The 57538-nt window shown below is 73.0% G+C and carries 49 protein-coding genes (1 of these 49 cut by a window edge); 26 read left to right on the forward strand and 23 right to left on the reverse strand.

Annotated features, from left to right (window positions below; genetic code table 11):
• Positions 1 to 317 precede the first annotated feature (317 nt).
• Entirely contained in the window at positions 318 to 1115 is a 798-nt protein-coding gene (locus tag ABH937_RS25910; protein WP_280691486.1) for a TIGR03084 family metal-binding protein, read from the forward strand.
• 83 nt (positions 1116 to 1198) lie between these two features.
• Here ABH937_RS25910 and ABH937_RS25915 read toward each other — a convergent pair whose 3' ends face one another.
• Positions 1199 to 1912: a TetR/AcrR family transcriptional regulator gene (locus tag ABH937_RS25915; RefSeq protein ID WP_280691487.1), complete on the reverse strand. Its 714-nt coding sequence runs from the start codon at positions 1910 to 1912 to the stop codon at positions 1199 to 1201.
• Positions 1913 to 2112: 200 nt separating this feature from the next.
• Between ABH937_RS25915 and ABH937_RS25920 the strand changes: the two genes are divergently transcribed.
• Together ABH937_RS25920 and ABH937_RS25925 are read left to right on the forward strand one after the other, a co-directional pair.
• Entirely contained in the window at positions 2113 to 3648 is a 1536-nt protein-coding gene (locus ABH937_RS25920; protein WP_280691488.1) for an APC family permease, read from the forward strand.
• A 264-nt stretch (positions 3649 to 3912) separates the two neighbouring features.
• The gene (locus tag ABH937_RS25925; protein WP_370219712.1) at positions 3913 to 5022 is read left to right on the forward strand and encodes a nitric oxide synthase oxygenase; all 1110 of its coding nucleotides are present in this window, start codon (positions 3913 to 3915) and stop codon (positions 5020 to 5022) included.
• A gap of 5 nt (positions 5023 to 5027) precedes the next feature.
• On the opposite strand, the gene ABH937_RS25930 is transcribed toward ABH937_RS25925, so the two are convergent.
• Positions 5028 to 5762, reverse strand: a complete 735-nt coding sequence (locus ABH937_RS25930) for a TetR/AcrR family transcriptional regulator (protein WP_370219650.1) — start codon at positions 5760 to 5762, stop codon at positions 5028 to 5030.
• Positions 5763 to 5903: 141 nt separating this feature from the next.
• On the opposite strand from ABH937_RS25930, the gene ABH937_RS25935 reads away from it, so the two are divergent.
• The 8 genes from ABH937_RS25935 to ABH937_RS25970 all read left to right on the forward strand — a co-directional run bounded on the left by ABH937_RS25935 (position 5904) and on the right by ABH937_RS25970 (position 14452).
• Positions 5904 to 7052, forward strand: coding sequence for an acyl-CoA dehydrogenase family protein (locus ABH937_RS25935; protein WP_370219651.1), 1149 nt, complete (start codon positions 5904 to 5906; stop codon positions 7050 to 7052).
• Positions 7053 to 7156: 104 nt separating this feature from the next.
• On the forward strand, positions 7157 to 8344 hold the full coding sequence (locus ABH937_RS25940) for an acetyl-CoA C-acyltransferase (protein WP_370219652.1): 1188 nt from the start codon (positions 7157 to 7159) through the stop codon (positions 8342 to 8344).
• A gap of 14 nt (positions 8345 to 8358) precedes the next feature.
• Positions 8359 to 9117, forward strand: a complete 759-nt coding sequence (gene fabG, locus ABH937_RS25945; RefSeq protein ID WP_370219653.1) for a 3-oxoacyl-ACP reductase FabG — start codon at positions 8359 to 8361, stop codon at positions 9115 to 9117.
• Between the two features lie 155 nt (positions 9118 to 9272).
• The gene (locus ABH937_RS25950; RefSeq protein ID WP_280691493.1) at positions 9273 to 10253 is read left to right on the forward strand and encodes an ABC transporter ATP-binding protein; all 981 of its coding nucleotides are present in this window, start codon (positions 9273 to 9275) and stop codon (positions 10251 to 10253) included.
• The gene (locus ABH937_RS25955; protein WP_370219654.1) at positions 10250 to 11092 is read left to right on the forward strand and encodes an ABC transporter permease; all 843 of its coding nucleotides are present in this window, start codon (positions 10250 to 10252) and stop codon (positions 11090 to 11092) included. The genes ABH937_RS25950 and ABH937_RS25955 overlap by 4 nt, the downstream gene beginning before the upstream one ends.
• Positions 11093 to 11437: 345 nt before the next feature.
• Complete coding sequence (locus tag ABH937_RS25960; protein WP_370219655.1) at positions 11438 to 12799, forward strand: sensor histidine kinase; 1362 nt, start codon at positions 11438 to 11440, stop codon at positions 12797 to 12799.
• A complete protein-coding gene (locus ABH937_RS25965; RefSeq protein ID WP_280691496.1) occupies positions 12796 to 13482 on the forward strand; it encodes a response regulator transcription factor in 687 nt (228 codons plus the stop codon). Before ABH937_RS25960 ends, ABH937_RS25965 begins: the two co-directional genes overlap by 4 nt.
• Positions 13483 to 13600: 118 nt before the next feature.
• Complete coding sequence (locus ABH937_RS25970) at positions 13601 to 14452, forward strand: patatin-like phospholipase family protein (protein ID WP_370219656.1); 852 nt, start codon at positions 13601 to 13603, stop codon at positions 14450 to 14452.
• Between the two features lie 330 nt (positions 14453 to 14782).
• On the opposite strand, the gene ABH937_RS25975 is transcribed toward ABH937_RS25970, so the two are convergent.
• A complete protein-coding gene (locus ABH937_RS25975; RefSeq protein ID WP_370219657.1) occupies positions 14783 to 16879 on the reverse strand; it encodes a hypothetical protein in 2097 nt (698 codons plus the stop codon).
• Positions 16880 to 17420: 541 nt separating this feature from the next.
• On the opposite strand from ABH937_RS25975, the gene ABH937_RS25980 reads away from it, so the two are divergent.
• The gene (locus ABH937_RS25980) at positions 17421 to 18809 is read left to right on the forward strand and encodes a S8 family serine peptidase (protein WP_370219658.1); all 1389 of its coding nucleotides are present in this window, start codon (positions 17421 to 17423) and stop codon (positions 18807 to 18809) included.
• 125 nt (positions 18810 to 18934) lie between these two features.
• Here the strand turns inward: ABH937_RS25980 and ABH937_RS25985 are convergent, their stop codons facing one another.
• Positions 18935 to 21061 (reverse strand): hypothetical protein, encoded by a 2127-nt coding sequence (locus tag ABH937_RS25985; protein WP_370219659.1) that lies wholly within the window; start codon positions 21059 to 21061, stop codon positions 18935 to 18937.
• A 252-nt stretch (positions 21062 to 21313) separates the two neighbouring features.
• On the opposite strand from ABH937_RS25985, the gene ABH937_RS25990 reads away from it, so the two are divergent.
• On the forward strand, positions 21314 to 22300 hold the full coding sequence (locus ABH937_RS25990; protein ID WP_370219660.1) for an AEC family transporter: 987 nt from the start codon (positions 21314 to 21316) through the stop codon (positions 22298 to 22300).
• Positions 22301 to 22509: 209 nt separating this feature from the next.
• Complete coding sequence (locus ABH937_RS25995) at positions 22510 to 23319, forward strand: AfsR/SARP family transcriptional regulator (protein WP_280691502.1); 810 nt, start codon at positions 22510 to 22512, stop codon at positions 23317 to 23319.
• A 44-nt stretch (positions 23320 to 23363) separates the two neighbouring features.
• Here the strand turns inward: ABH937_RS25995 and ABH937_RS26000 are convergent, their stop codons facing one another.
• A complete protein-coding gene (locus ABH937_RS26000) occupies positions 23364 to 23927 on the reverse strand; it encodes a GNAT family N-acetyltransferase (RefSeq protein ID WP_370219661.1) in 564 nt (187 codons plus the stop codon).
• Between the two features lie 204 nt (positions 23928 to 24131).
• On the opposite strand from ABH937_RS26000, the gene ABH937_RS26005 reads away from it, so the two are divergent.
• Positions 24132 to 26144, forward strand: a complete 2013-nt coding sequence (locus ABH937_RS26005) for a putative Ig domain-containing protein (RefSeq protein WP_370219662.1) — start codon at positions 24132 to 24134, stop codon at positions 26142 to 26144.
• Positions 26145 to 26534: 390 nt separating this feature from the next.
• Positions 26535 to 27923, forward strand: coding sequence for an acyltransferase (locus tag ABH937_RS26010; RefSeq protein WP_280691505.1), 1389 nt, complete (start codon positions 26535 to 26537; stop codon positions 27921 to 27923).
• Positions 27924 to 28141: 218 nt separating this feature from the next.
• Here ABH937_RS26010 and ABH937_RS26015 read toward each other — a convergent pair whose 3' ends face one another.
• The 13 genes from ABH937_RS26015 to ABH937_RS26075 all read right to left on the reverse strand — a co-directional run bounded on the left by ABH937_RS26015 (position 28142) and on the right by ABH937_RS26075 (position 42669).
• Entirely contained in the window at positions 28142 to 31990 is a 3849-nt protein-coding gene (locus ABH937_RS26015; RefSeq protein ID WP_370219663.1) for a LysM peptidoglycan-binding domain-containing protein, read from the reverse strand.
• Positions 31990 to 32448, reverse strand: coding sequence for a hypothetical protein (locus ABH937_RS26020; protein ID WP_280691507.1), 459 nt, complete (start codon positions 32446 to 32448; stop codon positions 31990 to 31992). The genes ABH937_RS26015 and ABH937_RS26020 overlap by 1 nt, the downstream gene beginning before the upstream one ends.
• Before the next feature lie 63 nt (positions 32449 to 32511).
• Positions 32512 to 33027 (reverse strand): hypothetical protein, encoded by a 516-nt coding sequence (locus ABH937_RS26025; protein ID WP_280691508.1) that lies wholly within the window; start codon positions 33025 to 33027, stop codon positions 32512 to 32514.
• Entirely contained in the window at positions 33024 to 33407 is a 384-nt protein-coding gene (locus ABH937_RS26030) for a TadE/TadG family type IV pilus assembly protein (RefSeq protein WP_280691509.1), read from the reverse strand. The genes ABH937_RS26025 and ABH937_RS26030 overlap by 4 nt, the downstream gene beginning before the upstream one ends.
• 17 nt (positions 33408 to 33424) lie before the next feature.
• Positions 33425 to 33694, reverse strand: coding sequence for a hypothetical protein (locus ABH937_RS26035; protein ID WP_280691510.1), 270 nt, complete (start codon positions 33692 to 33694; stop codon positions 33425 to 33427).
• A 47-nt stretch (positions 33695 to 33741) separates the two neighbouring features.
• Positions 33742 to 34629: a type II secretion system F family protein gene (locus tag ABH937_RS26040; RefSeq protein WP_370219664.1), complete on the reverse strand. Its 888-nt coding sequence runs from the start codon at positions 34627 to 34629 to the stop codon at positions 33742 to 33744.
• Positions 34626 to 35669 carry a type II secretion system F family protein gene (locus ABH937_RS26045; protein ID WP_370219665.1) on the reverse strand — a complete coding sequence of 348 codons (1044 nt, stop codon included), beginning with the start codon at positions 35667 to 35669 and terminating at the stop codon, positions 34626 to 34628. Before ABH937_RS26045 ends, ABH937_RS26040 begins: the two co-directional genes overlap by 4 nt.
• Complete coding sequence (locus tag ABH937_RS26050; protein WP_370219666.1) at positions 35666 to 37576, reverse strand: ATPase, T2SS/T4P/T4SS family; 1911 nt, start codon at positions 37574 to 37576, stop codon at positions 35666 to 35668. The genes ABH937_RS26045 and ABH937_RS26050 overlap by 4 nt, the downstream gene beginning before the upstream one ends.
• Positions 37577 to 37580: 4 nt before the next feature.
• A complete protein-coding gene (locus tag ABH937_RS26055) occupies positions 37581 to 39011 on the reverse strand; it encodes a hypothetical protein (RefSeq protein ID WP_370219667.1) in 1431 nt (476 codons plus the stop codon).
• A complete protein-coding gene (locus ABH937_RS26060) occupies positions 39011 to 39883 on the reverse strand; it encodes an SAF domain-containing protein (protein ID WP_370219668.1) in 873 nt (290 codons plus the stop codon). The genes ABH937_RS26055 and ABH937_RS26060 overlap by 1 nt, the downstream gene beginning before the upstream one ends.
• 59 nt (positions 39884 to 39942) lie before the next feature.
• Positions 39943 to 40947, reverse strand: coding sequence for a hypothetical protein (locus ABH937_RS26065; protein ID WP_370219669.1), 1005 nt, complete (start codon positions 40945 to 40947; stop codon positions 39943 to 39945).
• A 5-nt stretch (positions 40948 to 40952) separates the two neighbouring features.
• Positions 40953 to 41351 carry a hypothetical protein gene (locus ABH937_RS26070; protein ID WP_370219670.1) on the reverse strand — a complete coding sequence of 133 codons (399 nt, stop codon included), beginning with the start codon at positions 41349 to 41351 and terminating at the stop codon, positions 40953 to 40955.
• Between the two features lie 436 nt (positions 41352 to 41787).
• Positions 41788 to 42669, reverse strand: a complete 882-nt coding sequence (locus tag ABH937_RS26075) for a hypothetical protein (protein WP_280691518.1) — start codon at positions 42667 to 42669, stop codon at positions 41788 to 41790.
• Positions 42670 to 42898: 229 nt separating this feature from the next.
• On the opposite strand from ABH937_RS26075, the gene ABH937_RS26080 reads away from it, so the two are divergent.
• From ABH937_RS26080 to ABH937_RS26090, 3 genes are all read left to right on the forward strand, one after another.
• Entirely contained in the window at positions 42899 to 43393 is a 495-nt protein-coding gene (locus ABH937_RS26080) for a pyridoxamine 5'-phosphate oxidase family protein (RefSeq protein WP_280691519.1), read from the forward strand.
• Between the two features lie 102 nt (positions 43394 to 43495).
• Complete coding sequence (locus ABH937_RS26085) at positions 43496 to 43948, forward strand: MaoC family dehydratase (RefSeq protein ID WP_370219671.1); 453 nt, start codon at positions 43496 to 43498, stop codon at positions 43946 to 43948.
• Positions 43949 to 44279: 331 nt separating this feature from the next.
• Positions 44280 to 45473: an MBL fold metallo-hydrolase gene (locus tag ABH937_RS26090; protein ID WP_280691645.1), complete on the forward strand. Its 1194-nt coding sequence runs from the start codon at positions 44280 to 44282 to the stop codon at positions 45471 to 45473.
• A 45-nt stretch (positions 45474 to 45518) separates the two neighbouring features.
• Here the strand turns inward: ABH937_RS26090 and ABH937_RS26095 are convergent, their stop codons facing one another.
• A complete protein-coding gene (locus ABH937_RS26095) occupies positions 45519 to 46451 on the reverse strand; it encodes a DUF389 domain-containing protein (RefSeq protein ID WP_280691521.1) in 933 nt (310 codons plus the stop codon).
• Between the two features lie 72 nt (positions 46452 to 46523).
• Here ABH937_RS26095 and ABH937_RS26100 point away from each other — a divergent pair, with 72 nt between their 5' ends.
• The 4 genes from ABH937_RS26100 to ABH937_RS26115 all read left to right on the forward strand — a co-directional run bounded on the left by ABH937_RS26100 (position 46524) and on the right by ABH937_RS26115 (position 49511).
• Entirely contained in the window at positions 46524 to 47525 is a 1002-nt protein-coding gene (locus tag ABH937_RS26100) for an acyl-CoA thioesterase II (RefSeq protein WP_280691522.1), read from the forward strand.
• A gap of 208 nt (positions 47526 to 47733) precedes the next feature.
• Entirely contained in the window at positions 47734 to 48732 is a 999-nt protein-coding gene (locus ABH937_RS26105; protein WP_370219672.1) for a hypothetical protein, read from the forward strand.
• Positions 48733 to 48874: 142 nt separating this feature from the next.
• A complete protein-coding gene (locus tag ABH937_RS26110; protein ID WP_370219673.1) occupies positions 48875 to 49021 on the forward strand; it encodes a hypothetical protein in 147 nt (48 codons plus the stop codon).
• 244 nt (positions 49022 to 49265) lie between these two features.
• Positions 49266 to 49511, forward strand: coding sequence for a hypothetical protein (locus ABH937_RS26115; RefSeq protein WP_280691524.1), 246 nt, complete (start codon positions 49266 to 49268; stop codon positions 49509 to 49511).
• 49 nt (positions 49512 to 49560) lie between these two features.
• Here the strand turns inward: ABH937_RS26115 and ABH937_RS26120 are convergent, their stop codons facing one another.
• The gene (locus ABH937_RS26120) at positions 49561 to 51219 is read right to left on the reverse strand and encodes a DUF2398 family protein (protein WP_280691525.1); all 1659 of its coding nucleotides are present in this window, start codon (positions 51217 to 51219) and stop codon (positions 49561 to 49563) included.
• A gap of 99 nt (positions 51220 to 51318) precedes the next feature.
• On the opposite strand from ABH937_RS26120, the gene ABH937_RS26125 reads away from it, so the two are divergent.
• Positions 51319 to 51990 (forward strand): lysoplasmalogenase, encoded by a 672-nt coding sequence (locus tag ABH937_RS26125; protein ID WP_370219674.1) that lies wholly within the window; start codon positions 51319 to 51321, stop codon positions 51988 to 51990.
• A gap of 100 nt (positions 51991 to 52090) precedes the next feature.
• Here the strand turns inward: ABH937_RS26125 and ABH937_RS26130 are convergent, their stop codons facing one another.
• Together ABH937_RS26130 and ABH937_RS26135 are read right to left on the reverse strand one after the other, a co-directional pair.
• Positions 52091 to 52876, reverse strand: a complete 786-nt coding sequence (locus tag ABH937_RS26130) for a DUF899 domain-containing protein (RefSeq protein WP_280691527.1) — start codon at positions 52874 to 52876, stop codon at positions 52091 to 52093.
• A gap of 156 nt (positions 52877 to 53032) precedes the next feature.
• Positions 53033 to 53836 (reverse strand): exodeoxyribonuclease III, encoded by an 804-nt coding sequence (locus ABH937_RS26135; protein WP_280691528.1) that lies wholly within the window; start codon positions 53834 to 53836, stop codon positions 53033 to 53035.
• A gap of 262 nt (positions 53837 to 54098) precedes the next feature.
• On the opposite strand from ABH937_RS26135, the gene ABH937_RS26140 reads away from it, so the two are divergent.
• Complete coding sequence (locus tag ABH937_RS26140; protein ID WP_370219675.1) at positions 54099 to 55682, forward strand: cytochrome bc complex cytochrome b subunit; 1584 nt, start codon at positions 54099 to 54101, stop codon at positions 55680 to 55682.
• A 41-nt stretch (positions 55683 to 55723) separates the two neighbouring features.
• On the opposite strand, the gene ABH937_RS26145 is transcribed toward ABH937_RS26140, so the two are convergent.
• Positions 55724 to 56824 (reverse strand): ROK family glucokinase, encoded by a 1101-nt coding sequence (locus tag ABH937_RS26145; protein ID WP_370219713.1) that lies wholly within the window; start codon positions 56822 to 56824, stop codon positions 55724 to 55726.
• Positions 56825 to 57103: 279 nt separating this feature from the next.
• On the opposite strand from ABH937_RS26145, the gene ABH937_RS26150 reads away from it, so the two are divergent.
• Positions 57104 to 57538, forward strand: partial view of an esterase family protein gene (locus ABH937_RS26150; RefSeq protein ID WP_280691531.1) — the start only. The gene runs 726 nt beyond the window's last position; the window shows 435 of its 1161 coding nt (coding positions 1–435); the start codon lies at positions 57104 to 57106; its stop codon lies off the right edge, out of view.

Genomic DNA, 57538 nt, shown 5'->3' on the forward strand with positions numbered 1-57538 from the left:
CCCGACGGCACCCGACACTCCAACCGTCCGGCTGGTCGCACCCACCAGAGCCAGCCCGACCAGCCGGAAAACGACCTAAATCACCGGTATTGGCCTTAGGACCTCTCTTACGGATCTTGCCGGGCGCGCAGCCGCACAGGCTTTGACGCACCGGCTCGGCGCGCGGTCTGGCGCGCGAGCGATCAGTCGCGTCACAGTGGCGGCATCCGGGCGACCGGCTCCCGGGCGCCCACCCGGGTGGAGTTCCGCGCCGCGTCAGCGCGCGAGCCGCAACGGGCCGGCCGCAAGCGCGGCGGCAACAGACGAGGGAGTGGCAGATGACCGAGATCGCCGCACTACTGGCGGACCTGCGCGCCGAGAGCGAGGAACTGGCGGCGCTGGTGGTGCCGTTGGACGAGGACCGGTGGACGACTCCGACGCCCGCGCCGGGTTGGACCATCGCCCACCAGATCGCCCACCTGGCCTGGACGGACGACTGGACGCTGCGGTCCGTCCGTGATCCGGCCGGGTTCCATTCGGCGGCAGTCGAACTGCTGGCCGGCCCGGTTGAGTTCGACGGGATCGTGGACCGGGGCGCGGCCGACGGCGCGGCGCTGCCGCCGACCGAACTGCTGGAGCGGTGGCGGACCGGCTGCGCCGAGGTGCTGGCGGCGCTGGCCGAGGTGCCGCCGGGCAGCCGCCTGCCGTGGTTCGGCCCGCCGATGAAGGCCGCCTCGATGGCCACCGCGCGGATCATGGAGACCTGGGCGCACGGCGAGGACGTGGCCGAAGCGCTCCACGTCGAGCGCAAGCCCACCGCCCGGCTGCGGCACGTGGCGCACCTGGGCGTGCGGACCTTCGGCTTCGCGTTCTCCGCGCACGGCCTGCCGGTGCCGACCGAGCCGGTGCGGGTCGAGTTGGCCGGGCCGGATGGCGAAGTGTGGACCTGGGGGCCCGAGCAGGCGCTGGACCGGATCACCGGACCCGCGTTGGACTTCTGCCTCCTGGTGACCCAGCGGCGGCATCCGGACGACCTGGCACTGACGGTGACCGGCCCGGTCGCCACCGCCTGGGTGCCGCTCGCCCAGGTCTTCGCCGGCCCGCCGGGGGTCGGGCGGGAGCCACGCGAGATGTGACGACAAGTCAGCCACCGCCCCTACAGCAGGACCGGCGCCCGGGCGGGAACCTCACCACGAAGTGACGCCCAGTCAACTTCCGCTCATGGCGCGGCGTTGCCACCCTTGGGCACGAGCCCGTTGAGCAGCAACCGCAGGGCCAGCTCGAATCCCCGCTCGTCCAGGTCGCCGGGGCCACCGCCCCGGACGGCCGAGGCGGACAACGCCTCGGCCAGGTCCGGGTACTGCCTGCGGTACTCCTCGGCCGGGCGGGCGAAGCCCTCGGTGAACGTCTCCAGCGCTGCGCCGAGCACCAGGTAGTCGAGCGCGGCGGCGGCCTCGGCGGCGTCCGCCGGGTCGAGACCGGCCCGGCGCAGCGCGGCGAGCAGCGCGTCGTAACCGAGCAGCTGGCGCTCGGCCTCGACCCGGCGGCGGGCGAGGAGCGCGATGGTGTTGGGGTGACGGAGGAAGACCCGCCGGTAGCCGCGGGCGTACTCCGCCACGCCCGCGCGCCAGTCCTGCTCCGATGCCGCCGCTCCGGCGTCGCCACTGCGGCCGCCGGCGCCCGGTCGCAGTGGACCGTGGTCGATCTCGGCGTTGACCAGCTCGGCCAGCGCGTCGAGCAGTTCGTCCTTACCGGCCACGTGGTTGTAGAGCGAGGCGGCCTTGACCCCGAGCCGCTCGGCCAGCGCCCGCATGGTGAGACCGGCCGGGCCGTGCTCGTCGACCAGATCCAGCGCCGCCCGGGCGATGACCTCCCTGCTCAGCAGCGCCTTGCCCGGTCGCCCCACGCCCCGCCCTCTCGTCTGGCCACGCATCCATCCGGCACCCGTCGTACCGGTCCGGTCCACCTCACACCCGCCGGGCGCACGTGACACCCGTCCGTCGCAGGTCGCGCCCGTCCGGTCGACGTCAGGTTACAGCCCGGTGTCGAGGGCTTCCGCCGGCCGGGGTCGGTGGTCTACGGTCCCCGACTAACTAAGTTAGTTTTCCCTCGCGACCCTCACAGGCGGACCGTATGAGTGAACTCCCGACGCCCCCGGCCACCGGCGACAGCGAACGCCTGGCCGCCCTCGGCTATCGCCAGGAACTGCGCCGCAGCCTGGGCATCCTCGGCAACATCGCGATGGGCTTCGCGGTGGTCTCCCCCGTGGTCGGCCTCTACGCGGTCGCCCAGGTCGGCATGAGCATCGACGGCGGCGCCTGGGTCTGGGCGCTGCCGATCTGCCTGCTCGGCCAGGCCCTGGTGGTGTGCGTCTACGCCGAGTTGGCCAGCCAGTGGCCGCTGGCCGGCGGCGCCTACCAGTGGACCCGGCGGCTGGCCCGGCCGTCGTTCGCCTGGCTGAGCGGCTGGCTCTGGCAGTTCGCCGTGATGTTCGCCAACACCACCGTCGCCTACCTGGCCTCCCCCTGGGTCTTCGCACTCTTCGGCGCCACCCCCACCGCGACCCAACTGGTACTGGTCTCAGCCGCGTTCACGCTGCTCTGCGCGCTGGTGAACGCCTACGGGATCAACATCCTGCGCTGGTTCGTCTCGCTCGGCATCGCCGCCGAGGCGGTCGCCTCGGTGCTGGTCGGGGTCTCGTTGCTGCTCTTCTTCCGCAAGCACGGCCTCTCGCTTCTCACCGACACGCTCGGCGCCCCGTCGGCCAACGGCACCAGCGGCACGCTGGCCTTCCTGGCCGTGATCGCGGTCGGCGGCTGGGCGTTCATCGGGTTCGACGCCTGCGTCTCGACCGCCGAGGAGACCAAGGACGCGGGCCGCCAGGTGCCGCGCGCGATGTGGTACGCGCTGCTCAGCGTGGGCGCGGCGGTGATCCTGAACGCGGTGGGCGTCGCGCTGGCCCACCCCGACCCGGCCGCCGTTGTGGCCGGCAAGGACCTCGACCCGGTGACCACGGCGGTGACCAGCGCGTTCGGCGACTGGTCGGCCAAGCCCTTCGTGGTCGTGGTCCTGGTCAGCTTCACCGCCTGCCTGATGGCCTCGCAGGGCGGCGCGGCGCGCGGCCTGTACTCGCTGGCCCGAGATGGCGTCTTCCCGTACTCGGCCCAGGTGCGCAAGGTCAACAGGCACCAGGCACCGATCGGCGGGCTGGTCGCGACCACCCTGATCAGCTGTGCGGCACTGCCGCTGGGCCTGAAGAGCGCCGCGATGGGCAGCCTGATCACCTTCGGCAGCGCGGCGACCTTCCTGCCGTTCTTCCTGCTCACGCTGGCGGCGCTGATCGCCCGGGTGCGCGGCAGTTGGCGGCCGGCCGGCCAGGTGGGCTACGGGCGGTTCGGGACGGCGCTGAACGCGCTGGCAGTGCTCTGGACCGGTGGCGAGGTGCTGAACATCTGCTGGCCCCGGACCATCCTGGCGCCGCCCGGGGCACCGTGGTATCAAGTGTGGGCCGCCCTGATCGGCGTGGGCACGGTCACCCTGATCGGCGTCGGCTACCTGCTGGTCAGGCGGCCGCAGGACCGGATGTCGGCGGACCACATGACGGCGAACCAGGCTCCGGCAGCCAGGCCGGCAGACCAGGAGCGCCGACCGAACATCCCGTTGACCTGATCATCACAAGATCTACTTGAAGAGGGGCAGCCTAGTGTGTCGCGAGGGGAATGTGTGCGAGGTTTGCCCACACTCGGCCGCTGAGCTGCCGCTTCGGGTATCCATAGGGGCGGAAAGGACGTCTCTGTGATCTTCGACCGGATACGCGCCCGCAAGGCCATCCCCACCCCCGCTCCAGTCGCGCCCGGTTGCCCGGTGAGCCACGACCGTCCGGCCACCGCCGCATGGGCCGCCGTGCCGACGGTCCCGGAGCAGGCCCGACGGATGCCGTCGAACCTCTTCACCCCCGCGTTCACCGATCCGGACCGGGCGAGCGAGTTCATCCGGCAGTACCACGCGGAGATCCCGGGCGCCGGCGACCCGACGGCGCGGCTCGACGAGGTGCTGGACGAGATCTCGCGGACCGGCACCTACCGGCACACCACCGAGGAACTGGCCTTCGGGGCCAAGGTGGCCTGGCGCAACTCCGCCCGCTGCATCGGCCGTCTCTACTGGCGCAGCCTGCTGGTCCGCGACCTGCGCGAGGTCGGCTCGGCCGACGACATCGCCGAGGAGTGCTTCGAGCACCTGCGGCTGGCCACCAACGGCGGCCGGATCCGCCCGATGATCAGCATCTTCGCCCCGGACCGTCCCGGCCGTCCGGCCGCCCGGATCGTCAACGCCCAACTGGTCCGCTACGCCGGCTACCCCGACGGCTACGGCGGCTGGATCGGCGACCCGGCGGGCGGTCAACTCGCCGCCCGGGCCGCCGATCTGGGGTGGAAGCCGGGCGAGGGCCGGTTCGACGTGCTGCCCCTGCTGGTGCAGGAGCGGACCGGTGAGCGACCGTACTGGTACGAAGTGCCGGACGACGCCACTCTGGAGGTGCCGCTCAGCCACCCCGAGTACACCTGGTTCGCCGCGTTGGGCCTGCGCTGGTACGCCGTGCCGGCGATCAGCGACCAGACGCTGGAGATCGGCGGCATCCGCTACCCCGCCGCGCCCTTCAACGGCTGGTACATGGGGACCGAGATCGGCGCCCGCAACCTCGCCGACGCCGACCGCTACGACCTGCTGGCCGAGGTCGCCGGGCGGCTGGGCCTGGACACCTCCAACGAACGCACGCTCTGGAAGGACCGGGCGCTGATCGAGCTCAACCGGGCCGTGCTGCACTCCTACGAGGTGGCGGGCGTGACGATGACCGACCACCACACCGAGTCGGAGCGGTTCCTGAAGCACATCGCCCAGGAGAAGCGGCTGGGGCGGGAGACGCCGGCGGACTGGAGCTGGATCGTGCCGCCGGTGTCGGGCGGGGTCACGCCGGTGTTCCACCGCTACTACGACCCGGTGGACCCCGAGACCCGGCCCGCGTTCGTGGCACGCGAACCCTGGTGAGGCGGTTAGGGCCCGCTGACTGAGTGCGGGGAGGGCGCGGTCGGTGCCGTTGCGGTCGGAGCCTCGGAGCCGTTGTGGTCGGTGCCGCTGCGCTCGAAACGCAGTGCCAACCCGTCCAGCAGCGCCTCCAGACCCGTCTCGAACGCGCCCTCGTCGACCGCGCGCCGGTGCTCGGCCAGCCGGTGCGCCTCGCCCAGGTGTGGGTAGTCGCCCGCGTAGAGCTGCACGTCCTCGGGGAAGCCGGCCGCGAAGGAGCCGAGCGCCGAGCCGGTGATGAAGTAGCGCATCAGCGCGCCGATCCGGGTGGCCTGGCCACGCGGCCAGCCCGCCTCGACCAGGCACCCGTAGACCGCGTCGGCCAGCCGTAGCGCGTTCGGGCGCCGGCCGGGACCTTGGGCGAGTACCGGGACGATGTGCGGGTGCCCGGCGAGGGCGGCCCGGTAGGAACGGGCCCAGTCGCGCAGCGCGGTGCGCCAGTCGCCGCCGCTCCCGGCGCCCCCGCCGCTCCGGGTGTCCGGGGCGAACATGCCGAGGTCGACCTCGCCCATCACGCTGTCCACCACCGCGTCGAGCAGCTCGTCCTTGGTGGCGAAGTGGTTGTAGAGCGACGGACCGCTGACCGAGAGTTCGGCGGCCAGGCGCCGGGTGGAAAGCGCTTCCAGCCCCTCGGCGTCCACCAGCGCCAGTGCGGCCTCGACGATCCGCTCGCGACTGAGCAGCGGGGTGCGGGGCCGGGCCATGGGGGGCTCCTCCGGTCGGGTGGTGGGGCGGCCATTCTCGCAGGGGCCCCTTCCCAGCGGGGTCGCGGCCGAGCTAGAGTCCAAAAAACTTGCACCGCTAGTTTAAGGACCCCAGGGCGACCCCAGGAAGGGACCTGACCGATGGACTTGGCACTCACCGAGGAACAGGCCGCGGTCCGCGCGCTCGCCGCCGAGTTCACCGACCGCGAGATCGCCCCGTACGCCACCGACTGGGACCGTGCCGAGTCGGTCGACCGGGCCGTCATCGGCAAGTTGGGCAAGCTCGGCTTCCTCGGCCTGACCATTCCCGAGGAGTACGGCGGCAGCGGCGGCGACCACCTGGCGTACTGCCTGGTGCTGGAGGAACTGGGCCGCGGCGACTCGGCAGTGCGCGGGATCGTCTCGGTCTCGCTCGGCCTGGTCGCCAAGTCGATCAACAGCTATGGCACGGAGGAGCAGAAGCGGCACTGGCTGCCCCGGCTCTGCGACGGGCAGGCGCTTGCCTGCTTCGCGCTCACCGAGCCCGGCACCGGCTCGGACGCCGCGAACCTGACCACCCGCGCGGTGCGGGACGGCGCGGACTGGCTGATCAGCGGCACCAAGATGTTCATCACGAACGGGACTTGGGCCGATGTCGCACTGGTCTTCGCGCGTACCGGCGAGGCGGGCCACAAGGGGGTGAGCGCCTTCCTGGTCCCCACCGACACCCCAGGACTCGAACGGCGGGAGATCCACGGCAAACTCGGCCTGCGCGGTCAGGCCACCGCGGAACTGAGCTTCGACCAGGTCCGGGTGCCGGACAGCGCCCGACTCGGCGCCGAGGGCAAGGGCTTCTCGGTGGCGATGTCCGCGCTCGCCAAGGGGCGGATGTCGGTGGCCGCCGGCTGCGTCGGGATCATCCAGGCCGCACTGGACGCCGCCGTCCGCTACGCCACCGAGCGTGAGCAGTTCGGAAAGCCGATCGCCTCCTACCAGTTGGTGCAGGAGCTGATCTCCGACATCGCGGTCGACCTGGACGCCGCCCGGCTGCTCACCTGGCGGGTCGCCGACCACATCGAGCGCGGGCTGCCGTTCGCCACCGAGTCCTCGACGGCCAAGCTCTTCGCCAGCGAAGCCGCCGTCCGGGCGGCCAACAACGCGCTGCAAGTGTTCGGCGGTTACGGCTTCATCGACGAGTACCCCGTGGGCAAGCTGGTGCGCGACGCGCGCGTGATGACCCTGTACGAGGGGACCAGCCAGGTGCAGAAGCTGCTCATCGGCAGGTCCCTGACCGGCATCAACGCGTTCTGACGACCGAGCCGGTCGTTCGACCGAGCCAGCCGCTTCCCGTACCAGCCGTTTCCCGTACCGGCCGTTCCCAGTACCAGCCGTTCCCAGTAGAGGAGCCCAACGAAGTGCGTCCTGTCTACTTCGCCGCCGCCCGCCGCACCCCGATCGGGCGGCTGCGCGGCGCGCTGTCCACCGTCCGACCCGACGACCTGTCGGCAGCCGTACTGCGCGGCCTGCTCGCCGAGGTCCCGAACCTCGACCCGGCCCGGATCGACGACGTCTACTGGGGCGCCGCCAACCAGGCCGGCGAGGACAACCGCAACGCCGCCCGGATGGCCGTGCTGCTCGCCGGCCTGCCCGACAGCGTCCCCGGCGCCACCGTCAACCGGCTCTGCGCCTCGGGCCTGGAGGCCGTCACCATGGCCGCCCGGACCATCGCGGCCGGCGAGGCCGAGATCGTGGTAGCCGGTGGCTGCGAGTCGATGAGCCGCGCGCCGTTCGTGCTGGCCCGGCCGGACGAAGCGCTGCCGCACACCATGTCGACCTACGACACCCGGCTCGGCTGGCGGCTGACCAACCCGCTGATGAAGGACCTGCACGGGGTACTCAGCATGGGCGAGACCGCCGAGGAGGTGGCCGGCCGCTTCGGCATCGCCCGAGAACGGCAGGACGCCTTCGCGCTGCGCAGTCACCAGCGCGCGGCGGCCGCGCGCAAGGACGGCCACTTCGACGCCGAACTGCTGCCGGTCACCCGCCCGGACGGGGTGACGGTCAGTCAGGACGAGGGCATCCGCGAGGACACCAGCCTGGAGCGGCTGGCGCGGCTGAAGCCGGCCTTCCGCCCCGGCGGCACGGTGACCGCCGGCAACGCGTCCCCGATGAACGACGGCGCGGCCGCCCTGCTGCTGGTCAGCGAGCAGGCGCTGGGCGAGCTCGGCCTGGAGTCGCTGGGCCGCTACGCCGCCGGCGCCTCGGCCGGCGTGCACCCGGACGTGATGGGCATCGGCCCGGTGCCGGCCACCCGGAAAGCGCTCTCCCGCCTCGGCTGGCAGATCGGCGACCTGGACGAAGCCGAGCTGAACGAAGCCTTCGCCGCCCAAGTACTGGCCAGCATCGACCAGTTGGGCATCGACCCGGAGCTGGTGAACCCGACCGGCGGTGCGATCGCACTCGGCCACCCGCTGGGCGGCTCGGGCGCCCGGATCCTCACCACCCTGCTGCACCGGATGCGGCGCACCGGCGCCCGCCGGGGTCTGGCCACCATGTGCGTCGGCGTGGGTCAGGGCAGCGCAGTCCTGATCGAGAACAGCTGAAGGAGCAATCGGAGATGTCACGTTTCACCGGCAAGGTCGCCGTCGTGACCGGTGCCGCCCAGGGCATCGGTGCCGCCACCGCCAAGCTGCTGGCCGAGGACGGCGCAACCGTCGCCGTCCTCGACCTGAGCGCCGAGCGCGCCCAGCAGACCGCCGACGCGATCACCGCCAAGGGCGGCACGGCCCGCGCCTACGCCTGCGACGTCAGCGACTACGACGCCGTGGAAAACGCTTTCGCCAAGGTCGTCGAGGACCTGGGCGGCCTGCACATCCTGGTCAACAACGCCGGGATCACTCGGGACAACCTCTTCTTCAAGATGCCCAAGGCCGACTGGGACGCCGTCCTGACGGTCAATCTGACCAGCGCCTACAACTGCAGCCACGTGGCGCAGAAGTACCTGGTGGCACAGAAGTACGGCAAGATCGTCTCGCTCAGCTCGCGTTCCGCCCTCGGCAACCGCGGCCAGGCCAACTACGCCGCGGCCAAGGCCGGTATCCAGGGCCTGACCGCGACGCTGGCCATCGAGCTGGGCCCGTTCAACATCAACGTCAACGCGGTGGCTCCCGGCTACGTCGTCACCGCCATGACCGCCGCCACCGCCGAGCGGGTCGGCGCCAGCCCCGAGGACCACCAGGCCGAGGTCGCCGCCCGCACCCCGCTGCGCCGCCCCGGCCGACCGGAGGAGATCGCCGCGGTGGTGGCCTTCCTTGCCAGCGAGGAGGCCTCGTACGTGAGCGGGCAGACGCTCTACGTGAACGGCGGGGCGCGCTGACCGCCTCGACCTGGAGGACCGGCCCGTAGTACCTCGGTACTACGGGCCGGTCACTCTTCAGCCCTGGAGTACCACGGTTTCGGGGCCTGCGGCTCCTAGCGTTGAGCTTGACGCCGGCCGGAACGTCCGTCGGCCCGAGGCTAGGGGAACACCCGATGATCGAGGCGCAGCAACTGACCAAGCGGTACGGGGAGAAGACCGCCGTTGACCGGCTGGACTTCACCGTGAAGCCGGGCATGGTGACCGGCTTCCTGGGCCCCAACGGGGCCGGCAAGTCGACCACGATGCGCATGATCGTGGGCCTGGACGCGCCGAGCAACGGCTCGGTCACCGTCAACGGCCGCCGCTACGCCGAGCACGGCGCCCCCTTGCAGGAGGTCGGCGCGCTGCTGGAGGCGAAGTCGATCCACCCGGGGCGCTCCGCCTTCAACCACCTCAACACCCTGGCGCTGACCCACGGGATCCCGCGCCGCCGGGTGGACGAGGTGATCGAGCTGACCGGTCTGCAGTCCGTGGCACGCAAGCGCGCGGGCGCCTTCTCGCTGGGCATGGGCCAGCGCCTCGGCATCGCGGCCGCGCTGCTGGGCGACCCGGCCACCGTGATGCTGGACGAGCCGGTCAACGGCCTGGACCCGGAGGGCGTGCTGTGGATCCGCAACCTGCTCACCGGGCTGGCGGCCGAGGGCCGCACCGTCTTCGTCTCCTCGCACCTGATGAGCGAGATGGCGCTCACCGCCGAGCACCTGATCATCGTCGGGCGCGGCCGCCTGCTGGCCGACACCACCGTCAAGGACCTGATCCGGCAGTCCGGCGGTGACACCGTGAAGGTGGCCAGCTCCGACCCGGCGCGGCTGCGCGAGGTGCTGGCCGGTCCCGGCGTCGACATCACCGGACGCTCCGGCTCCGAGGAACTCCTGGTCACCGGGCTGGCGGCACGGGCTATCGGGCTCAAGGCCGCCGAGCACAACATCGCGCTGTTCGAGCTGGCCACCAAGGGCGTCTCGCTCGAGGAGGCGTTCATGGAGCTGACCCGGGACGCCGTCGAGTACCACGGCAACACCACCGCCCCGAGCCTGCAGACCGCCGAGCCCGCCGAGAACACCGAGACGGCCGAGCCCGTTGGGAGCGCAGCATGAGCACCGCCACCACCACGCAGGTCGCCCCCGTGCGCGCCGAGCGTCCCGCCTACAAGGTCACCGCGGCCCGCGTGCTGCGCTCGGAGTGGGCCAAGTTCTGGTCGCTGCGCTCCAGTTGGATCACGCTGACGCTGGCGCTGGTCTTCGTCCTGTTCTTCGGGCTGATCCGGGCCTGGCGCTACAAGGTCAACATCACGGCCGGCAACCCCATGGACGCCCCCGAGATGCTGGCGGCCAACGCGGTCAGCCTCTCGCTGTTCGGGCTGAACTTCGGCCAGCTTGCCGTCGGCGTCCTGGGCGTGCTGGTCGCCGCGGGCGAGTACTCGACCGGGATGATCCGCTCCACCCTCGCCGCCGTGCCGCGGCGCCTGCCGGTGCTCTGGTCCAAGGCCGCCGTCTTCGCCCTGGTCGCCTTCGTCGTCGGCATCGTCGGCGCGTTCGCCGCCTTCGGCTTCGGCAGCGGCATCGTCTCCGGCACCCGGGCGGCCCTGACCTTCTCCGACGCCGGGGTGCTGCGCAGCCTGGTCATGGCCGGGGTCTACCTGGCCCTGATCGGAGTGTGCGGCGTGGCCCTGGGCGCGCTGCTGCGCTCCGTTGCCGGCGGCATCGCCGTCCTGGTCGGCACCCTACTGCTAGTCCCTGGGCTGATCACGCTGCTGCCGACCAGCTGGCAGAACAACGTCAGCCAGTACCTGCCCAGCCACGCCGGTGACTCGATGTACGCGCTGCACCAGGACGCGCACACCCTCTCCCCCGGGATGGGCCTGCTGGTCCTGGGGCTCTGGACGGCGCTCGCGCTGGCCGGCGCCGCGTACCGGCTCAAGCGCGCCGACGCCTGACCGGCGCGACCGCGACGGCGGCCGGGGGCCCGGGGGGGGCCCCCCCCCCCCCCCCCGGGGCGCGGGGGGGGGGGGGCGGGGGGGGGGGGGGGGGGCGCGGCCGGGGGGGGGGGGGGCGGGGGGGGGGGGCGGGGGGGGCCCCCCGGGCCGGGGGCCGCGGCCGCGCCCCCCCCGCTCCGGGCCCGGGGGGCCCGAACGGGCGCCCCCCCCCGGGGGGGGGGCGCCCCGCGGGGGGGGGGGGGGGGGGGGGGCCCCCGGCCCCCGGGCCGCCGTCGCGCTGCCGACTGCGCTCTGCGGTTGCGGCTGGCATGACGGACAGGCTGCGATGATGGACGGGTGACACCCATGACCAGCGCGACCACCGCGCCCACCGCCTTCGACGGCGACACGGGGGACCCGATCTGGGGTCACCCCCTGGTGGCCGGTCTGATGCGGGTGTGCCGGCGGCTCCAGCGATCCGACCGGGCCCGGCCCTGGCTGCTGGACGCCACGCTGGTCACCGCCGTCCTGCTGCTGTTCGGCCTGCCGGACCTGCTGCACGGCGAGAACCGGCCGGGGATCGTGCACGCCAACGGTCTGCCGGTGGGTGCGGTGGTCGGCCTGCAACTGGGGTTGGCACTGCCGCTGCTGTGGCGGCGCCGCCGCCCCACCGCGGTCTTCGCCGCCATCGCGGCCGTCTTCGTCGCGCAGTGGTCGCTGAACGTGTGGCTGCACGCCGACATCGCCCTCTTCCTGGCCCTGTACAGCGTGGCCCGGCACGACCGCCTGCGGCGGCTGCCCTGGGTGGGCGCGGCGACGGCGGCCGCGCTGCTGCTGGCCGCCGCCCGGGTGTCGGTGGTGATCTCCCCGCTCGTCGCGCTCTTCTTCCTGTGCTGCGCGGCCACCGCGGCGGCCGCCCTGGGTCTGGCGCTACGTGTCGGCACGGCCTACCTGGCCGCGCTGCGCGAACGCGCGGCACGGCTGGAGATCGAGCGCGACCAGCGCAGCCGGCTGGCCGCCGCCACCGAACGGACCAGGGTCGCCCGCGAGATGCACGACATCATCGGCCACAACCTGTCCGTCATCATCGGCTTGGCCGACGGCGGCGCCTACGCCGCCGAGGTCGCTCCACAGCGCAGCAAGGAGGCGCTGCAGCTGATCGCCGGCACCGGGCGCCAAGCCCTGGGCGAGCTGCGCCGGATGCTGGGTGTGCTGCGCGAGGAGCGAACGGACGGTCCGGAACTCACCCCGCAGCCGGGCGTCGCCGATCTGGCGGCTCTCTGCGCGCGGGTGCGAGCGGCCGGCCCCGAGGTCACCTACCGGACGGTCGGCGACGTGGAGGCGTTGGACCGCGGGCTGCAGCTGACGGTCTACCGGATCGCGCAGGAGGCGCTCACCAACACCCTCAAGCACGCGGGCCCGAAAACCAGCGCGAAGCTCACGCTGCGGGTGACCGACCGCGAGATCCGGATCAGGATCGAGGACAGCGGCCGTGCCAGCGGCGCGGCTCCCGCCACCACCGGCCTCGACGCGAACGGGAACGCGAACGGGGACGGCAGCGGGGACGGGGACGGCCAGGGCATCACCGGAATGAAGGAGCGCGCCACCCTGTACGGCGGGCGGGTGACCGCGGGCAGGCGCCCGGGCGGGGGCTGGACCGTGGAAGCCGTACTCGATCCCGCGCCCCTCGGCCAGCCGGCCGCTCCCACCGTTCAGGCGGCGTCATGACGACCGTGGTCATCGTCGACGACCAGCCCCTGCAGCGCTTCGGCTTCCGGATGCTGCTGGAGAGCGCCCCCGGCACCGAAGTGCTCGGCGAGGCGGAGAACGGAGTCCAGGCCGTGCGGCAGGTCGCCGAACTGCGTCCGGACGTCGTGCTGATGGATGTGCGAATGCCCGGCATGGACGGCATCGAGGCGACCCGCCGGATCGTCGCCGCCGGCGGCCGCTCGCGCGTGCTGGTGCTCACCACCTTCGACCTCGACGAATACGCGCACGCCGCACTGCGCGCCGGAGCCAGCGGCTTCCTGCTCAAGGACGCCCTCCCCGAGGAACTGCTGGCCGGGATCCGGGCGGTGGCGTCGGGCGACGCCGTGATCGCCCCCGGGCTCACCCGACGCCTGCTCGACACCTACGCCCACCGCCTGCCCGCCCACTCGGCCGACCAGCAGCCGAGCGATCCGCGGCTGCGCGCACTGACCGAGCGCGAGCACGAGATCCTGCTGGCCATCGGCCAGGGCTGGAGCAACGGCGAGATCGCCGAGCGCCTGGTGCTCTCCGAGAGCACGGTCAAGACCCACGTCGGCCGGGTGCTGGCGAAGATCGGTGCCCGCGACCGGATCCAGGCCGTGATCCTCGCCTACGACCTCGGCCTGACCCGACCCCAGCCGGACCGGGCCGCCGAGCGCTGAGCCGCCGGCGGCGCAACCGTCAGCCGACCGGGCGTCCAACGCCTGACCTCCAATTGTCCGAGCGGGCTGCGATGCTGTGATCCGCGAGGCCCATGGTGGGCCGGGTAAGGGGATCGACATGTCGACCGGACAGCCGGAGTCGAAGCAGCGAGCACTGGTCCTGGGCGGCGGCGGACTGGCCGGGATCGCCTGGGAGACCGGGGTGTTGGCCGGGCTCGCGGCGGCAGGGGCGGACGTCACGGGGGCGGACCACATCGTCGGGACCTCGGCCGGGTCGGCGGTGGCCGGGCAGCTGGGCAGTGGGCTGCCGCTGCCGGAGCTGTTCCGGCGCCAGGCCGAACCTGAGCTGCAGAACGCCGAGTTGACGCCGACCGGGATGACGACGGCCGAACTGTTCGCGTTCTGGGGCAAGCTGCTGGAGGAGGTCACCGACCCTGCCGAACGGCGCAGGCGGGCAGCCGAGTTGGCGCTGACGGCGCGGACGGTGACACCCACGGCGCGACGCCGGGTGATCGAGAACCGGCTGCCGGTGCACACGTGGCCGCAGCGGAGCATCACGCTGGTCGCGGTCGACACCCGCGACTGCGAGCCCCGACTGTTCGACCAGGCCAGCGGGGTCGGCCTGGTGGACGCGGTCGCCGCCAGCTGCGCGGTACCGGGGATCTGGCCGCCGGTCACCATCGACGGCTCGCGGTACATGGACGGCGGTGTCCGTTCCTCCAACAACGCCGACCTGGCGGCCGGTTACCAGCGGGTGCTGGTGCTCGCCCCGATGGCCGACCCGGCCCTGGCCGACGAGGTGGCGCTGCTGGAGCGCTCCGGCCGGGTCGAGGTGATCACCCCGGACGAGGCATCCCTGGCCGCCTTCGGCACCGACCCGCTGGATCCCGCCTCCCGCACCCCGGCCGCCCACGCGGGCCTGGCTCAGGGACGGCAGCTGGCCGAGACGGTGCGCGCACTCTGGAGCTGAGGGGGCCGGACATGGATCCGCCCCGTCCGGGATCAGGGCGCCGGGCGGGGCGGATCGGTTCATGGCGGGCCGGGGGCAACTGGCTCAGCCCTTCGGGCCCTTGGTGACGGTGGACGGCGCGGCGACGGCAGCGGCTGACGCCGCGCCGTCGCGCACCTTTCCTCGGGTGCGGCGTCCGCGAGGTGCGCCACAGATCCCAGAACGGCGAACGCAGCCGCGCCCAGCAGCACGGCAGCCGCTACACGAACCGGAGACTCCGGCACGCAGACCACCTGGGATTCACACCTGTTTGGCCGTTACCCGATGTGGTTCATTGTGGCTTACTCACCGTCAGTTGGTCCAGTGCGGCTTCAGAGTGACGCTCAGAATGGTGCGGTACTCGGCCGGCTGCACGGCCGGGACGGTGAACTGGGCCGCCAGGTCGGTTCCGTAGACGCTGCCGGTGCCGGGCAGCGGCTTGGGGGTCGAGTAGCCGGCGAAGAGCATGGTGAGGCTGCCGTTGTCGTTCTGCACCACGGTCGGGTCGTAGACCCGGCCGCTGTAGTAGCCCGAGACACCGAGCGCGCCGCCGGTGGCCGCCTGCTGGGTGAGGGCCGAGAAGCTGTAGTCGGTGGAGATCAGCTTCTGCGGGGCCGACCAGGTCTTCCCGTCCCTGGAGGAGGAGTAGAAGATCTGGTTGAACGCGTCGCTGTCGCCGTCCGCGGCGTAGGCGCCGGAGAGGAAGAGGCCGTAGCTGCCGTCGGGGTTGGTGATCACGGTGCCGCGCGAGCCGATCCAGCGCAGCACGGAGTCGCTGTTGCTGGTCGGGTCGGCCAGGCCGTTCACCTGGCCGAGGTCCGTGAAGTGCAGCCCGTCGGTGGTGTAGGCGGCGCGCACCACGGTGTAGTCCTCGTTGTTGCCGAACAGCGACTTGGGCTTGTTCTTGCCCTCACCGATCTTCGCCAGCTGCGCGTACGGGGCGACGGCCGCGCCGGGCGCTGCCACGTCGCTGCCCTTGGCGACCGTCCCGGTTCCGCCGGTGCAGCCGGTCAGTTGGGCGGCGTCGGCACCGGTGCAGGTGACCTGGACGATCCCGGCGGCGGTGCCCAGGCTGACGGTGACCGAGGCACCGGCGGCCGGCTTCAGCGCGGAGCTGTCGGCCACCGGGAGGGTGGCGGCCGGCAGGGTGACGGCGGCCGTGGTGGTGGTCGGCGTGAAGTAGTTGACGATCTTCTCGGTGTAGAGCACCGCGACGCTGCCCTTGGGCGCGCCCGGGTAGCTCGGGACCGTGCTGATGATGCCGTCGGGCGCGATCAGGCCGCTGGTCTGCTGGGCGGTGGCGGGGATCACGCGGTCGGCGGTGACGGGGTCGCCGGCCTTGATGGTCACGCCGCCCGGGGTGCGGGTGGTGCAGCCGGTGAAAGCGCTGGCCGTGGCGCTGGCGTCGTTGCAGTCCACCGTGACGCCGTCGACCGTGAAGTGGCCCGGCTGCTCGAACGCGGCGGTGCTGCCCACGGTGATGGTGACGCCCGCGCCGCCGGGGCCGGCCGGCACGCTCACGCCGGCGGTCGCCGCGGTGCTGCCGCCCATGCCGACCGGCTCGGCGGCCGGCAGGCCGGCCAGCGGGTCGCCGCCCTCGGGCGTGAGGTGATGGACGATCAGGTTGGTGCCGAGCGTGTCGCCCGAGGGACGGGAGAGCGTGTACAGCACCTGGCCGTGGTGGCCGGTGCCGGCGTAGTTCGGCACGTTCAGCACGAAGGCGTGGCCCTGGCCGTCGTCGTTGGTGTTGCCGTTCGGGCACAGGCCGGCGTTCTGCTCCAGCGCCTGGCCCGCGTACTTCCAGGTCTTGCCGTGGTCCGTGGAGGTGGCCGCGACCACCGCCTCGTCACCGTCCTTGGGGCGGTAGTCGAAGAGCCCGGAGAGCGTGTCGCCGCCGTCCTGGCTGGTGACGAAGGGGAAGTAGTACGGCTGCATCGGCAGCACGCTGCCCTTGGGCTGGCGCACCACGCTGCCGGTCTCGGGCGTGGCGCCACCGCTGGAGCAGTAGCCGTCGAGCGGACCGGGCGTGCCGGTGACGCCGCTGGCCGCCGGCACGCTGCCGGAGCCGGCCGGGTCGAGGGCCAGGTTCGGGTACGTCACCCCGCCCACCGTGACGTTGCCGCTGCCCCCACCGGCGTAGACCGGCAGGCTGTTGCCGTAGGACGCGCCGAGGGTCAGGTCGCCCTGGCCGAGCGTCCACGGACCGCCCTTGACCTTGTCGACCACCGGCGTGCCGACGCTGTAGGTCAGCGAGCCGTGCCGGTGGTGGTGCCCGCCCCAGCCCGGGACGCCCTGGGCGTCGAAGGTGTTGCCGTCGGCGTCGGCCAGTGCGGGGCCGGCGGTGGCGGTGAGCGCGGCGATCGTGGTGACCGCGAGCGCGGCGGTGGTCGCGATACGGCGACGTGGCATGAAGTCTTCCTCCCGATAGCGCCCGCGCGGGGGAAGACGGCGCGGGCCGATGCGACCGTGCGGGGAGTTGCACGGGTCAGCCGAGATCCTGCACACCGGCGCCGACCGGTGGGAGCGGATCGAACGAGAGTTCACCGACCGTTCCCCGAGGGTCCGCCGTTCGCCCCCGCGATGGTCCCGACACACCGGAGAGACCGCCGTCACGTCCGGTCAGCGGCGTCCGGTTGCACCAAGTGGACTTTCCTTGACCGGCACTTGACGGTCCGTCGGGCGACCCCGACCGGACCACGAAGACCGACGCGGACCCCACGAAGACCCCGCTGGGACCCGGGAAGGCCCCGCGAAGGCCTACGAGGACTCGCGGAGAGCGCCGCCGACCTGGGCCGTTCGGTCCATTGCGAACACTCGCACGGATTTTTTCGGCATGTTCTCAGGGCATGTCAAGAGTCCGAAATGACTATAGATCCATCGGCTCTCCACACGATGGGATATCCGGGCCGACATGGTTTCGGCACGACCCTCCCCCATTCGAAGGAGTTCCATGGGAACCTCCCCCGCCACCGCGGGCCCCCGACGCTCCGCGACCGCTCGTGCCCTGGCCTTCCTTGCCGTCGGGGCGACCGCCCTGACCGCGGGCACGGTCACCGCGCAGAGCACCGCGGCCTTCGCGGCCGGCGCCCCGGTCCCGGCCGCGTTCAAGCTGCACCCCGCCTCCGAGGGGCACATCGACGCGACCGCGCGGACGGCACCGATCAGCACCAGCGACTGCGTGGCGCAGATCGGCATCCACTGCTACTCCCCGCTGCAGTACCGCGCCGCGTACAACCTCAACCCGCTGTACCAGCAGGGCATCACCGGCAAGGGCCGGACCATCGTCATCGTGGACTCCTTCGGTTCGCCGACGATCCAGCACGACCTGGAGACCTTCGACAAGCAGTGGGGCATCCAGGACACCAACGTCGAGGTCGTCAAGTGGGGCAACGTCCCGACCTTCGACCCGAAGAACGCGGACCAGGTCAGCTGGGCCGGTGAGACCACCCTCGACGTCGAGTACGCGCACTCGATCGCGCCCGACGCCCACATCGTGCTGGTCGAGACCGCGGTCTCGGAGAACGAGGGCACCAGCGGCCTGCCCGAGATGATGTCCGCCGAGCAGTCGCTGATCAAGCAGGGCAAGGGCGACGTCATCACGCAGAGCTTCGGGGCCACCGAGAACACCTTCCCGGGCTTCGACAAGGGCGACTACTCCTCGCTCACCGACCTGCGGTACGCGTTCAAGGCCGCGGCCGCGCACAACGTCACGGTGCTCGCCTCCTCCGGCGACAACGGTGTGACGGACTCGGACAACAACAACACCCTGTACCCGTACAAGGTGAACTCCTGGCCGTCCTCCGACCCGCTGGTCACCTCGGTCGGCGGCACCCAGCTGACCCTGGACAACAACGGCAACCGCACCGCGCCCGACCAGGTCTGGCACGACGCGTACGGCGCCGGCGGCGGCGGCGAGTCCGCCGTCTTCGACCGCCCGTGGTACCAGACCGGCGTGGCGAACGTGGTGGGCGACCACCGCGGCACGCCCGACATCAGCATGAGCGCGGCGGTGGACGGCGCGGCCTGGACGTACGACTCGTACGACCCGACCGCTGTCGGCTGGCACCTGACCGGCGGCACCAGCGAGGCCTCGCCGCTCTTCTCCGGCGTCGTCGCGCTCGCCGACCAGGCCGCGGGCCACCGCCTCGGCCAGATCAACTGGCGGCTCTACGGCCTGTCGATGCTCCCCTCCCAGTGGAGCGGCATCAACAGCGTGACCAAGGGCGACAACGGCTGGAACAACGTCGCGGGTTACCAGGCGACGCCGGGCTACAACATGGCGGCGGGCCTCGGGACGATCGACGGCTACACCTTCGTGCACGCGATCGCGGGTCGCTGACCTAGGACCGCTTGCCCGGTCGGGGCACTCGCCGCTGTGCGGCGGGTGCCCCGTTCGTGCTGTCTGCCCAGGGGGTTCGGGCGACTGCCTACCCGGCCTGCCCGGCCCTACTCGGCTGCCCGGCCCTACCCGGCCTGCTCGGCGGCGCCGGTCAGCTTCGCCAGATAGCGCTCGGCCGAGCGGAGCTTGCGGCCGTCCTCGCCCGGCAGTTGGGCGCGCAGTTCCAGGATGAGGGCGCCGACCTGCAACGCCCGGCGCGGGTCCGCGATGGCCCGCCAGCACGCCTCGGCATTGGTCGCCACCCGATGCACTTCCGGATCCTCCGGCCCCTCCACCGCCAGCAGCACCAGGGCCACTTGGCGGTAGAGCTCGGCCGCCAGCACCGGGTCACCCGCCAATCTGGCCACATGGGCGCGTACTTGACGAACCATCAGCACCGGTGGAGCGATGGCACCGTGGACGGCCACCACCTGCTCCTCGAGGGCGAGGGCGAGTTCGGCGGCGGAGTCGTGCGCGCCCGCGTCGGCGGTGCTGACGATCCGGCCGAGCGCCTCGCGGTAGTCCTCGGGGGGCGCGGCAGGCGTGTCGGTGGGCGGGGCGGCAGGCGTGTCGGTGGGCGTGTCGGTGGGAACGTCCCCGGGCGGGTCGACAGGTGCTGCGGCGGGCGGGTCGAGGGGCGCCGCACCGGCGGGCGGCACGTCGACCGGCGATGGGGCGTCCACCGGCGGTGGCGTGTCCGCCGGCGACTCCGCGACCGCCGCTGCCTTCAGCAGCGAGACCGGACGGCTGGGCCGGACCGTCGGCGGCACGCCCGGCTTCAGCAGCGACACCGGCCCACGGTCCGCCGCCGGCCGGGGCAGCGGAACCGTCGCCGCTGTCGCGGCTGTCGCGGCGGTCACAGCCGTCGCCACGCTCGGGGCACCCGACCCGGCGGCGAGCGCCTGAGCCTGCACCCCCGGCGCGGCCTGCTGGCGCGCCGTGTTGCGGAACACCGGGCGCTCCGGACCGTAGGAGCCGAAGATCAGCGCGTTCGGACGGAGCACCGAATGCACCTGCCCGCGCAGCTGCTCCGGCGTCAGCAGCGGCCCGGCGCCCGGGCGGCCGCCGTGCAACGCCTCGATCAGCGCTCTGGTGAAGGTGCCGATCTGCTCCACGTCCGGTCCGATCACCGCCCAGAGCGGGATCGCCTCGGTGAGCAGCGCCGGTCCGCCGCCGCCCTGAAGCAGCGGCCAGGCGCCCGGGTCGGCGCTGAGGTCGGCGATCACCAGGGTGTCCCAGTCGGCGGGCCGGGTGCGCAGCTCGCCGACGATCGCCGACCACGCCACGCCCTCCTGGCGGATCGTCGCGGCCTTGGACTCACGCAGCGTCAGGTGCAGCCCGCCACCGCGCTTGTCGGCCACCAGCTGGCCGCCGAGGTGGACCAGCAGCGGCCCCGGATGCCGGGCGGCGGCGCGCAGGTGGGCGAGGACGGTCTGCGGGTCGCTGGCCGCCGGCAGGTGCACCGCGTCGACCGCCTCGGCCGCGAGCAGGGTCTGCGGGGCGACGGCGGCGAGCATCGCGGAGAGCACCTGCGGCTGCCCCGAGCCACCGCGCGCCCAGGGACGGCGGCCGCCGCTGCCGTAGCCACCCTCGACCGCGAGGATCCGGCCGCGCAGCCCACCGCCGACGGTGGCGCCCACGGCTGCGGACGCGGGCACGGACGTGTCGGGCCTGTCGGACGTGCCAGCCAGCGACGCGAGCGCGTCGGGCGACGGGAGCGGCAGGGTCGCGGCGAGCGGCGGGAGCGGGACGGTGACGGTCCACCCGGTGGAGACCGGGGGCTCCGACGGCGCCCCGGTCGACGCCGCGTCAGCGACCTCGGCCTCGGGCGCGGGCACAGACGCGTGGGACGGCGCCGCGGCAGGGGAAGGCTCAGCGGCATGGGAAGGCGCGGGCACCGCACGGAGCACCGCCGTCGCCGCACTCGGCATCACCGCGCGCAGCACCGCCGTACCCTCACTGCCGCCTCGCGCTTGGCGGTGCGCCTCCGGACTCGCGTCCTCGATCACCGGCAGCACCCGGGTCTCGACCAGCTCGTCCGCCGGTCCGTGGGGCAACCACCCGGGGGCCGCGTCCTGGACCTCCGGCGCCGGGAGCGGCGTCGTCCGTTCCGCGTCGTACCCGGTGTTCGCGTCGTGGGGGCTCTGCCGAGGGTCCAGCGGAGCGTCCGGCGGCGGCACCGCACCCCCGGAGATCGATGCACTGTCCGCCAAAGCCGGTCACCACCCCGCCCGCCACCGTGGGCGTCTCGTCCGCAGGTCACGGCTGGCTCCACCGCTCCCCCTTCCGCGCCACCTTACGGGGTGTCCGACCTCCCGTTCCAGGCCGGGGCACCGACCCCGGCCGAAACGGGGGGCGCGGAACGCGCGGTTCCGAGTGCCTGGTTGACTGTGTCCGGCCCGACGCGCTCCACCCTCACCCACCGGCCCCCGCGACGACGGGACTTGACGCACCCTCGAGGACCCATGCACGCGCTCCAACCCCTGCTGGCCGCCTTCGTCCCGATCTGGGCGCTGACCGCCGTCGGCTACCTGGTCAGCCGCACCGGCCTGCTGGGTGAGCAGGCCGAGCTGGTCCTCGGCCGCTTCGTCTTCCACGTCGCGATGCCCGCCGCGCTCTTCACCATGCTCGCCAAGGCACCGCTCGGGACCTTCGCCAACGCCTCGATGCTCGCCTTCGCCACCGGCACGCTGGTGGCCTCGTTGCTCGGCTGGGCCGGCGCACGCTGGCTGTTCGGACGCGCCCCCGCCGACCGGGCGATCAGCGGGATGGCGGCCGGCTACGTCAACTCGGCCAACCTGGGAATCCCGGTCGCGGTCCAGGTACTCGGCGACGCGTCGTTCGTCGGCCCGGTGCTGCTCTTCCAGGTACTCCTGGTAACGCCGGTGATCCTCGGCCTGCTCGACGCCGGGACGGATGGCGGGGCGGGCGGCGGGGCAGATGGCAGTGCTGCCCGCGCCACTCGGTCCGCACGAGTCGGACGAATGCTGCGGCTGCCACTGCGCAACCCGATCATCCTGGCCTCGGCGCTCGGCGCACTCTGCTCGGCCGTCGGCTGGCACCCGCCCGCAGCACTCGGCCAGTCCTGCCAGTTGCTCGGCAACGCCGGCGTGCCGACCGCGCTGATCACCCTCGGCATGTCGCTGCACGGCCGCCCGTCCACCGAGGGAAACACGCTGCGGGCGGAAGTCGGCCTCGCCGTGGTCGCCAAGAACCTGATCCAGCCCCTGGTCGCCTTCGCCGTGGGCAGCCTGCTGCTGCACCTGACCGCGCACCAGCTACTCGCCGTGGTGATCTGCTCGGCGCTGCCGACCGCGCAGAACGTCTTCATCTACGCCCGCCAGTACGGGCTGAACACCGCGCTGCCGCGCGATTCGGTGCTCTGGTCGACGCTGCTGTCGATGATCACCCTCTCCGCGATCGACTGGACCCTGGCTCCGACCTCTCACTAGCGCCGGCTCAGCGGAACCGACTCAGCGGAACCGACTCGGACGAGCCGATCCCTCGTTCGGACCGAATGGCCCCGGCGAGCCATCAGGCCTGGTCGGCGGCCTATTGTCCGAAGTTGATTGACCGGCGGCGCCAAGGGTCGTGGACAACCGCGCACCCGACTAGAACGGTTGATGTCACCCGATGTCAACCGTCTGGAGAGGGCGTACCGATGGAGTTCGGGATCCTGGGGCCACTGCTGGTGCGGGACGACGCCGGCCAGCCGCACGGCGTGCCGGCGCCCAAGCAGCGGGTGCTGCTGGCGACCCTGCTGCTCCGGCGGGGCCAGGTCTGCTCGCCGCCGCTGCTGGCCGAGCGGCTCTGGGACGGTTGCCCGCCGCGTGGCGCGACGGCCGCGCTGCAGAACGCGGTGCTGCGGCTGCGGCGCTGCCTGGGGCCGGCCGGTGGCCGGCTCGAGACCTGCGCCGGCGGCTACCGGCTCGCCGTGGACCCCGAGGAGTTCGACGTCCATCGCTTCACCGAGCTGCGGACCAGGGGTGCCGCCGCACTGCGCGCCCGCGAGTACGAACGCGCCCTCGGCCTGCTCGACGCCGCCCTGGACGTCTGGCGCGGCGAGGCCTTGCTCGACGTCCCCTCGGACGCGCTGCACCGCGAGGAGGCCGGTCGGCTGGCCGACGAACGGCTCCACGCCGTCGAGGCCCGGGTGGAGGCGGAACTCCAGCTCGAGCGCCACTCGGTGGTCCCCGAACTGCAGGCGCTGACCGCCGCCCACCCCGGGCGCGAGCGGTTCTGGGCCCAGCTGATGACCGCCCTCACCCGCGAGGGCCGCCAGGCGGAAGCGCTTTCCGCCTACGGCCGGGTCCAGCAGCTGCTCGACGAACAACTCGGTGTCCACCCCGGCCCCGAACTGCGCGAGCTGCACCGCCGGATCCTGCGCGCCGACCGCCCCGTCACCGGCCGGGTGCCCGCCCAGCGCACGGTCCGCGCCGTCCTGCGCCAGCCGCGCACGCTGGTCGGGTAGGCCGCCGGTCCGCTGGTGCGGCGGTCCGGCGGTCCGGCGGCGCCTCAGGTCGCGATCGTCCAGTGATTGGTCGACAGCGAGCGTCCCGCGAACTCCGTGCGCCGCTCACCCTGGAAGGTGAAACCGAGTGAGCGGCAGATGCCGTTCGACGCGGCGTTGGTGGTGGCGGGGAAAGCGCTTACCAGCCCCCAACGGCCGTCCGCACGGGCCAAGCGCAGCAGTTCGCGGACCGCACACTTGGCGAGCCCCTGCCCCTGGAACTCCGGCAGTACCATCCAGCCGATCTCCGAGTAGGGTGCACCGGCCGCCTCATACTCATGCGTCCACAGCGTCACGGTGCCCGCGACCACACCCGTCGCGGCGCCGTCCCCACCTCCGCCGCCATCGCCCCCGTGGCCGCCGTGGCCGCCGCCGCCCATGTGGCCGCCGCCCAGCACGATCATCTTGATCCACTGATCATCCGCCAGAACCCGCTCCACATCCCGTCCGACCTTGTCCGGCATACCGTCAGCCGGTAGTGGCCCGCCGAGCCCGGCCATCATCACCGGGTCACAGCGCATCCTCAAGTAGGCTGGCAGGTCAGCGAGTTCGACATCACGCAACCGCACATTCAACTCCTCATCCGCAGGGCACACTTCGCTGCGTACCGATTATCGGCACGGGATGGCAGCTGTCGTCCGACTGTTAAGCCACTTGTCATGTGCGCGGACTTCACGCGTCATCGACGCCGTGCCTTACTTGGAGAGCTACGCGCGTTGCACGTCGGAGCTACGCGCGTCACATCTCCCCGTCTACCCCCCACGGAGACTTGAATGAGACTCACGCGTCGCGCCTTGATCAGCCTCGCCGCCGGGGCCACCGCCGCCGCCGGCATGCTGGCGCCCGTGACCGCCGCGCACGCCGCGACCGGGACCTACTCCCTGGTGATCCTGCCGGACCAGGGTGAAAGCGCGATCTACAACTTCGTCAACTCCGCGACGAAGTCGATCGATGTGACGATCTACGAGCTGCGCGACACCACCCTGGTCAACGACCTGGTGGCCAAGGAGAAGGCGGGCGTCGCCGTCCGCGTCATCCTGGACTCCCAGCACTCCTCCATCGACGGCGCCGCCTACAGCGCGCTGTCCGCAGGCGGCGTGGGGGTCACCTACTCGTCCTCCGCCTACGTCTACACGCACCAGAAGACCATCACCGTCGACGGCGCCAAGTCCTACATCAGCACCGGCAACTTCGACACCACGTACTACGCCACCTCGCGCGACTACGGAGTCTTCGACACCGACGCCAACGACGTCAGCGCGATCGAGAAGGTCTTCGCCGCGGACTACGCGAAGACCTCGATCACCCCCGGCGACGGCGACGACCTGGTCTGGTCGCCGACCGACTCGCAGACCCAGTTGCTGAGCCTGATCAACGGGGCCCAACACTCCCTGGACGTCCAGGAGGAGGAGTTCGGCGACACCGCCCTGATCAACGCGATCGTCGCGGACCAGCAGCGCGGCGTCACCGTCCGGGTGGTGGCCGAGAACGAGAACAACAGCTACACCTCGCAGCTCAACCAGATCACCGCCGCGGGCGGCAAGGTGACCACTTACACCAGCTCGACCGGGTTCTACGTCCACGCCAAGGCGATCGTCGCCGACTACGGCACCTCGACCGCCAAGGCGTTCGCCGGCTCGGAGAACTTCTCCGACAACTCGCTGAACCACAACCGCGAGTTGGGCCTGATCGTCAGCGACCCGGGCGTGGTCGGCGGCCTGGAGTCGACGATCACCGCCGACTTCAACCAGACCAGCAGCGCCGGCATGACCGTGGCCAACCCGGGCAACCAGACCGGCACCGTCGGTGGCGCCGCCAGCGTGCAGGTCTCGGCGACCGACACCACCGGCGGCACCCTCTCCTACGCGGCCACCGGGCTGCCGGCCGGGCTGTCGATCGACTCCTCGACCGGGCTGATCTCCGGCACCCCGACCGCCTCGGGCACCTCGAACGTGACCGTAACGGCGACCGACTCGACCGGCCCCTCCGGCTCCACCACCTTCAGCTGGACCGTCGACGCGGTCGCCGGGAACACCGTGACCGTGACCAACCCGGGCACCCAGACCAGCACGGTCGGCTCCGGCGCAAGCCTGCAGATCGCCGCCGGCGACTCCGCCTCCGGCCAGACCCTCACCTACAGCGCCACCGGACTCCCGGCCGGCCTCTCGATCAACTCCACCACCGGCCAGATCACCGGCACCCCCACCACCGCCGGCACCTCCAGCGTGACGCTGACCGCCACGGACACCACCAACGCCAGCGGCTCCACCACCTTCAGCTGGACCGTCGACCCCAGCTCGGGCGGCGGCTGCACCCCGGCCCAGCTGCTCGGCAACCCGGGCTTCGAGACCGGCACCGCCGCCCCGTGGACCACCTCCACCGGCACGGTCAGCAACGACAGCAGCGAGCCGGCACACAGCGGTAGTTGGGATGCCTGGCTGGACGGTTACGGCACCACGCACACCGACACCCTCGCCCAGACCGTCGCCGTCCCGAGCGGCTGCTCCAGCTACCAGCTGAGCTTCTGGCTGCACGTGGACACGGCCGAGACCAGCACCACCACCGCGTACGACACCCTCAACGTCCAGGTGCTGAGCAGCTCCGGCACCGTGCTCGGCACCCTGCACACCTACTCGAACCTGGACCACCTCACCGGTTACGCCCAGCACACCTTCGACCTGTCGGCCTACGCCGGTCAGACCGTCACGCTGAAGTTCACCGGAACCGAGGACAACGAGTACCAGACCTCGTTCGTCCTCGACGACACGGCGTTCAACGTCAGCTGACACATCGTCAGCTCGGTTGACTCCCGGGCTCCCGGGCTCCCGCCTCGCCGTCGAAGCGAGGCGGGAGCCCTGTCGTCGACCGGCGCACGCTTCCAGCCATGGGCACGAAGACCTGCGCGCCTCGCCGAAGACGTTGGTGACCCGGTTCACGGGCCGGAGCCGGGCGACATCCGCGGACCTGCGGGCCACCGTCCGACCTGGGCTCCCGAACCAGGCGGTCGCCGTCTCGCTCGATGGACTGGACAGCGCAGGCGAGGCGGCGCTGCCGCCCAGAAGCCCGCCGCTCGGGGTTCTGCCCCAGGAGCTGAACCGCAACACCCTCCGCGTCAGCCGACCCAGCGCGCGGCCGCCGGGACAAGGGGACACCGGCTATGGACTAATGTTCCTGCGGTGAAGGGTATACGACGGCGGTCGCCCGCCAAGCGCGGTGGCGAGCGCACCTCGACCGCAGGGTCTCGATTGGGTTGGCTGGATGCTTTGCGCGGCCTCGCCGCGCTGGTGGTGGCGCTGTATCACTTCGGCATCCTCGAACTACTGCCGTTCGGCGGGGCGGTGTGGGCGCACTTCGACCTCGGCCTGTACGGGGTGATGATGTTCTTCCTGGTCAGCGGGTACATCATCCCGGCCTCACTGGAGCGCCGGGGTGACGTGCGGGCGTTCTGGGTGGGGCGCATCTTTCGGATCTACCCGGCACTGATCGGCACCTACGTGGTGGCCATCATGATCCTGCCCAAGGGGGACGGCGCTGTCGCGCTGTTCCGGACCGGTCACAACGTGATCTCGCTGACGGCCAACGCCACCATGCTCCAGGACATGCTCAACGTGGTGAACGGCATGGGCGTGACCTGGACCCTGACCTACGAGATGACCTTCTACTTCCTGGTCACCGGCCTGTTCACGCTGGGCTGGCACAAGCGCAGCAGCCTGTTCGCGGTGGGCTTCGCCGCAGTGGGCCTGGTGTTCGGCGGCACGCTCACCTCCGACCTCTTCGCCCATGACCTCAACTCCACCCGGCACCTGGTGCTGGCGGCCGCGCTGATCGTGCTGATGGGCTTCGTCTGCATGCTCAGCGGCAACCCGGCACTGACCCGGATCGGCGGCCTGCTGGTCGGTGCCCTGGCCGCCGTGCTGCTGTTCACCAACGGTCGAGCGCCCATCTTCGAGACCCTGCTGATCTTCGCCACGATGTTCGCCGGCACGGTGATCTACCGGGCCGAGCACGGGCAGCTCGACAAGACGCAGGCCTGGCTGGTCTGCGGCTTCGTGGTGGTCTCCGGCGTGGCCATCGGTTGGATGTACAACCGCAACGGCATGGAGAACCAGACCTGGAACGCCGGCTGGATCGCCTGGTGCGGCTCCTACACCGGGGCCTGGGCGACCTTCCTCGGCGCTATGGCGCTGCGCAAGCGGCGCTTCCCGAAGGTGCTGACCTGGCTCGGCGCGGTGAGCTTCTCGGTGTACCTGCTGCACGTCCACCTGCTGCACACGCTCGGCCCGATGTTCGGCATCCCGCCACGGCCCACCGCGGTGGGCGCCAAGGTGCTCTGGACGGCCACGTTCCTGGCAGTGACGCTGGCGGCCGCCTACCTGATGTACCGGCTGGTGGAGCTGCCGTGCCAGAAGCTCGGCCGGAAGGTGCTGAAGACGCTCGAACGGGTCCTGCCGGCACCACCCGCGCCGCCCGTGCCCGCGCCCGCGCTGTCAACCCCGGGCACACCTGCCGCGGTGCCTGCGACCGAGCCGAAGGTCCCCGCCGAGGCGGGTTCACACAGCGGCTGAGCCGCTGGCCGCAGACATCGAGTTTTCTTGGGCTCGGTACCGTCCTGCCTGGACGGTGCCGAGCCCTCTGCAGTCCCCCCGGCGGAAGCTCGGGAAGGTCTCGTGACTGACGGTTACAGCCTGGAGTCAGCGCGCAGCCGATCCCGGATCTGCGCATGCATCGCGCAGCATCCTCCGACGTTGCGCACCGCAACGCTGAACCTGCGAACCGCAGCCGCTCAGGGGCTGGAGAGCAGGTCGCGCAACAGGGCGACCGTGTCGGGGGCGAGGCTGCGGCCGGTGCGGCGGCTCAGGGCGTCCAAGCGGTTGACGGCCTTGAGGAGTTGGTCGCGGGCGCCGGCCGAGGCGTAGGCGTAGAAGAGGTCGCGGTGCAGGAGTTCGACGTCCGGGGCGACGGCGAGGCCGCGGAACACGGCGGCCTCGGCGCTGCGGTGGTCGCCGTACTGCAGGCGGCGGGCGGCGAGTTCGTGGGCGGTGTCGACGATGGCGGCGAGCATGTCCTGGCGGGATGCCTCGGCCCAGGTGTAGCCGCTGTCCGGGGTCTCGGCGAACGGGGCGCCGCGGACCAGCGCGAGGGCGTGGGCCAGGGCGGCGTCGGCGGTGGTGCTGGTGCTGCGCATGCCGCGGCGGTAGAGGCTGCGGAACTCGTCCCAGTCGCAGGTGACGGTCGGGGCGAAGGTGCAGCTGTCGTCGGCGTCCTGGCGCAGGAAGGCGCGGCCGTCCGGGTCGCTGCCGATCCAGTCGGCCAGCGCGGCGAAGGTGGCGGGCAGTGCCTGGTCCGGGCGCGCGTGATCGCCCGGGTGCAGGGCGCGGTCGGCTGCGGCGGGGTCGGAGCCGGGGTGCAGCGCCAGGTAGGCGGCGAGTTCGGTCAGGCCGGGCACGGTGGCCGGGTCGGTCGGGCCGCACGCGCCGAGCACGTCGACCGGGCCGAGCAGCCGCACCCGGGGGGTGGTGCGGATCGCGTGCGCCTCCGGGGAGCGGAGGATCGCGAGCAGGTCGTCGGCGTCGGTGCGGACCACCGCGGGGCCCGGGATCGGGGTACCGGCGGCTGGGGTGGCGGAGTCAGGGGCGGCGGCCGTCGGGGTCGGGTCGGCCTGGACCGGCTCGGGGCGGAACGGGACGCGCGGGTCGGGCAGTACGGGCGACGGCTCGGGGGCGGCGTCGTGGATGGGGGCGGGCTCGGGGGCTGCGGGGGGTTCGGGGGCTGCGGGGGGTTCGGGGGCTGCGGGGGGTTCGGAGACTGTGCGGGACTCAGGGACCGCGGGCTCAACCGGCGTGATGACGGGCCGGGGTGGCACCGGCTGACCGCTGATCGCCTGCAAACCGCGGCTGTTGATGCTGTGGCGGGCCGAACCGGTCGGCGCGGCAGCCGGGTTGACGGTCGCGAACGGGCTGCTTCCGGTTCCGATCAACCGGCTGATCAGGCGCGGCCCGTCCTCCGGCGGTCCGTCGGGCAGCGCATCGCCGACGAACGCGGCGGTGCCCGCGCCGACACCGGCCAGCACCGGTACCGGCTTGGGCAGATCGGCCGGCTCCAACTCCTCGCCCTCGAAGGTCCAGGAGGGCGCGGGGTGTTGCTCGGTGGACTCGGCGGTGCTCACCAGCTCGCCCCAGTGGCCGAACTGTTCGTCGGTCAACCGCTGCAACTGGAAGGCCAGGTGCAGGCCCGGCAGGGTGGCGGGGCCGGTGCTCGGCAGTGTCCAACGGGCCACCGGGCCGGCGCCGCGTTCCGGGGCGCGGGCGATCACGGCCAGGCAGGTGCGCGGCCTGCCGTCGAGCAGTCGGCCGAGTTCTGCCGGAACGTCCCCGGTGGGCGGCTGCGCGGAGAGCACGATCTCGGGCACCCAGGCGTCGCCGGCGTGGCCCCGGCTGCGGGCGTCGCGCGGATGGGCCGCGCCGACCTCGACCAGTGAGGTGCGGGCCTTGGCGATCCGGGGTTCGAGGGCGGCGAGCGCGGTCTCCAGGGTCGGGTAGCGGTGCACCCGGTCGGCGACGGTGTCGGAGACCGGCAGGTCGTCGGCGAAACCGACCAGGTGCAGGCTGAGCTTGTCGGCCAGCGGACTGTGCGCCAGCTCCAGGGCGATGGTGCGCAGCACCCCGCGCGCGTCGTCCGGGTGGCCGGCCAGGTGGAGCAGCCGGACCGTCTCCAGGTCGGCCAGCACGGCGGCGCCGTCGGTGGCCGTGCCGAGGGTGACCAGCGCCGGGTAGGGGGCGGGCACCTTGGCGGCCTGCTGGACGGAGAGCAGAGCGGTGGAGTCGGCCGAGCACCACCACACGTTGGGCGCGTGCGCGGCGCGGAACGGCGCGATCGGGACGGCGGGGGCGGCCAGGTGCAACTCGACCGTGCCACCGGTGGTGACCCGGACAGCCGCGAGCGCGGGCAAGCGCTTTCCGGTGCGGCTGACGTTGCGGGCCAGGGTGCGCAGCGAGCGGTTCAGCAGGTCGAGCCCGGTGCTGTTCTGCCTGACCCGCAGTTCCGCCTCGAAGGTGGCGGCGGGCAGCGTGGGCATCGGGATCCGGTGCCGGGGGCGGCGGGCTCGCTGCTGTGCGCCACGCCGGTGGGCGACCGATCCGATCAGCACGGCGGCGAGCAGCACCCCGATGCCTGCGGCGGCGAGCGCGGCGGTGTAGTCGCCGGCCGGCTCCTCCATGGAGGCCTTGGCCTGGTGAGCGCTTTCCTGCACGCTGCCACCCGCCCCCTCGTGAGCGCCCGGGCCGGGGGCGGCAGCGCTCGGGTGTGGGGCCGCATCGGCGGACGGGCCGGTGGAGGGGCGCGCGACCGGCTGGGTGGTGGGGTGCGCGGACGGCGCCGACGCGGCCGGCGCGGATGCCGCGGGCGCGGGCGCGGACTGCGTGGGAGCCGGCGTGGCGGGCGCCGCGGGCGCTGACTGCGGCGCTGCGGCCGGGGCAGGAGCAGGAGCAGGGGTCGGCGCAGCGGCCGCCGGCTGGGCAGCCGCTGCGGCCGGAGCGCCCGGGACGGTCAACACCATCCCCGGCACGACCACGTTCGGATCGGTCAGCTTCTCCCCGTCCGGTGCCCGCACTCCCTTGTTGGCGTCGAACAGCTGCTGCCAGTCGTCCGAACTCCCCAACTCCCGTTGCGCGATGGCGGAGAGGGTGTCACCCGAGCGGACGGTCGTGGTGGCGTCGTGCGCCCCCTGCCCCTGCGGGCCGCCGGCCGCCGGCGCCGAAGCCGACTGCGCCGCTTGCGCCGAAGGCGTGCCGGAGCCGTCCGGCTTGGCGTCCGACGGCATCAGCAGCTGCCACCCCGGCTGGATCGGCCGGTCGGCGTCGAAGCGCTCACCGGAACTGTCCATCACCCGCCCGGCGTTGAGCTTGGCGATCTCCTGCCAGCGCTCCCCCGAGCCGAGTTGGCGCTCGGCGATCGACCAGAGGCTGTCGGCCGGCCGGCTGTCCCGCACGGTGTAGCCGGGGTGCTGGGCCTGCGGTTGCGGGTCGGCGGCCGGCAGCGCGAGGGTCGGCGCGGCGGCCGGTGCAGCGGTCAGAGCGGCGTACCGCGGTGCGGCCGTGAGCTGCGCGGGCGCGGCGGCCGCGGCGATCTGCCCCGGCGCGGCGGCGGCGAAGGAGGCGCCGGCCACCGGCAGCAGCGCGATCACCGCGCCGACCAGGCCGGCCGCCATCCGCTGGCTCCAGCCGAAGGCCGGGATCCGCCGGGCCACCCGGCCGCGCAGCTGGGCCGGGATCTCCAGCAGCACGGAGAGCGCGAAGCAGCCCCACCCGAGCCAGCCGATGCCGACCAGCGCCCAGAGGAAGAGCTGCCCGTTGTCCGGACTGGAAAGCGCTTGCCAGATGCCGTCGTGGCCCACCCCGCCCATCGCGGCCACCGCACGGGTGCCGTAGAGCAGCAGCGCGGGCACGCCGACCAGCAGGCCGGCCAGCACCAGCAGCGCACCGAAGGCGGCCGGCAGCGAGCGCAGCGGGTTGCGCCGGCGCCCCGGCGGGCGGGCCGCCGTTCGGGCCCGAGCGGCAGCCGGCCCGCTCTTGGGGCGCCCCGCGGTGGAAGAACTCTCCGGGCGGGTACGGACCTTGGCTCGTGGCGCGGCCATCAGGCGCCTCCCGCTTTCTGGTTGCCGGTCACCGGAGTGGCGGTGCCGATGCCCTGGACGGGCAGGGTGGGTGTGTTGAAGAGCCCGAGCAGCGCGGTGTGGTACGTGGTGTTGATCACGAAGGTGACGCTGGTCGCATCGGCTGGTGGCGGGTGGCCGGGGTCCGGCCAGTCCGCGGTCAGCCCGCCTCCGTAGGTCTGCCGCAGATAGGCGTTCGCGGCCTGGCGGGCGGCGTTCGTGTCGATCAGCAGCCCCTGGCCGCCGAGCAGCGCGCCCTGGTCGATCTGCTGGCCACCGACCCGGGCCGCCTCCTCGGCCAGCGCATCGGCCCGTTCCAAGGCGTTCAGGCGGCCGCCGCAGTCCAGCACGATGCCCATGAAGAGCATCATCACGCTGGCGCTGAGCGCCACGAAGATCGAGATGGTGCCGCGGTCGCGACCCCCCCGATGGACCCTCACGTCCCCTCCCCAGGGCCTGATGTGTGCACGCGCTCGGTCACCGGATCACAGGCGGCCACCGGATCACTGCGGTCGGTAGTAGTCGATGGCCGATGTGAACGACTGGTCAAACTCCATCTCGCCCGGTACCCCGGTCACGAACAGATCATTCACCTGAACCGTGCACTTGATGTCGACCCGGACCATCTGCAGCGGTATGTTCCCGGTCTGCAGCGAAGTTCTGCCGGCCTGGACCGTCAACCTGTGGCAGCTGACGCCGCTCTGTGCGAGTGACTGCGCAACCGCCGTGCCGGCCACCTGGTTCAGCTGCTTGTCGGACTCGCTCGCCACGTAGTTCAGGGTCACGGTGCGCGCGCCGACCCTGGCGGCCTCCTGCACGCTGCCGGAGGCCGTCTCCAGCTGACCGATGATCACCACCAGGCTGAAGAGCGCCGCGATGGCCGGGATCAGGATCGCCGCCTCGATCGCGAGACTGCCCCGTTCGGTGCCCGCACGCTCGATAGCCGCACGCTCGCCGACCTCGCCCGCGCTGCCCGCCCGCCCGCTGACCTCGATCGCCCGCTCCTCGTGCTCGCTCATGGTCCGACATACCGTTCGATCGGTTCCTGCACCTGCTGGTCGACCTTCAGGCCGTCCAGCCAAGGCAGCACGAACAACGGCGTGAACTCCACCTTCACCACGATCGTGTTGCTGCCCGCAGGCCGCCGGACTCCCACGGTCGGCGTCCCGAGAACCCCGTTGAACGGTGCCAGGAAAGCGCTTGCCCGGTCGCCGGCGGCCTGGTCCGTGCCGCCGTACGCGCGCCCCGCGTCCGCCCCTTCGCGCGCCGCGGCCAAGGCCACGCTCTCCGAGTACCAGAGCAGCGCGACCTGGACCACGAGCAGCACCAGCAGCACGATCAGCGGGAAGACGAGCGCGAAGCTCAAGGTGAGGACCCCACGGTCAGCGCGGTCGTCCACCCACCGTCGCCACCCCGTCAGTTGGGCGTGATGTTCTTCGGCAGGGTGCTCGGGACGGTGCTCTTCACCGTGTTGCTGAAGCTGGTGACCGCGGCCAGGATCGCGCCGGCGATCGCCACCACGACGATCACGATCAGTGCCATCTCGATGCTCAGCGCGCCACGGTCGCCCGCGGCCCGGGCCGACCGGGCGCGGCCGGCGTGGACCCGCAGCACCATCGCCCCGAGTTGCAGGGGCAGTAGCAGTGGCAGCAGGAACAGCTGTGTCAGGGTCCGCAGGGTCTTCATGGTTCGGTCTCCTCGGGGGACGGAAGTCCGGTGGGCCGGACGGGCATTCAGAACACATGGAGCATCTGGTAGAGCGCGGGATAGACGATCAGGACGGTCATCAGCAGGGTGAGCGCCGCGCCCGGCGCCACCATCTGCTCGCTGGTGGAGCCGGCCTCGGCCAGTTCGGCGGAGAGGAGTTCGTCGCGCAGACCCTTGGCGCGGGCCCGCAGGGTGTCGTACACGGCGGCGCCGTCGGTCCCGGAGAGCCGCATGATGTCGGCCACGTCCTGTAGGGCGGTCAGGCCGAGTTCGGCGGCGAGCGCGTCCAGGCCGTCCCACGGCGGCAACCGGTCCGTGGCGGCGCGTTCCAGGGCGTCGCGCAGCCGGCGGAACACCGTGCCCCGACCGACCGCCGCCGCCCGCCGCATCGCCTCGGCCGGGCCGTGGTCGGCCGCCCGTTCCAGCGCCACGAGTTCGAGGTACGCGGCGATCCCGTGCAGGTACTCGGTGCGGGCCTCCTTGGCCTCGCTCTGCACGATCGCGTCGGGAAGCACCCAGCCGCCGGCCGCGAGCGCCACGCCGAGCAGTGCGGGCAGTGCCACCGGCATGGCGAGGCCGGTGAGTTGCGCCATCGCCGAGAGGTAGCCGGGCAGCACCAGGCCGATCAGCGCGAAGAGCAGCTTGTGCGCCATGAACCGCGCCGGGGTACGGCCGATCAACGCCAGCGACTGCAGCGGCACTCGGGAGCCGGCCAGCGCGAGCGAACGGTTGCCGAGCCGGTCGTACCAGGTCCCGTCCAGCGGCGCCTCGCCGTCCCGCTGCTCCACCGGGGCCCGGTGCAGCCGCTCCAGCGCCTGCCCCAGGTCCGGTGGGGCAGGCCGCAGTTCGGCGATCAGCAGGGCGATCCCGGCGGCCGCCACGCACCCGGCGAGCACGGCCCAGGGGGAGATCATCGCGGCTCCTTCGACAGGGACGGCTCGGCACCGCCACGACCGCCGCCAGCACCACCGCCAGCACCACCGCCAGCACCACCGCGGGCACCGGCAGCGGGCGCGGCGGGCGCGTCCTCGGCCGGGTCGGCGGGCTCGGGCAGCCTGCCGACCCGGCTGCGGCGGTCCGCCTCCAGCAGGCGCGACAGCGGCTTGTGGGCGGCCAGCGACCGCATCCAGGCGATCACCGCGACGAACAGCGCGGCCAGTGCCGCCAGCACCAACTGCCCCTGGAGCGTGCCGTACGGCGCGGTGTACCGGTCGTTGAACGAACCGACCACGATCACCAGGAAGATGATCGTGACCAGCCAGCGGATGGTGGTCCGGTGCTTGGCCCGGTCGGCCTCGATCGCCCGCCGCTGGCGGACCTCGTCACGCACCGACTCGGCCATGTCGGCCAGCGCCCGGCTCAACCCGGGCCCGCTGTCGCCGGCCCGCAGCAGCAGGGCGGCCAGCACCTTGTCCGCGGTGGCGTCGGCCAGGCTGTCGGCGAAGGCGCGCAGCGCGTCCTCGGCATTCCACCGGGACTGCAGCCGGGCGACCAGGTCCTCCACCTCGTCCTTCAGCGCGGCGGGCGCGGTGCGCCTGCTCGTGACCAGCGCCTGGTTGAGGCCGGTGCCCAGGAGCAGCACGTCGGAGAGCCGCTGGGTCCAGTCGGCAAGCGCTTCCAGCCGGACGATGTGCCGGGTGTCGGAGCGGGTGACCGCGAAGAGCCAGGGCAACCCGAAGATCACCAGCGGGACCAGCACGACGGTCACCGCAATCCGGCTGAACAGCCAGGTCAGCGGCCCGGCGACGAGCGAGAGCGCGAGCTGGATCCGGCGCAGCCGCACGACGCCGGGCGCGGGCACTCCCGGCGCGCCGTACCAGAAGACGTGGGCGCGGGTGGCCAGCGGACTCGGCTCGGCCCGCTCGGTCCTGCCCCCCGCACCGGCCAGACCGGCCACCAGGGCGAGCAGGCCACCGACCAGCAGCACGCCGCACAGCGCGTACAGCAGCATCATCGCAAGCCTCCGATCCGCAGCGGCAGCGGCGCGCTCCAACTCCCGTACGCGGACTGCAGCAGCCCCGCGTCGAACCCGGCCCGGCGCAGGTCGTCCAGGCAGTTCGGCGGCGTGTGCGGAACGGCGCGCGGCTCGCCCAGGTCGGGGCGCGGGCCGAAGACGGTGTTCAGCGCGGGCCGGCCCTGCTCGCCGAGCCCGGTGACCTCCAGCACATGGGACACGAAGCGGTGCCGACGGCCGCCCACCGGGGTCTCGTCGACCATCGAGACGTGCACGATCAGGTCGAGTGCGTTGGCCGTCAGCCGGTAGGCGAGGCTGTCGGTCATGTGCGCGCCGTACTCCAGGCAGAGTTCGGCGATCCGGTCCACCACCATGTGCGGACCGCGGGCGTGCAACGTGCACATCGACCCGCCCTCGCCGTTGGTCATCACCCGCAGCATCGGCACCACCTCGCCGGAGCGGACCTCGCCGACGATGATCCGGGAAAGCGTCATCCGCAGTGCGGCCGGGATGAGTTCACCGATCGTCAACTCGCCGGCAAGCTTGCCGTCGACCCGCTCGCCGTTGCCCTCGCGCGCCTCCATCGGGACCACCTGGCGCAGGTGGCCCAGGGTGTGCAGCCAGAGCTCGAACTCCGACTCCAGGGTGCCGATCCGCTCGTCCGGCGGGATCTCGGCCGCCATCGCGCGCAGCAGGCTGGTCTTGCCGACCCCCTGGGTACCGGTGATCATCACGTTCTTCCGGGCCCGGATCGCCGAGGCCAGGAAGGCGGCGATGGTCGAGTCCACGGTGCCGAGGTTCACCATGTCGGCGAGGGTGGCCGACGCGACCCGGTGCCGCCGGATCGCGACGTACGGGCGTGGGGTCACCTCGGTCAGCGCCTGCAAGCGCATTCCACCCTCCAGGCGCAGCGCCAGGGTGGGGTTGGCGGTGCTCAGGGTTCGCTCGCCGCCGCCGTGCTGACGAGCCAAGTCCTGCAGCAGCTCGACCAGTTCGGCGTCGCTGTCGGCCACCGGGGGGACCTTGCGCAGCGGTTGGTGCACCCGGGAGACCCAGACGTCGTCGCAGCCGTTGATCAGGATGTTCTCGATCTCCGGGTCGTCCAGGTAGGGCTGCAGCCGCCCGGCCCGGAAGAGCAGGTCGAAGACGGCCTCGGCGAGCGCCCGGTCCTGCTCCCGGGTCGGGGGCACGCCGTGCAGCTGCGCGTGGTTGTCGGACCAGCGGGCCACGGCCTCCTCGATCAGTGCCCGCCCACGCTGCCGGCGGGTCGCGCGATCGACGTCCGATCCCTGACCACCCGTCAACTTCGAAAGCTGATGGTGGAGTTCGTTCGCCACCTGCCGCTTCAGTTCACGGGCCACCCGGGGATCAACGGCGGGTGCGGTGCCCGGGCCCCACTGCTCGGGGACGGGGAGCGCGGGGAGACCCGCCGGGGACGCGGTGGGGGTTGGTGTCGGGCTGGGGGGCGGCGTGGGAGTGGGGGGCGGCGTGGCGGTGGGCGTGGGGGGCATGGGAGGCATGGCCGACCAAGGCTGCCCGGCGGCGAGGTGGCCGGCCGTGGGAGCCGCCGGCCTTGGCACGCCGGCGCCCTGCGGCACCGGGCCGGGAGCGAGGCGCAGCGGCACGCCGGTGGCGGTGGCCGCCCCCGCGCTCGGCGCCACCTGGACCACCGGGGTCGGCCCGGGACCGCCGAAGGTCGCGGCCCGGCGCACCCAGCCCGGGGCGGCCTCCTGCGCCGCGAAGCTGTCCGCCGCCACACCCGCAACCGCGCCGGCGGCCGCCGGGAACGGGCCGCCGGGCGCGAACGGCCCGACCCCCGAGTCACGTTGCGGCGCCGACGGCGGCGCCGGCTGTTGCTGTTGCTGGAACTCGGCCGGATCAGCCGGGGCTGTGGATCGGTCACGCATGGGGCTACCGCGCACGGAGGACCTCCCCCTGAGTCTCGGCTTCCTCGGTCGGGCCCGGGAACGGCTCGGGGGCCGCCGGGTGCGGCGCTATCCCGGCCAGCGGCGGATACGACTGCCCTGGCGGCACCGGCCCGGGCACCACCTGCACCGGACCGGCCGATGGCACGTAGACCTGCCCCACCGGCGACGCGAACGCCTGACCACCGGGCGCCGGTTCGGGGAACGCCGGCGCCGGGTACGTCGGTTCGGGGAACGGCAGCGCCGGGTACGTCGGTTCCAGACGCGCCGGCTCCGGGTACGGCGGCGCCGCATACGCCGGTGGCATGTGCCCGGGCTGCGCAGGCGCCGGCGGCACCGGGGCCGACCACACCGGGGCCGGCGCCACCGGCGCGACCGCCGCAGGCTGGTACGGCTGCTGGTACTCCGGCGGCACGAAGACCTCTCCGGACGGCGGCGCGTACGGCTGCCGGTAACCGTCCCCCTGGTCGATCGAGGTCATCGCCGCACCCGCGTAGTCGGGCGACTGCCGCTCCGGCGCCACCCCCCAACCGGCGCCGGCCGCCGGCATCGGCACGCCGCCATCACCGACCGCACCGACCGCACCGACAAACACCTCTGATGGTTCATCAGCGATCGGCGGCACCAGCCGGCTCAACCGCGCCCGGCGCTGCTCGACCAGACCCTGGATCCGGTCCGCCGCCGTCCGCGCGGTGCGCATCAGCTCCGACCTGATGAACCGTCGATCGGTACTGTCCCCACCGTCCGAGAGGACCCGGGCGGTGCGGACCGCGTACGGGAGCACGCCGAGGACCGGCAGGTCGAGTTGACGCGTGACGTCGGCCGCCGGATACGGACCCTCGGCGATCAACAGCAGCCCGAGTGCGTCGCCACCGGTACCCGCGCTCTCCAAGTCCTCGCGCAGCGCGGCCAGTCGCGGGCGGGCCGCACTGAGACCGCGCAGCGTGGTGCGGACGGTGGCGACCACCGCGTCGGCCCGCCGGGCCAGCACCGCGCCGGCGCCGAACGCGCCCGAGCGGCCGAGGTCGAGCAGCACGTCGTACCCCTGCGAGTCGAGCGCGTGGAGTTCCTCGACCAGCGGTTCCCAGGTGTAGGCGAGCCCGGCGGCCTGGGCGGGATCGGTCAGCCCCGGCAGCAGCAGCCGGCTGCCCTCCCCGTCCGGCGAGATGTCGATCAGCTGGTCCCAGAGGCTCTGCGCGAGCAGCCCGCGCCGGTCGGCGACCGCCAGGTTGCGCAGCCCGTAGACCGCCTCGACCCGGCCCTCCAGGGCACCGGCCAGCACGGCGCCGCCGTCCGGGTCACACTCGGCCAGCAGCATCTTGCGGCCTGCCGCCAGCGGCCAGGCGAGCAGCAGGGCCAGCGCCGAGGTGGTGGCACCGGGGGCGCCCAGGCCGCCGGTCACCGCGATCACGGCCATCAGGCGCTCCCTGCGGCGCGCGAACCGGCGGGCACCGGACTCCCGGTCGGCGAGGTGGACGAACCGGACGACGCCGACGAACCAGACGACGCCGACGAACCGGACGGCGCGCCCGACGCGCCGGTCTTCGGCGCCAGGATCACCTGGTACCTGCCGGCCGCCGCCCAGGTCGCCAGGGTCGGCGCCTGGCTGGGCGGCACCGCGACGTCGATCACCTGGCTGCCGTCGCCACCGGCCTTGCCGAGCTGGGCGACCACCGCGTTCATCGTCACGGGGCCCGCTGAGGCCCCACCGGAGCCGGTCGTGGGCTGGTCGCCGCCGATCAGCACGATGACGATCTGCTGCCCCACCTGGACGCCCTCGGCCGGCAGTTGGGACGTGTGCACGGGCAGGCCGACCTCTTGCATGCCGGGCTGCACCACCAGGTCCCTGGTCAGGTCGGCCGCCAGCAGCAGCGAGCCCTGGTGCAGGTCGGTGGTGGCCCGCTGGCCGACCGCCAGGCTCAGATCGGCGGCGGTCACCGGTGCCAGCGCGGGGTCACTGGCGATCCGGGCCACCACCAGGTCGTCACTGGTAAGCGCTTTCCCGTACGGCACGTCCCGGGCCAGCGCCAGCACCGCGATCCGCTGTCCGGTGCTGTTGTAGAGCACCGCACCGCCGAGCCCGCCGGCCGCGACCAGCGCCGCCGCCATCGCGATCACGGCAGGCCGACGCCGCCGGGCCCGTAGCGAACGCGACGGGGCGACCGGCCCGGGCCGGGCCTCGGCACGCACCGTCGCGGGAGGCGCGGAAGTCGCGGCCGCCTGGTCCTGGCCGTAGCCGGCGGCTCCCGGTGCGCCGAGGGTCGGCGACGAGAAGGTGCGGTTCTCCATCGGACTTCGGCCTTCCTGACGAGCGGGGACGAGCGGGGCGAACATGTGTGGGGTGACTGCTAGTTGAGTACCTGGAGGCCGCTGACCTGGAGCGCCATCGGGTTGCTGGAGACCGAGACCTGCACCGGTCCCCAGGGCTCGCCGCCGTTGATCATGTCCTGGGTGTGGACCGTCCAGGTCTGGGTGACGACCAGCGAGAAGCTGCCCGCCGGCACCCCCGAAGCACCGGCCGACGCCTTCGCCGTGGGCGCGGGCGAGCCGGGCGCGTTCACCGACAGCGAGCCGAAGGTCGCCAGGCAGGCGTCCGCCGGCGGGTTCTGCTCCAGCCCCGGCTGGTACGGGTGTCCGGCGCCCTTGCCCGGGCAATCCACCACTGCCTCCTTACCGGTGGCCGGATCGCGGTAGCCGAGGTCCCAGGACACGTCGGTCAGGGTGGCGGTGGCGTCGACCGAGACGCCGTCCAGCGAGGCGTTGATGGTCATCGGGCCCACCGTCTCGGCCTGCGTGCCGTTCGGGACGTCGTACCAGAGCCAGACCGGCACGCCGACCAGTGCCTGGCCGGTCGGCGCGCTGTGCGGTGTGGGCTGGAGGAACGGGAGCTTCTTGAACGCGATCAGGGCGACCGTCGCTGGGGAGGGCGGCGGTGCGCCGATGTTCGGCGGCTTGTTCAGGAACTTGGTGGACACGGTCCCGTCGACGCAGCTGACCAGGTAGACCGAGCCGTCGTTCGGGCTGTTGCCGCCCCAGGACTTGTCGTCGGCCGGCGGCTGCGGGTCCTCCGGCGTTTCGTAGCAGCCGTGTTCGCTGTCGAACCACCCCAGGTCAGGGTCCCAGCACGGGTACTGCTGCTTGTCGAACGTGCAGGTCGCCTCGCCGCCCCCGGGGGCGGGCGATCCGGTCGGTCCGCCGGTCGAGCCGGGGCTCCCCGGAACTCCGACCACCAGGCAGATCGCCTGGACCACGCAGGGATTGAGCCCCCCCGTCGGCGTGGCCGCCTGCGCGGGGATCGTCGCCGCGGCCACCAGGCCGATCAGCAGCAGTAGTTGGCCAAGGAATCGACGCATTGTGCTCAGCATGTCCGGCCCGCCTCGCGATTGAACTCGAACACCATCCAGAAACTTCCGTCCAACCGCAGCACGGCCTGCGCCGGATATCGGGTCAGCCGCTGCGGTGCGTCCTTCAGCGAGCCGTCCCCGGCATCGGCCTGATGCCAGCCGGAGACGTCGACGCAGTCCTCGATCAGCGCGCTCTGCGACGAGCCGTTCAGATCGAGGCTCTGCACCACGGGAGAAAGCACCGGCTTTCCGGTCATCACCAACTTGGCAGCGTGCAGCGAATGAAGGCTCAGCAGGATGTTTCCGAGTGCGGTCCCGTTGGAATAGACCCTGGCTTGGGCGCCGTTCGGATCGGCTCCCGAGTAGGCCGCCACCTGTGCGGCCCACCAGTCCTGATACGTGCTCAGCACCACTCGGCCGACCGCCCCCGGCGCCCCTGTGGTGGGCGCGACACTCCCTTTCGACGCCCCGCCCGAGGACCCGCTCGCGGCGGCACCCGGCCCCCCGGCCGTACCTGTGCCCGCCGCACCGCCGGACGGTCCCGGAGTCGGCAGCAGCTCCCCGCCGACCGCATCTGCCCCACCGGGCGCACTCGTTGAAAGCGACCCCGCCACCCCCGGCGAACTCCCCGCGCAGCCGGCCACGAAAAGCGTGAGCAGAACCGCCGCACCGACCCCGACCGCCCGTCGGCGTAAGAAAGCCCTGTAACGGCGCATAGCCCCACCTAGTCGCGACCACCCGACCCGGCCCCGAAGTTGGCAGAAAACACCTGCCGGCTGCCGAAGTGCGGTGTGGGGCACGATTCTTCGCCAACCCCACCACGTACGGCAACACCTTGGGCCCCTGACCTTACGCGGAAGGCGGATCCGTTGGGGCACTTTCGCGCCACAGAACAGCCAACAGTTCTTCGGAAACCGACAATCCGGCCAGCGCACCGCGCACCGCGGCCCGATTTCGCAGCAACAACCGGCCACCCGAAGGGGGGACCAGCAGGCGCGCTTCCAGGCCTGACGCCAGTTCACCCCACGCCAGCTCGGCGGCGACGGTGGGTTGCAGCTCAGCCGGCGCGAGCGCGGGGGGCGCGCTCGGCACCCCGCGCTCCAGCACTCGCCCGAGCGCCCAGCTGAACGACCCCTCACCACCCGGCAGCACCGCCGAGCGCCCCCGCCGCCCCCCGGGGTAGGGACCGACCCGCCCCCAGAGCGGCACCCGCGAGTGGGCCAGCAGCTCCGCCACCCCCTGCTCGCCGTCCAGCCCGCCGATCGCCGCCCAGGTGTCCGGCGCGGCCACCACGTCGACCAGCAGCAAGGCCTCCTCCTGCGCGCCGTGCACCATGCAGCTGACCACCCAGTCCCAGGCCAGCCCCCGCCGGTAGGCGTTTTCCGGGGTGCTGCCGCCGGTCACCAGCGCCAACCGGCGACCGCGCGGGTCGGCGACCAGCTGCCCGAGCAGGCAGACCACCAGCCAGCGGCTCTCCTGCCGGGCCGCCTCACGCAGCGCGGTCAGCATGGTGTTCGCATCGGCCTCCGGCGGCACCACGGTCACCCGGCAGCCCCGGTTGCCGGTGTCGAAGCAGACCGGCGGCAGCGCCTGGGCGAGTACCTGTGCCCCGTGCGCCGCCTGGGCCGAGCCGCCGTAACTGCGCTCCGGCCCGCCGTTCGCACCTATCACCACCAGGTCGACACCGCCGGACGGCCCGGTGGCAGCCGCATCCGTCCCTCTGACACCCACGCCCACACCCGTCACTGCCGCACCCCTCTTAGCCGTACTCGTCCCCGTTGGTCGCCACTCTGCCGCACCGGTCCGCCTTGACGTGCGGGTATCCACCCGCAGCCGGCCCGCTCGCCCCCTGGTGCCGGCCGCACACCCCCGCCGCCGCACCCGGACAGCCGAGCTGTCGCCCCGGGTCCGGGACCATGGGCCCTACTGGCCCGCCCGCGAGGAGCGCACCATCGGGTTTATGGACCTGGTCGACCGTATCGAGGATCTCAGCGAGGCAGAATGCCTGCGGCTGCTCAGCACCGTGCCCATCGGACGCGTGGTGTACACCGAGCACGCGTTGCTACGGGTCCTCCCGGTCCCCTTCACGCTGAACCCGGACGGCCGGCTGGTGCTCGCGATGCTGCCCGGCACCAGCCTCGCCCGTGCCCTGGACGGCACGGTCGCCGCCTTCCAGGCCGACCACCTCGACGCGCCGAACCGGACCGGTTGGAGCGTGGTGGTGCACGGGCCCGCCGAGCTGGTCCGTGACGCCGAGCGGCAGGCCGCACTCGTGCGCAGCGGCCCGCGACTGTGGGTGACCGGGCAGGAGCCGATGTTCGTACTGCTCAGCGCCGAACTGGTCTCCGGGCGCCGCCTGCCGCCCCCGGACGCACCGCCGCAGCCAACCCGGAGCGCTCCGCCGCTGCCCGCGCCCAGCTCACCGCCCGGGCAGCGCCACCCCGGCGCCAGCTGACCGGCCGGTAGGACTACGCTCCCGGGGACGGGTCCGGGGCCTGGGGCCTGTACGGCCCTTGGCCGGCCGGCCCGAGCCCCCGACGAACCTCAGGAGCGCAGCATGACGATCTTCGCCACCCTGGACGAGCTGACCGCGGCGGTCGGCTCCGAGCTCGGCCGCAGCGCCTGGCACACCGTCACGCAGGAGCAGGTCAACCTGTTCGCCGAGGCGACCGGCGACCACCAGTGGATCCACGTCGACCCCGAGCGCGCCAAGACGGGCCCGTTCGGCGGTCCGATCGCACACGGCTACCTGACGCTCTCGCTGATCCCGCTGCTGGCCAAGGAGTGCTATGGCGTGGAGGGGATCAAGATGGCCCTCAACTACGGCTCGGACAAGGTGCGGTTCCCGGCCCCGCTGCTGGTCGGCACGCCGATCCAGACCACCGCGGAGCTGCTCTCGGTGACCGAGGTGGCCGGCGGGCAGCAGGCCGTGGTGCGGTTCACCATCGCCAGCGAGGCCAGCGCCAAGCCGCACTGCGTCGCGGAGGCGATCACCCGCTTCTACCTCTGAGGCGACCGGCGCGGGCCCGACCGGGACGGGCCTGTCAGGGCGACCCTGACCACCTGCGGTGCAGGCGACCTGACGCATCGTCGGCGATCGTCCGCGATCGCCGGCCGACCCGCCCCGAACGGCGGGCCGATCATGCGATCCACCGCGCTCGGCCGGTTCGCGCCCGGTAGTCTCCCGATGAGGTGTTGATCGTTTCGAGCGGGCACCACGCCACACCGGTGCCCGCTCGATGTGGTGCCGCTGGCACAGCGGCACCGTTGACGTCCCGCTCCTAGGAGGCGCCGTGCCCGGCCCCGTCCCCAGCACGTCCCGACTCACCGACCTTCGTGGTCTGACGGCCGCCGGCTGGCGACGGATCCGGACGGACGCCTTCGGCGCCGTTCCCGCCGGCGCACGTCTGGAGCGGATCCTGCGCAGCCCCAACTTCGTGGAAGGCGCGTTCCGCAACCCGGTGCCGACCCGGCGACTGGTCTACGAGCGCTCGCCGCTGGAGATCACCCGCGCCCAGCTCGCTTCCGACAAGGCCCGCCGGGTGCCCGGCCGCCCGATCCCGGTGCACCGGCTGCACCCGGCCGAGCTCGCGACCGCGCCCGCCTCGGGGCTGCGGCTGACCTGGCTGGGCCACGCCACCGTGCTGGTGGAGCTGGACGGCCGCCGGGTGCTCTTCGACCCGGTCTGGGGCGTGCGCTGCTCGCCGTTCCCGGGTATCGGCCCCAAGCGGCTGCACCCGATGCCGATCCGGTTGGCCGACCTCGGCCCGGTGGACGTCGTGGTGATCTCCCACGACCACTACGACCACCTGGACATGACGACGATTCGGGCCCTGATCGGCTCCGGCGCCCGGTTCGCCGCCCCGCTCGGGGTGGGCGCGCACCTGGAGCACTGGGGCGTACCGGCCGAGCGGATCACCGAGCTGGACTGGTGGGAGTCCGCCGAGCTGGCGGGCCTGACGCTGACCGCGACACCCGCGCGGCACTACTGCAGCCGCGGCCCGCGTACCGACCCGCAGATGCTGTGGGCCTCCTGGGCGGTGGCCGGCCCCGAACACCGCGTCTTCCACAGCGGGGACACCGGCTACTTTCCCGGCTTCGAGCGGATCGGCGAGTTGCTCGGCCCGTTCGACGCGACGATGACCCAGGTCGGCGCCTACAGCAAGTTCTGGCCCGAGGTGCACATGACCCCCGAGGAGGGGGTGCGGGCCCACCTGGGCGTGCGGGGCGGTCTGCTGCTGCCGATCCACTGGGGCACCTTCAACCTGGCGCCGCACCCCTGGGAGGAGCCCGCCGAGCGCACGGTGGCGGCCGCCGCGGCGCTCGGCGCCACGGTGGCGGTGCCGCTGCCGGGTGCGCCGTTCGAACCGGCCGACCCGCCGGCACTGCGTTCCTGGTGGCGGACGGTCGCGGCACTGCCCGAGCGCACCGACGAGCAACTGGCCGACCAGCAACTGGCCGACCACGCGGCGGACCTCACCCCGACGCCGACCACCGAGCCCGCTCGCACCCACGAGGACGAGGTCCCGGCCTGACGCCGCCTCAACCGCTCCGCTCGGCACGCGGCGCGGCGGCCCCGCTCAGGCGCCGCGCCGCAGCACCGCCCGCTGCACCGCCCGCTGCACCAGCAGCGTCAGCACTCCCGCGAGGGTGATCCCACACAGGTTGAGCAGCAGCTGCGCGGCCGACCCGCGGGCCTGCCCGAAGTCCGCGTAGGCCAGCGCCACCGCCGCGTTGGCCGCCGCCGGCACGGTGGTCACCGAGATCGCCACCCCCACCAGCGCGCCGGACTTGGCCGAGGTGAGCGAGAGCAGTCCGGCGACGCCGGCCAGGAAGGCCACCACGAATGAGAGCGCGTCCGGCTGGAAGATGAACGAGGTGTTCGGGCGCGCCCCGTCGAACTCCGCCTCGGTGAAGAGCCCGAAGGCGTCCATCATCAGGGCGAACAGGATGGTCAGGGCGATCGCCGAGACGAAGCCGCCGAGCAGCGCGGTCAGCGAGCGCACCGCCGGATGGGCCCGGCGCTGCACCAGAGCCACGCAGAGCCCGGCCAGCGGGCCGAACTCCGGCCCCACCACCATCGCCCCGACGACCAGCACGGCACTGTCCAGCACCACGCCACAGGCGGCCAGCATGGTCGCGGTCACGATGAAGGCCAGGTAGGTGTACGAGAGAGCGCTCTCCTCGTGGGTGACCTCGACGACCTCCTCCCAGACCACCGCGTCCGAGCCCTCCCCCGGCGCCGCGCGTTTGGCCTCCTGGGCCGCCGCCGAGATGCTCAGCTGCAGCTGCGAGACGTCGATCGCACCCCGCTCGGCGATCCCGGTGGCGCGCAGCCGCTCCAGCAGGTCGTTGGCCGACTCGCGGGCCACGTCGCAGAGCAGCACGTCCCCCGGCGGGCGCAAGGCGGCGTCGGGCAGTCCGACGACGTGCGTGACGCCGACGCTCTCCTCCAGCACGGCGCGCACGGCGCGGCGCAGGTCGACGGGGACGATCAGGCGCAGGTGCAGCACGGGGACGCTCCAGGTCAACGGCGGGTAACCCACTTCACAGTGCCCGGCGGAGCGGTCTGCCACTATGAGCGGATGGCAGACGCACCGGCACGGGACCACCGGACGGACCAGACGGAGCCGGCCCGCGCACAGGTCGCCGCACAATCCGACACCCGGGCCGACACCCGGGCCGACGCGCAGGCCGGCGGCGGCGAGGTCCGCTCCTTCCTCGATCTGCTGCGGATCGAGGAGCTGGACCAGAACCTGTACCGGGGCCAGTGCCACGCCGGTGCCCCGCTGCGCGCCTTCGGCGGCCAGGTCGCGGCCCAGGCGCTGATCGCGAGCGGTCGCACGCTGCCCGCAGGCCGCACGGTGCACTCGCTGCACGGCTACTTCCTGAGGCCCGGCGACCCCACCAGGCCGATCATCTACCAGGTGGAGCGGATCCGTGACGGCCTCTCCTACGCCACCCGGCGAGTGACGGCGATTCAGCGCGGGGAGGCGATCTTCACCCTCTCCGCCTCCGTCAAACGGCCCGAGGCCACCGGCGAGCGCCAGCGCACCATGCCGCCGGTGCCGGCCCCGGAGGAGCTGCCCGACCCGCTGGCGGGCTGGGCCGAGGCCGCACCGGAGGACTTCGACCAGGCGGCCGGCTTCCACTCGCTGGACATCCGCTTCATCCCGCCGGAGACGCCCGGCCTGCCGCCCGAGATCGAGGGTGTGCCGCAGCAGTTCGTCTGGCTGCGCACCGGCTCGCCGCTGCCCGCCGACGACAGCCTGCTGCACGTCTGCGCGCTGACCTACCTCTCCGATCTGACGCTGGCCGCCACCAGCGCGCTGCACCTGCAGCCGCACCGGTTCCAGCGCAGCGAACCGTCGGTGCTCACCATGGCCTCGCTGGACCACGCGATGTGGTTCCACCGGCCGTTCCGGGCGGACGAGTGGCTGCTGTTCGCCCAGCGCAGCCCGTCGGTCTCGGACGGGCGCGGACTGTCGCTCGGCGAGTTCTACAGCCGGGACGGGCTGCTGGTCGCCTCGGCGGTCCAGGAGACCCTGCTCCGCGAGCGCCGGGCGGCACCACCCACCTCCGCCTGACGGGGCGGCAGGACGGCCGGAACTCCGCTCCACCGTCCGGGTGAAAGCCGGGACGGCGGTGCCTCGGGCCCGTTCCCTTGGCGCCACTGGGCACCGGCCCGACCTGCTGATCTGACGCAGCGTCAAGACGGCCTCACGCACCGTCAGGATCATGGCATGCTGGCAGACGTTTTCCGGTTCCCGGTAACCAGCCGAAAGCACACCAGTCATGTCCGTCCAGACGGTCGGCGCCACCGCCCCTCGCCCGCACCCGCTCTCCTACGGGCGGCGCGGAGCGGCCACCGACCGCGCCGTGCGGGCCCGTCTGGTCCCCGTCACCGTGCTGGCCTGCGTGGCCGGCTGCGTGCTGCACGGCCCGGTCACGCTGCTGCGGCACTGCCACCCGCTGCCCGGCGTCACCCCGCCGATGCTGATGCTGGTCACGGCGATGTTCATCGGCGGCTTCGAGGTGCGGCTGGCCGACCTGGCCCGGGCGCTGCTGCGACCCGGGCTGCTGCTGGCCGGGCTGGGCGTCGCGCTGGTGCTGCGGATGGTGGTGCTGCTCGGCGCCGAGCGGGCCGCCTACTGCTGGCCGGAGCAGCACCAGGCGCTCTGGCTGGTGGTCGGGCTCTCGCTGACCGCCACCATGCCGGTGGCGGGCGCCGCCCAGACCTGGGGTGCCAAGGCCTCGGCGGACGCCTCGCTGAGCCTGGGCCTGGTGCTGGCCACCACGCTGCTCAGCCCGTTCACCGTGCCGCTCGGCCTGGCGCTGGCCGAGGAGCCGGAGACGCCGGGACCGCGTGCGGTGCTCGACAGCCTGGCGCAGGCCGACGGCACCTGCCGGTTCATGCTCCTCTGGGTGGCCGCGCCCTGCGTGGCCGGGCTGACGGCCCGTCGGCTCACCGGCCGGGTGCGCGACGGGCGGCCCAGGGCCCGGGCGCTGCCCTGGGTGCGGCTGTCGGGCCTGCTGAACGCGCTCGGTCTGACCGCGCTGAACGCCGCCGGCGTCTTCGGTGAGATCGAACTCAAGCCCAACCCGGCGCTGGTCACGCTGGCGCTGCTAGGGCCTCTCTTACGGATCTTGCCGGGCGCGCGACGCCGGGCATCCCTCCCCCAGCCTTCGGCCGGGAGGTGCCCCCACGGACGCACCGGCGAAACGTCCAAGTACGACCCAGTACGAGGACGCTTCGCCAGCACGCCCAGCCGGGCGCCCAACGCCGCACGCTGATCCGACAAGATCCGTAAGAGAGGCCCTAGCCGGCGCCACGGTCTGCGCGGCGCCGTTCGCGGTCGGCTGGTGCGCCTGGTTCGCGGCCCGGCGCGCGCACCCGGGCCCCGGCGAGGCGGCGGCGCTGACCCTGGCAACCGGGATGAACAACACCAGCGCGGCCGCTGCGCTGGCTGGCAGCCAGTTCGGTGGCCACCCGGCCGTGCTGCTGCCGATCTTCTTCTACGGGATGGCGCAGCAGTTGCTCGCCGCCGCGGTGCCCACGATGCTGCGGCGGCGCACCGCTTGAGCCGGACTCGAGGGTCCGGGTCCACCCTCGGCCGGGCGGTTCGGTCCAGAGGCTCGGGTCCAGCGGCGCGTTCCAGTGGATCGGCCCAGTGGATTCGGCCCAGTGGATTCAGCCCAGTGGATTCAGCCCAGTGGATCGGCCCAGGTGGCGACCGCGCTGACCGTTCCGAATCGCCGTGTCCTACGGGTACGGCGTTCACCCCTCTGTAGTCATCGTTTAACACCTGACTGGAATGCTGACCATCATGGACGAATCGCTCCCGCCGCTCCGCCGCCCGGTGGAGCCCCTCACCCCGGAGGACCCGGGCACGCTCGGCCCCGCGGACTCCGTCGCGCAGGCTCCGCGCTTCCCGCTGCCCAAGCGCCATCGCCGCATGCTGGCCTGCGCCGCCGTGGCCGCCTCGGTCGCGCTCGGCACCCTCGGCGTGGGCGCCACGGTGGAGACCGTCCAGCACGGAACCAGTGTCACGGCGGAGGCCGGGGCGCACTGACGGCACGTCGGCTGACGAACGGTCAGTCCCCATCGTCGCTGAGCGTTCCTCAGCGCCGCGAGTGCCGTCCGGTACCGCCCGCCGCGCCCAGGTCGAGCGGGGCCGCGTAGCGGGCGGCCGGGGCGAGCAGGGTCCATCCGCCCCGGGCCTGTCCGCAGCCGGCGTCCGCCGGGGTGTGCGGGGCGATCAGCCGCATCGCGTGCAGCAGGGCGAGCACCTCGCGCCGGAAGGCGGCCCGGTCGGCCAGGTGGGCTCGGCGCCAGTGGGCGACGTGCTGCTCCCGGACCCGGTCGTCCGTGTCGTACTCGTCGGCCAGGTCCCCGAGGATCCCGTCTATCAGCGCCTCGGCGATCGGCACACCGGTGGGCGTGGCGGGCTGGGCCCGGGGCGCGGGTTCCTCGCCGGGCAGCGGGCGGAGCTCGTCGACCAGGCGCTCGACCAGCAGCAGTGCGGCGTGTGCGAGCGGGTCGGGGCCGGGCAGCCGCAGGTCGGTCAGCTCGCCGGCCGGGTCGAGCAGCGCGATGCCCTCGCGGCGGATCTCGGTGCTGAACCCGAGGAAGTCCCCGAACACCACCGCCTCCCGCTCCCGGGACTCCCAGAGCCACTCCCGCTCCAGCCCGGTGAGCTCCTCGAAGAGCACCGCCGGGGTCTCGACCAGCCGGCGGCGCACCGCCACCGGGATCGTGGTGCGCGGCGGTGGCGGGTCCTGCGGCCGGGCCGGGCGGCAGCCGGCCAGCACGGCCCCGAGCAGTTCCCGGTCCACCACGAAGACCCGCGCGGGGAGCTCCTCGGTGAGCACCTGCCACCGCGTCAGCACGTCGAGCACCACGCCGACCACGTCATCGGCGGGAACCCGGTCACCTGTCGCCGCCGCCAGCTCGTCGGCGGGCCGGCGCGGCGAGCCGGTGAGCAGCGCGGCCAGGGTCCGGGTCAGCGCGGCGTACTGCGCGGGGGTGCACGGGGTGCCGGCCACGCTGAGGCGGCGCAGCGCGGTGGGGCCGAGCGCGGCCTTGGTCAGCCGGGCGAAGCTGTCGGTGACGGTGAGCGGGTAGCCGAGCAGCTCGGCGAAGCGCCCGGTGAGCCAGTCGGCGTGACGGCGGATCAACGGGAAGGCCTGGGCGTGCGGGCCGGTCGCGGTGACCAGCGGGTGGGCGAGCAGCATCCGGGCGGCGGCGCGGCGTTCGGCCGCCAGCGCCGCCGGCGCGGCGCGGCCGGCCGCCGCGGGCGGCTCCGGCTTGCGGTGCCGCCCGGGGACGGCGGAGTCGACGGCCGCCCGGGTGGCGCGACGGGCCCGGCGGGCGCGACGGGCTCCGGGCAGCGAACGCTGACCGACCGTCGGCCCGTGCCACCAGCTGACCTCGCCGAGGTCGGCGCGGTGCGGCTCGGGGGCGATGCCGAAGTGCCGCGCGCCGTAGAGGCGGAAGGCGTCGGCGAAGAGGTCGTGCGCCTCGTCGGGAGTGGCGGCGGCGAACCGGTCGGCCAGCGCCCGCAAATGGCTCGCGGTCCGCGCGGTGGCATCCGGTTCGCCAGCGGTGGCGGAGGCGACAACGGTGACAGCCGCGCCATCCGGTGCCGCAACGGCCGTGGTGGGCGAAGCCGGTGGGGCCAGCACCGGCGGGTGCCACGAGGTCAGCTCCAACGTCACCTCGCCGTCGGGCGCCAGGGCGACCGTAGCCGACTTCCCGCCCAGCGCTCCGCCCCCGTTCACGCGCCCCTCCGCCGTGCTGCCCACCGTGTCGGGGACAGCCTAAAGGAGGAAGAGGGGCGGCCCTTCCGGTCCCCCGCCCCGTCGCCTATCGTGCCGGACATGCTGAACACGATCACCACCGCCCGCCGGGCCCGCGGCCTGCTGACCGCCTTCACGGCGACCGCCGCCACGCACCTGGGCTCGCTGCTGACGGAGTCCAAGGTGGTCGAGCAGGTCACCAAGCCCGCCCTGATGCCGCTGCTGGTCGGCCACGTGCGGGGCGCCGCGAGCGCCGCCACCGGGCGCCCCGCGCCCCGCCTGCTCACCCCGGCGCTGCTCACCAGCGCGGCGGGCGACGCGCTGCTCCAGGTGGACGACGAGCGGGCCTTCCTGGCCGGCATGGGCTCCTTCGCGGCGGCCCACATCTGCTACGTGACCATGTTCGCCAAGCAGGGCGCGCTGACCGACCGTCGGCGCACCGCGCTGGTGGCGGCCGGATACGCGCTGGCCTGGGCGGTGATGATCCATCAGCTCTGGCCCGGGCTGGGCGAGCTGAAGGGCCCGGTGGCCGGCTACAGCCTGCTGCTGGCCACGACCGCCGTGACCTCGGCGGGCCTGGGCCGGCGCGGCGGTCTCGGTGGGGCGCTCTTCCTGCTCTCCGACACGCTGATCGCGACCCGGCTGGCCGGCTGGAAGCAGTTGCCGGGCCACGAGTTCTGGATCATGTCGACCTACCTGCTGGCCCAGTACCTGCTCGCCACCGCCGCGCTGAAGGCGGCGGCGGCCGAGTAGCAGGCCTAGGGCCTCTCTCACGGATCTTGCCGGGCGTCGGTGAGCCGGGACAGCGGATGCGGCGGTCGCTGAGCTGCCGCAGTCCGTCCACGAAGGCGCGTCAGCCGTGGTGGCCGTGCCGGCCGAGGGTCTCCACGGGGGTCGCGCCGGGGCGGGTCCACTGCGGCACGGGCCGGCTGGTCGGGCCCCAGGTGGCGACGCCGTCGGCGTCCGAGCGCCAGTACCAGCAGGCCTGGCGGCTCTCGGACGGGTAGCCCTCGGGCTTGTCCTCCCACGCCTCGCCGCGGCCGTAGGGCGTCATGTCGAGCAGGCCGAGGGACCCGTTGACCGGCTCGTTGCCACGGCCCGTCGTGGAGTAGGTGAGGAACACGCGGTCGCCGTCGCGCAGGAAACAGACGAGGTGCCCCATCCCTCCGCCGATCGGCGCCGGCACGCCCCGCACCGAGTACCACGGCTGGGTGTACCCCATGAACTCGACGTAGGAGGCCACCTCGTCCCACGGGCCCGAGGTCAGGACGGCGAACGAGACGCCCCGGGCGTTGAGGTACACGGCGTCCTTCACGTGCCAGGCCGTGGTGGTGCAGCCCTCGCACTGCCCCTGGTGCGGCGCGCCGTCGTACCACATGTGCTGGTAGACCACGAGCTCCTCGCGGCCCTGGAACAGGTCCAGGAACGGGACCGGGCCGTCGGGCCCGACCACCTCGACCGTCCCGTCGAGTTCCACCATCGGCAGCCGGCGGCGGGCCGCGGCGAGGGCGTCGCCCTGGCGGGTGTGGGCCTTCTCGCGGACCAGCAGCTCGTCCCGGGCGGTCTGCCAGGTGGCCAGGTCGACGACGGGCGGCCGGCCGGGCAGCGCGGTGGTCGAGTCGTCCGGGGCGCTTGTCATGGTGTCCTCCGTGGTGTCTCGTAGCGGGCAGCGTCGCACGACGTACGACGGTCACCGGAGCAGACTCGCGGCCCGGCCGGCACTCGTCGCGGCGCGGAACGCCTTCGGCCGAACCCGCACGGACCACGTCGGCCCGACAGGTTCACGGACCCGCGCTCAGAGCGTCAGGTCCACCACCACCGGCGCGTGGTCCGAGGTGCCCTTGCCCTTGCGCGCCTCGCGGTCCACGTAGCTGTCGGTGACCGCCTTCCCGAACGCCGCGTTGCCGTAGACCAGGTCGATCCGCATGCCGCGGTTCTTCGGGAAGGCCAGCTGGCGGTAGTCCCAGTAGGTGTACGGGTGGTCGTACTTGAGCGGGCGCGGCAGCACGTCGGTCAGGCCGGCCTCGCGCAGCCCGGCCAGTGCGGCCCGCTCGACCTCGGTGACGTGGGTGGCGTCCACGAAGTCGGCCATGTCGTAGACGTCCTCGTCGCTCGGCGCGACGTTGAAGTCGCCGAGCACGGCGAACGGGCGCTCACCGGCCGCGTCCTCCAGCACGGAGGCGCGCAGGGCCGCCAACCAGTCGAGCTTGTAGCGGAAGTGGGCGTGCCCGACCTCGCGGCCGTTGGGCACGTAGACCGACCAGACCCGCACCGGGCCGCAGGTGGCGGCGATGGCGCGCGGCTCGACGGCGGGCAGCAGCGCGTCGTCGGCCAGGTAGCCCGGCTGGCCGGGCAGATCGCGCACCACGTCGGCGAAGCCGAGCCGGGAGAGGATGGCCACCCCGTTCCAACGGCCGTTGCCGTGGGCCTCGGTCTCGTAGCCGAGCGCGCGGACCTCCTCGTAGGGGAAGGCGTCCGAGGCGCTCTTCAGCTCCTGCAGGCAGAGCACGTCGGGCGCGGCGCTCTCCAGCCACTCCAGCAGCTTGGGCAGCCGCGCGGTGACGGAGTTGATGTTCCAGGTGGCGATGCGGACGGTCACGACCAGGCCTTCCAGCGGTACGGGAACGGATGCCGGCCCTGGCACCCGTCCCGAAGATACCTCCCGCCACTGACGAAGCCGGGCCGCGCCGAGGAGGCGGGGCCCGGTGGAGAGGGCGGGGCCTGGCGCCAGGTCGGCGGTTAGCGCGAGGGGGTGAACCCCGGCGGCGCGCGCGGCTGTCGCGCATCGGGCCCGCCGCGCCCGCGATAAGGCTGTCTCGCACGGGGGGCGACAGTGGCGGCGGACGAGAGGTACGGATCGGATGCGGCGTTCGCGGGCAGCGGCGATGGAGCGGGCCGCGGTGGCGCTGGACGGCCGGCTGCCGTTCCTGGACGCGGCCAGGGGGCAGGTGCGCAAGGTCTTCCCCGACCACTGGTCCTTCCTGCTCGGCGAACTGGCCCTGTACAGCTTCACGCTGCTGCTGCTCACCGGCGTCTACCTGACCTTCTTCTTCAACCCCGCGATGACCGAGGTCGTCTATGCGGGGTCGTACGCGCCGCTGCGCGGACTGCGGATGACCGAGGCCTACGCCAGCACCCTGGCGATCAGCTTCGACGTGCGCGGCGGGCTGCTGATCCGACAGATCCACCACTGGGCGGCGCTGGTCTTCGTCTCCGCGATCGGCGTGCACCTGCTGCGGATCTTCTTCACCGGCGCCTTCCGCCGGCCGCGCGAGGTGAACTGGCTGATCGGCCTGACGCTCTTTCAGCTGGCGCTGGTGGAAGGATTCGCCGGCTACTCGCTGCCCGACGACCTGCTCTCCGGCACGGGGCTGCGCACCGCGCAGGGGTTCATGCTGGCGGTCCCGCTGGTCGGGACCTACCTCAGCTTCTTCGCCTTCGACGGCCAGTGGCCGGGCACCGCGATCATCCCGCGGCTGTACACCACCCACATCCTGCTGCTGCCCGGCCTGCTGGTGGGCCTGGTGACGGCCCATCTGATCCTGGTCTACTACCTGAAGCACACCCAGTGGGCCGGGCCCGGGCGCACCCGGCACAACGTGGTCGGCCGGCCGCAGTTCCCGCACTTCATCACCAAGACGGCCGGCCTGGCGGCGATGGTCTTCGGCCTGATCGCGCTGCTGGCGGCGGTCGCCCAGATCAACCCGATCTGGAAGTACGGCCCCTACCGGGCCGACCAGGCCTCCACCGACGCCCAACCGGACTGGTACATGGGCTTCCTGGAGGGCGCGCTACGGCTGATGCCGGGCACCGAGACCCGGCTGTGGGGCCACAGCATCTCGTGGAACCCGCTGCTCCCGGCGGTGCTCTTCCCGGTGGTGCTGTTCACCGCGCTCTACGCCTACCCGTTCCTGGAGCAGTGGATCACCGGCGACCGCGCCGAGCGGCACCTGTGCGACCGGCCGCGCGACCGGCCGGTGCGCACCGCGATCGGGGTGGCGGGGGTGACTGCCTACGCGGTGCTGCTGCTGGCTGGCGGGCAGGACGTGCTCGCGCTGCTCTCCCACTTCTCGGTGAACCAGCTGGACTGGATCCTGCGGGTGGCGCTCTTCATCGGCCCAGCGCTTGCGTTCTGGCTCACCCGCCGGATCTGCCTGGCGTTGCAGGCACACGATCACGACCGCTTCACCGCCGGCTCGACGCCCACCGGCCTGGTGCGCCAGTCGGTCGAGGGCGGTTACCAGGGCGAGCGGGAGCCGCTGGCGGTGGTGGACCGGTACCAGCTGACGCTGGCCGACCGCCCCGAGCCGGTGGCCGCCGCGGACGGTTCGCGGACGGAGCGGCTCCGGGGGGCGCTGAGCCGCTGGTTCTACCGCGACCGGGTCCAACCACCGCAGCCGGCGCGGCCGGACCCGGCGCCGGCCCCCGATGTCGAGCAGGTCTGAGCCGGGCGCAACGCTCAGCCCGGCTCAACGCTCAGCCCGGCTCAGCGCTCCGCGCGGCTGCGCTTGACGGTGCGGAACCGCCGGGCCAGCGCGCGGGCCAGGTCGGCAGCGCCGATCAGGCCGGCCTCGTTGCCCAGGGCGGCCGGCACGATCTGCGCCTCGGGGCGGAAGCCGCGCCCGGTGAGGGTGCGCCGGAAAGCGTCCTGCGCGGGGGCGAGCAGCAGGTCGCCGGCCGCCGAGACGCCGCCGCCGACCACGAAGCGTCCGGGGTCGAGCGCGGCGGCCAGATTGGCCAGGCCCACGCCGAGCCAGGTGCCGATGTCGTGCAGCAGCTCGGTCGCCATCGGGTCGCCGGCCCGGGCCGCCTCGGTGACCAGCGGCCCGGTGATCGCCGCCACCTCGCCGCCGACCCTGGCCAGCAGCGGCTGGGCCACCGGCGACTCGGCGGCGGCCAGCTCGCGGGCCTCGCGGACCAGCGCGTTGCCGGAGGAGTACTGCTCCCAGCAGCCCCGGTTGCCGCACGGGCAGCGGTGCCCGCCGGGGACCACCTGCATGTGGCCGAACTCGCCGGCCAGCCCGTGGCGACCGCGGTCCACATAGCCGTGGCGCACCACCGCGCCGCCGATCCCGGTGCCCAGGGTGATCATCACCAGCAGGTCCTCGCCCCGCCCTGCGCCGAACCGCCACTCGGCCCAGGCGGCGGCGTTGGCGTCGTTCTCGACCACCACCGGGAACTTCAGCCGGTCGCTGAGCGCCTCGCGCAGCGGCTCATTGCGCCAGTTCAGGTGCGGGGCGAAGAGCACCCGGGAGCGGTCGGCGTCCACCCAGCCGGCCGCGCCGATGCCCACCGCGTGCACGTCGTGCCGGTCGGCCAGCTCCAGCACCAGCTCGACGATGACGTCCTCGACCACCTTGGGGCTCTTGCTCCTGTGCGGGGTCTCGGCGCGCAGTTGCTCGACGATCCTGCCCTCGCCGTTCACCACTCCGGCGACCACCTTGGTGCCGCCGATGTCGATCCCGATCGTGGGCAGTCGCAGCACGCCGGCCGGCAGGGTGCGCCGGCGCCGGTCCGCGCCGTACCGGTCGGTCCCGCGCGGGGCGAGGGTTCGCTGGCCGAGACCGCGCTGGCCGAGGCCGAGCAGCGCGGGCAGGACGGGTTGGCCGGTGCGGCCGCCTGGCTGTGTCACGACGGGAACGATACGCCGCACTGATCGTCCCGGCAGGTGCTCGGGGCACCCCCGGGCAGGTGACAGACTGGGGTGCGGACACTCAGCCGGCTCCCAGCTGCAGGTGATATTCCTCTCAGGTTTCCCTCAGCATCGGCGGAACCCGGGAGTCCGTTCACACCGTCGTTCTTCATTGTCGTTACGCACCGGGCATGCGGGGTCCGGGCACGCCAGCAACCCGGATACGAGACATTCATGCAACTGACAGGCCAGCCGTTCCTGATTCTCACGATCATCCTGGTCCCGGTCTCCATCGCGGTCGCCATGCTGCTCTGGGGCCGGGTCCGGGGGCCGAAGCCGCTGCAGGCGCTGGTCCGGCTGGTGATGCTGCTGTTCTGCCAGGCGACGGCCGTGATGATGATCTTCGTGATGGTGAACAACGCCAACCTGATCTACGGGAGCTGGGGCGACCTGCTGGGCGACGACGGCCACGTGCAGTCGGTGCCGACCGTGCCGACGGCGGGCTCGGCCGCCGGCACCGGCCAGAACGGGGCGGCCGGTCAGCCCGGCAACGACGCCAAGCCGGCCGCCGCGAAGGCGCTCCAGCAGTTCAAGGGTGTGAACGACCCGCTGGTGCCGAAGGACGTGCAGACCACCGACCTCAAGGGCCAGGTCTCCGGGGTGGACGGC

Origin of the sequence: Kitasatospora sp. GAS1066B (assembly GCF_041262605.1) — a bacterium.
Lineage (GTDB): Bacteria > Actinomycetota > Actinomycetes > Streptomycetales > Streptomycetaceae > Kitasatospora.

Bases quoted from the DNA above. Each gene is read 5' to 3' on its own strand.
- ABH937_RS25910 (WP_280691486.1), top strand. From the start codon at position 318: ATGACCGAGATCGCCGCACTACTGGCGGACCTGCGCGCCGAGAGCGAG.
- ABH937_RS25915 (WP_280691487.1), bottom strand. From the start codon at position 1,912: ATGCGTGGCCAGACGAGAGGGCGGGGCGTGGGGCGACCGGGCAAGGCG.
- ABH937_RS25920 (WP_280691488.1), top strand. From the start codon at position 2,113: ATGAGTGAACTCCCGACGCCCCCGGCCACCGGCGACAGCGAACGCCTG.
- ABH937_RS25925 (WP_370219712.1), top strand. From the start codon at position 3,913: ATGCCGTCGAACCTCTTCACCCCCGCGTTCACCGATCCGGACCGGGCG.
- ABH937_RS25930 (WP_370219650.1), bottom strand. From the start codon at position 5,762: ATGGCCCGGCCCCGCACCCCGCTGCTCAGTCGCGAGCGGATCGTCGAG.
- ABH937_RS25935 (WP_370219651.1), top strand. From the start codon at position 5,904: ATGGACTTGGCACTCACCGAGGAACAGGCCGCGGTCCGCGCGCTCGCC.
- fabG (WP_370219653.1), top strand. From the start codon at position 8,359: ATGTCACGTTTCACCGGCAAGGTCGCCGTCGTGACCGGTGCCGCCCAG.
- ABH937_RS25950 (WP_280691493.1), top strand. From the start codon at position 9,273: ATGATCGAGGCGCAGCAACTGACCAAGCGGTACGGGGAGAAGACCGCC.
- ABH937_RS25955 (WP_370219654.1), top strand. From the start codon at position 10,250: ATGAGCACCGCCACCACCACGCAGGTCGCCCCCGTGCGCGCCGAGCGT.
- ABH937_RS25960 (WP_370219655.1), top strand. From the start codon at position 11,438: ATGACCAGCGCGACCACCGCGCCCACCGCCTTCGACGGCGACACGGGG.
- ABH937_RS25965 (WP_280691496.1), top strand. From the start codon at position 12,796: ATGACGACCGTGGTCATCGTCGACGACCAGCCCCTGCAGCGCTTCGGC.
- ABH937_RS25970 (WP_370219656.1), top strand. From the start codon at position 13,601: ATGTCGACCGGACAGCCGGAGTCGAAGCAGCGAGCACTGGTCCTGGGC.
- ABH937_RS25975 (WP_370219657.1), bottom strand. From the start codon at position 16,879: ATGCCACGTCGCCGTATCGCGACCACCGCCGCGCTCGCGGTCACCACG.
- ABH937_RS25980 (WP_370219658.1), top strand. From the start codon at position 17,421: ATGGGAACCTCCCCCGCCACCGCGGGCCCCCGACGCTCCGCGACCGCT.
- ABH937_RS25990 (WP_370219660.1), top strand. From the start codon at position 21,314: ATGCACGCGCTCCAACCCCTGCTGGCCGCCTTCGTCCCGATCTGGGCG.
- ABH937_RS25995 (WP_280691502.1), top strand. From the start codon at position 22,510: ATGGAGTTCGGGATCCTGGGGCCACTGCTGGTGCGGGACGACGCCGGC.
- ABH937_RS26005 (WP_370219662.1), top strand. From the start codon at position 24,132: ATGAGACTCACGCGTCGCGCCTTGATCAGCCTCGCCGCCGGGGCCACC.
- ABH937_RS26015 (WP_370219663.1), bottom strand. From the start codon at position 31,990: ATGGCCGCGCCACGAGCCAAGGTCCGTACCCGCCCGGAGAGTTCTTCC.
- ABH937_RS26025 (WP_280691508.1), bottom strand. From the start codon at position 33,027: ATGAGCGAGCACGAGGAGCGGGCGATCGAGGTCAGCGGGCGGGCGGGC.
- ABH937_RS26035 (WP_280691510.1), bottom strand. From the start codon at position 33,694: ATGAAGACCCTGCGGACCCTGACACAGCTGTTCCTGCTGCCACTGCTA.
- ABH937_RS26040 (WP_370219664.1), bottom strand. From the start codon at position 34,629: ATGATCTCCCCCTGGGCCGTGCTCGCCGGGTGCGTGGCGGCCGCCGGG.
- ABH937_RS26045 (WP_370219665.1), bottom strand. From the start codon at position 35,669: ATGATGCTGCTGTACGCGCTGTGCGGCGTGCTGCTGGTCGGTGGCCTG.
- ABH937_RS26050 (WP_370219666.1), bottom strand. From the start codon at position 37,576: ATGCGTGACCGATCCACAGCCCCGGCTGATCCGGCCGAGTTCCAGCAA.
- ABH937_RS26055 (WP_370219667.1), bottom strand. From the start codon at position 39,011: ATGGCCGTGATCGCGGTGACCGGCGGCCTGGGCGCCCCCGGTGCCACC.
- ABH937_RS26060 (WP_370219668.1), bottom strand. From the start codon at position 39,883: ATGGAGAACCGCACCTTCTCGTCGCCGACCCTCGGCGCACCGGGAGCC.
- ABH937_RS26065 (WP_370219669.1), bottom strand. From the start codon at position 40,947: ATGCGTCGATTCCTTGGCCAACTACTGCTGCTGATCGGCCTGGTGGCC.
- ABH937_RS26080 (WP_280691519.1), top strand. From the start codon at position 42,899: ATGGACCTGGTCGACCGTATCGAGGATCTCAGCGAGGCAGAATGCCTG.
- ABH937_RS26085 (WP_370219671.1), top strand. From the start codon at position 43,496: ATGACGATCTTCGCCACCCTGGACGAGCTGACCGCGGCGGTCGGCTCC.
- ABH937_RS26100 (WP_280691522.1), top strand. From the start codon at position 46,524: ATGGCAGACGCACCGGCACGGGACCACCGGACGGACCAGACGGAGCCG.
- ABH937_RS26105 (WP_370219672.1), top strand. From the start codon at position 47,734: ATGTCCGTCCAGACGGTCGGCGCCACCGCCCCTCGCCCGCACCCGCTC.
- ABH937_RS26110 (WP_370219673.1), top strand. From the start codon at position 48,875: ATGAACAACACCAGCGCGGCCGCTGCGCTGGCTGGCAGCCAGTTCGGT.
- ABH937_RS26115 (WP_280691524.1), top strand. From the start codon at position 49,266: ATGGACGAATCGCTCCCGCCGCTCCGCCGCCCGGTGGAGCCCCTCACC.
- ABH937_RS26125 (WP_370219674.1), top strand. From the start codon at position 51,319: ATGCTGAACACGATCACCACCGCCCGCCGGGCCCGCGGCCTGCTGACC.
- ABH937_RS26130 (WP_280691527.1), bottom strand. From the start codon at position 52,876: ATGACAAGCGCCCCGGACGACTCGACCACCGCGCTGCCCGGCCGGCCG.
- ABH937_RS26140 (WP_370219675.1), top strand. From the start codon at position 54,099: ATGCGGCGTTCGCGGGCAGCGGCGATGGAGCGGGCCGCGGTGGCGCTG.